This is a genomic window from Martelella mediterranea, from assembly GCF_021021415.1.
Lineage (GTDB): Bacteria > Pseudomonadota > Alphaproteobacteria > Rhizobiales > Rhizobiaceae > Martelella > Martelella mediterranea_C.
Genome location: NZ_JAINWJ010000013.1, coordinates 1 through 51985, shown reverse-complemented (window position 1 = coordinate 51985; position 51985 = coordinate 1). Strand labels below are relative to the sequence as shown.

The 51985-nt window shown below is 62.4% G+C and carries 39 protein-coding genes, 1 tRNA gene and 1 pseudogene; 14 read left to right on the top strand and 27 right to left on the bottom strand.

The features are described from left to right. Nucleotides 1-146 precede the first annotated feature (146 nt). The 6 genes from galU to gltB all read right to left on the bottom strand — a co-directional run bounded on the left by galU (nucleotide 147) and on the right by gltB (nucleotide 8480). Entirely contained in the window at nucleotides 147-1034 is an 888-nt protein-coding gene (gene galU / locus K7H91_RS10480) for a UTP--glucose-1-phosphate uridylyltransferase GalU (protein ID WP_230720177.1), read from the bottom strand. A gap of 155 nt (nucleotides 1035-1189) precedes the next feature. After that, nucleotides 1190-2644 (bottom strand): glutamate synthase subunit beta, encoded by a 1455-nt coding sequence (locus K7H91_RS10475; RefSeq protein ID WP_230720176.1) that lies wholly within the window; start codon nucleotides 2642-2644, stop codon nucleotides 1190-1192. Nucleotides 2645-2657: 13 nt separating this feature from the next. Then, nucleotides 2658-2981, bottom strand: coding sequence for a heavy metal-binding domain-containing protein (locus tag K7H91_RS10470; RefSeq protein WP_230720175.1), 324 nt, complete (start codon nucleotides 2979-2981; stop codon nucleotides 2658-2660). Nucleotides 2982-3026: 45 nt separating this feature from the next. Beyond that, nucleotides 3027-3428 (bottom strand): type II toxin-antitoxin system VapC family toxin, encoded by a 402-nt coding sequence (locus K7H91_RS10465; protein ID WP_230720174.1) that lies wholly within the window; start codon nucleotides 3426-3428, stop codon nucleotides 3027-3029. Between the two features lie 2 nt (nucleotides 3429-3430). Then, nucleotides 3431-3697 carry an antitoxin gene (locus K7H91_RS10460; protein WP_230720173.1) on the bottom strand — a complete coding sequence of 89 codons (267 nt, stop codon included), beginning with the start codon at nucleotides 3695-3697 and terminating at the stop codon, nucleotides 3431-3433. Between the two features lie 58 nt (nucleotides 3698-3755). Continuing rightward, nucleotides 3756-8480 (bottom strand): glutamate synthase large subunit, encoded by a 4725-nt coding sequence (gltB, locus tag K7H91_RS10455; protein WP_419197473.1) that lies wholly within the window; start codon nucleotides 8478-8480, stop codon nucleotides 3756-3758. Between the two features lie 575 nt (nucleotides 8481-9055). On the opposite strand from gltB, the gene K7H91_RS10450 reads away from it, so the two are divergent. From K7H91_RS10450 to K7H91_RS10430, 5 genes are all read left to right on the top strand, one after another. Further along, the gene (locus K7H91_RS10450; protein ID WP_230720172.1) at nucleotides 9056-10102 is read left to right on the top strand and encodes a threonine aldolase family protein; all 1047 of its coding nucleotides are present in this window, start codon (nucleotides 9056-9058) and stop codon (nucleotides 10100-10102) included. A 194-nt stretch (nucleotides 10103-10296) separates the two neighbouring features. Further along, on the top strand, nucleotides 10297-10596 hold the full coding sequence (locus tag K7H91_RS10445; protein WP_230720171.1) for a DUF2282 domain-containing protein: 300 nt from the start codon (nucleotides 10297-10299) through the stop codon (nucleotides 10594-10596). Between the two features lie 50 nt (nucleotides 10597-10646). After that, nucleotides 10647-11540, top strand: coding sequence for a DUF692 domain-containing protein (locus K7H91_RS10440; protein WP_230720170.1), 894 nt, complete (start codon nucleotides 10647-10649; stop codon nucleotides 11538-11540). Further along, nucleotides 11533-12327 carry a DNA-binding domain-containing protein gene (locus K7H91_RS10435; protein ID WP_230720169.1) on the top strand — a complete coding sequence of 265 codons (795 nt, stop codon included), beginning with the start codon at nucleotides 11533-11535 and terminating at the stop codon, nucleotides 12325-12327. Before K7H91_RS10440 ends, K7H91_RS10435 begins: the two co-directional genes overlap by 8 nt. Continuing rightward, nucleotides 12327-12893 (top strand): DoxX family protein, encoded by a 567-nt coding sequence (locus K7H91_RS10430; protein WP_230720168.1) that lies wholly within the window; start codon nucleotides 12327-12329, stop codon nucleotides 12891-12893. Before K7H91_RS10435 ends, K7H91_RS10430 begins: the two co-directional genes overlap by 1 nt. Nucleotides 12894-12951: 58 nt before the next feature. On the opposite strand, the gene K7H91_RS10425 is transcribed toward K7H91_RS10430, so the two are convergent. The 3 genes from K7H91_RS10425 to K7H91_RS10415 all read right to left on the bottom strand — a co-directional run bounded on the left by K7H91_RS10425 (nucleotide 12952) and on the right by K7H91_RS10415 (nucleotide 15875). Further along, the gene (locus K7H91_RS10425; protein ID WP_230720167.1) at nucleotides 12952-13443 is read right to left on the bottom strand and encodes an Hsp20 family protein; all 492 of its coding nucleotides are present in this window, start codon (nucleotides 13441-13443) and stop codon (nucleotides 12952-12954) included. A gap of 430 nt (nucleotides 13444-13873) precedes the next feature. Further along, nucleotides 13874-14647, bottom strand: coding sequence for a histidinol-phosphatase (gene hisN, locus K7H91_RS10420; RefSeq protein WP_230720166.1), 774 nt, complete (start codon nucleotides 14645-14647; stop codon nucleotides 13874-13876). A gap of 316 nt (nucleotides 14648-14963) precedes the next feature. After that, nucleotides 14964-15875: an N-formylglutamate amidohydrolase gene (locus tag K7H91_RS10415; RefSeq protein WP_230720165.1), complete on the bottom strand. Its 912-nt coding sequence runs from the start codon at nucleotides 15873-15875 to the stop codon at nucleotides 14964-14966. Between the two features lie 158 nt (nucleotides 15876-16033). Between K7H91_RS10415 and cpdR the strand changes: the two genes are divergently transcribed. Continuing rightward, a complete protein-coding gene (gene cpdR / locus K7H91_RS10410; RefSeq protein WP_018064862.1) occupies nucleotides 16034-16396 on the top strand; it encodes a cell cycle two-component system response regulator CpdR in 363 nt (120 codons plus the stop codon). 81 nt (nucleotides 16397-16477) lie between these two features. Continuing rightward, a tRNA-Val gene (locus tag K7H91_RS10405) sits at nucleotides 16478-16552 on the top strand. A gap of 40 nt (nucleotides 16553-16592) precedes the next feature. Here K7H91_RS10405 and K7H91_RS10400 read toward each other — a convergent pair. Then, nucleotides 16593-16928 carry a tyrosine-type recombinase/integrase gene (locus K7H91_RS10400; protein WP_230720164.1) on the bottom strand — a complete coding sequence of 112 codons (336 nt, stop codon included), beginning with the start codon at nucleotides 16926-16928 and terminating at the stop codon, nucleotides 16593-16595. Nucleotides 16929-16935: 7 nt separating this feature from the next. Further along, complete coding sequence (locus tag K7H91_RS10395; protein ID WP_230720163.1) at nucleotides 16936-17241, bottom strand: hypothetical protein; 306 nt, start codon at nucleotides 17239-17241, stop codon at nucleotides 16936-16938. Between the two features lie 554 nt (nucleotides 17242-17795). Here K7H91_RS10395 and K7H91_RS10390 point away from each other — a divergent pair. Continuing rightward, nucleotides 17796-21299, top strand: coding sequence for an autotransporter outer membrane beta-barrel domain-containing protein (locus K7H91_RS10390; RefSeq protein ID WP_230720162.1), 3504 nt, complete (start codon nucleotides 17796-17798; stop codon nucleotides 21297-21299). Between the two features lie 111 nt (nucleotides 21300-21410). Here the strand turns inward: K7H91_RS10390 and K7H91_RS10385 are convergent. Continuing rightward, a pseudogene (locus K7H91_RS10385) lies at nucleotides 21411-21896 on the bottom strand (type IV secretory system conjugative DNA transfer family protein); the annotation flags it as partial. Between the two features lie 582 nt (nucleotides 21897-22478). Here K7H91_RS10385 and K7H91_RS10380 point away from each other — a divergent pair. After that, nucleotides 22479-23405, top strand: a complete 927-nt coding sequence (locus K7H91_RS10380) for an ROK family protein (protein ID WP_419197472.1) — start codon at nucleotides 22479-22481, stop codon at nucleotides 23403-23405. Here K7H91_RS10380 and K7H91_RS10375 read toward each other — a convergent pair. The 3 genes from K7H91_RS10375 to bcsN all read right to left on the bottom strand — a co-directional run bounded on the left by K7H91_RS10375 (nucleotide 23393) and on the right by bcsN (nucleotide 29373). Continuing rightward, nucleotides 23393-25747, bottom strand: coding sequence for a cellulose biosynthesis cyclic di-GMP-binding regulatory protein BcsB (locus K7H91_RS10375; RefSeq protein WP_230720159.1), 2355 nt, complete (start codon nucleotides 25745-25747; stop codon nucleotides 23393-23395). The genes K7H91_RS10380 and K7H91_RS10375 overlap by 13 nt on opposite strands. After that, a complete protein-coding gene (bcsA, locus tag K7H91_RS10370; RefSeq protein WP_230720158.1) occupies nucleotides 25747-27936 on the bottom strand; it encodes a UDP-forming cellulose synthase catalytic subunit in 2190 nt (729 codons plus the stop codon). The genes K7H91_RS10375 and bcsA overlap by 1 nt, the downstream gene beginning before the upstream one ends. Nucleotides 27937-28161: 225 nt before the next feature. Continuing rightward, nucleotides 28162-29373, bottom strand: a complete 1212-nt coding sequence (bcsN, locus tag K7H91_RS10365; protein WP_230720157.1) for a cellulose biosynthesis protein BcsN — start codon at nucleotides 29371-29373, stop codon at nucleotides 28162-28164. A gap of 401 nt (nucleotides 29374-29774) precedes the next feature. Here bcsN and K7H91_RS10360 point away from each other — a divergent pair, with 401 nt between their 5' ends. Further along, the gene (locus tag K7H91_RS10360) at nucleotides 29775-32663 is read left to right on the top strand and encodes a hypothetical protein (RefSeq protein WP_230720156.1); all 2889 of its coding nucleotides are present in this window, start codon (nucleotides 29775-29777) and stop codon (nucleotides 32661-32663) included. A gap of 25 nt (nucleotides 32664-32688) precedes the next feature. Here the strand turns inward: K7H91_RS10360 and K7H91_RS10355 are convergent, their stop codons facing one another. The 3 genes from K7H91_RS10355 to K7H91_RS10345 are packed head-to-tail and all read right to left on the bottom strand — an operon-like array spanning nucleotide 32689 to nucleotide 35743. Beyond that, nucleotides 32689-32919 carry a DUF2093 domain-containing protein gene (locus tag K7H91_RS10355; protein WP_230720155.1) on the bottom strand — a complete coding sequence of 77 codons (231 nt, stop codon included), beginning with the start codon at nucleotides 32917-32919 and terminating at the stop codon, nucleotides 32689-32691. 34 nt (nucleotides 32920-32953) lie between these two features. Continuing rightward, nucleotides 32954-34807, bottom strand: a complete 1854-nt coding sequence (gene mutL / locus K7H91_RS10350) for a DNA mismatch repair endonuclease MutL (protein WP_230720154.1) — start codon at nucleotides 34805-34807, stop codon at nucleotides 32954-32956. Nucleotides 34808-34858: 51 nt separating this feature from the next. Next, nucleotides 34859-35743, bottom strand: coding sequence for an SMP-30/gluconolactonase/LRE family protein (locus K7H91_RS10345; protein ID WP_230720153.1), 885 nt, complete (start codon nucleotides 35741-35743; stop codon nucleotides 34859-34861). A 636-nt stretch (nucleotides 35744-36379) separates the two neighbouring features. On the opposite strand from K7H91_RS10345, the gene apbC reads away from it, so the two are divergent. After that, complete coding sequence (gene apbC, locus K7H91_RS10335) at nucleotides 36380-37486, top strand: iron-sulfur cluster carrier protein ApbC (RefSeq protein ID WP_269066127.1); 1107 nt, start codon at nucleotides 36380-36382, stop codon at nucleotides 37484-37486. 50 nt (nucleotides 37487-37536) lie between these two features. Here apbC and K7H91_RS10330 read toward each other — a convergent pair whose 3' ends face one another. The 5 genes from K7H91_RS10330 to K7H91_RS10310 all read right to left on the bottom strand — a co-directional run bounded on the left by K7H91_RS10330 (nucleotide 37537) and on the right by K7H91_RS10310 (nucleotide 45548). Beyond that, nucleotides 37537-38259 carry a GntR family transcriptional regulator gene (locus tag K7H91_RS10330; RefSeq protein WP_230720152.1) on the bottom strand — a complete coding sequence of 241 codons (723 nt, stop codon included), beginning with the start codon at nucleotides 38257-38259 and terminating at the stop codon, nucleotides 37537-37539. 534 nt (nucleotides 38260-38793) lie between these two features. Then, the gene (locus K7H91_RS10325; RefSeq protein WP_230720151.1) at nucleotides 38794-40407 is read right to left on the bottom strand and encodes a BCCT family transporter; all 1614 of its coding nucleotides are present in this window, start codon (nucleotides 40405-40407) and stop codon (nucleotides 38794-38796) included. Between the two features lie 81 nt (nucleotides 40408-40488). Beyond that, a complete protein-coding gene (locus tag K7H91_RS10320; protein WP_230720150.1) occupies nucleotides 40489-40905 on the bottom strand; it encodes a universal stress protein in 417 nt (138 codons plus the stop codon). 245 nt (nucleotides 40906-41150) lie between these two features. Next, nucleotides 41151-42899, bottom strand: coding sequence for an ABC transporter ATP-binding protein (locus tag K7H91_RS10315; protein ID WP_230720178.1), 1749 nt, complete (start codon nucleotides 42897-42899; stop codon nucleotides 41151-41153). A 228-nt stretch (nucleotides 42900-43127) separates the two neighbouring features. After that, entirely contained in the window at nucleotides 43128-45548 is a 2421-nt protein-coding gene (locus K7H91_RS10310) for a beta-mannosidase (RefSeq protein ID WP_230720149.1), read from the bottom strand. Between the two features lie 170 nt (nucleotides 45549-45718). Between K7H91_RS10310 and modA the strand changes: the two genes are divergently transcribed. From modA to modC, 3 genes are read left to right on the top strand one after another with little or no spacing between them, the layout of a single operon-like run. Then, nucleotides 45719-46468, top strand: coding sequence for a molybdate ABC transporter substrate-binding protein (modA, locus tag K7H91_RS10305; RefSeq protein WP_230720148.1), 750 nt, complete (start codon nucleotides 45719-45721; stop codon nucleotides 46466-46468). Between the two features lie 37 nt (nucleotides 46469-46505). Beyond that, nucleotides 46506-47171: a molybdate ABC transporter permease subunit gene (modB, locus tag K7H91_RS10300; protein ID WP_230720147.1), complete on the top strand. Its 666-nt coding sequence runs from the start codon at nucleotides 46506-46508 to the stop codon at nucleotides 47169-47171. Next, on the top strand, nucleotides 47168-48244 hold the full coding sequence (modC, locus tag K7H91_RS10295; RefSeq protein ID WP_230720146.1) for a molybdenum ABC transporter ATP-binding protein: 1077 nt from the start codon (nucleotides 47168-47170) through the stop codon (nucleotides 48242-48244). Before modB ends, modC begins: the two co-directional genes overlap by 4 nt. On the opposite strand, the gene K7H91_RS10290 is transcribed toward modC, so the two are convergent. Genes K7H91_RS10290 through K7H91_RS10275 form a run of 4 tightly spaced genes read right to left on the bottom strand, consistent with a single transcriptional unit; the run spans nucleotide 48234 to nucleotide 51914 of the window. Continuing rightward, nucleotides 48234-49211, bottom strand: coding sequence for a LysR family transcriptional regulator (locus K7H91_RS10290; RefSeq protein ID WP_230720145.1), 978 nt, complete (start codon nucleotides 49209-49211; stop codon nucleotides 48234-48236). The genes modC and K7H91_RS10290 overlap by 11 nt on opposite strands. A gap of 40 nt (nucleotides 49212-49251) precedes the next feature. Continuing rightward, on the bottom strand, nucleotides 49252-50283 hold the full coding sequence (locus K7H91_RS10285) for an ABC transporter ATP-binding protein (RefSeq protein WP_230720144.1): 1032 nt from the start codon (nucleotides 50281-50283) through the stop codon (nucleotides 49252-49254). A gap of 10 nt (nucleotides 50284-50293) precedes the next feature. Then, nucleotides 50294-51097 (bottom strand): ABC transporter permease, encoded by an 804-nt coding sequence (locus K7H91_RS10280; RefSeq protein WP_230720143.1) that lies wholly within the window; start codon nucleotides 51095-51097, stop codon nucleotides 50294-50296. Then, complete coding sequence (locus K7H91_RS10275; protein WP_230720142.1) at nucleotides 51090-51914, bottom strand: ABC transporter permease; 825 nt, start codon at nucleotides 51912-51914, stop codon at nucleotides 51090-51092. The genes K7H91_RS10280 and K7H91_RS10275 overlap by 8 nt, the downstream gene beginning before the upstream one ends. Between the last annotated feature and the right edge of the window lie 71 nt (nucleotides 51915-51985).

Genomic DNA, 51985 nt, shown 5'->3' with positions numbered 1-51985 from the left:
CAAGGATCAGAGACCAAACCATCAAACAGAGTTGATGACACGGAATGTGAGGAGACGTTTGTCACCAAATTGAAAGGGCCAGTCAGTGACCGGCCCTTTCAATTCTCGAAACCCTCAATCGTGCAATCCTCAACCGGCGCTACGGACTACTTCAACGCCGAAATCAGCGCCTTCAGCTCGTTTTCCACCTTCGGACGGATATCGTCGCGCTTCAGGGCGAGCGCGACATTGGCGATGATGAAGCCTTCCTTGGAGCCGCAGTCGAAGGTCTGGCCGTCGAACTTGTAGCCGTAGAAATCCTGCTCCCTGGCGAGCGTCAGCATGCCATCGGTAAGCTGGATCTCGTTGCCCGCGCCGCGTTCGGTCTTGCCCAGGATCGGGAAGATTTCCGGCTGCAGGATGTAACGGCCATTGATGAAATAATTCGACGGCGCGGTGCCCTTCTCGGGCTTCTCCACCATTTCGGTAATCTTGAAGCCGCTGCCCACCGCCTCGCCGACGCCGACAATGCCGTATTTATGCGCCTGTTCGGGATCGCACTCCTCGACGGAGACGACATTGCCGCCGGCGACTTCGTAGACATCCATCATGCCCTTCAGGCACGGCGTCTCGGCATCCATCACCATGTCGGGCAGGATCAGCGCGAACGGATCCTGGCCGACGATCTCGCGCGCGCACCAGACCGCGTGGCCGAGGCCATGGGGCTCCTGCTGGCGCGTGAAGGTGGAGGTGCCGGCCTTCGGCAGAAGGCTCGAAAGCAGGCTCAACTCGGCATTCTTGTTGCGGGCCTTCAGCGTCGATTCCAGCTCGTACTGGATATCGAAATAGTCCTCGATGACGTTCTTGTTGCGGCCTGTGACGAACACGAAATGCTCGATCCCCGCCTCGATCGCCTCATCGACCACATACTGGATGATCGGCTTGTCGACCACCGGCAACATTTCCTTCGGCACCACCTTGGTGGCGGGAAGAAACCGCGTGCCAAGCCCCGCGACCGGAAGCACTGCCTTGCGAACCTTCTTATGCTGAGCCAAGCCCCTCTCCTTTATAGGCAATCATCGAAAACAAATGAACTCTGGCAATATTGTTCAGGTCTAGCAAGAGACAAGGGGCAGCGCAATCAAGCCGCCGCCCCTCGCATAAATTTATCAAAAAAGGCCAGCCCGCTACCGGGAGCGGACCTGCGGCATCACCGCGGCAGCAGGGTCTCGCCCATCAGCGCCTCGTCGATGGCGCGCGCCGCCTGCCGCCCCTCGCGGATCGCCCAGACCACCAACGACTGGCCGCGGCGCACGTCGCCCGCCGTCCAGAACTTGTCGACCGAGGTCTTGTAGTCGCTGTCGCTGGCCACGACGTTGACCGAGCCGCGGCTGTCGGTGTTGAGGGTCAGCCGGCCTTCGAGATCGGCGAGAACGCCGCTCTTGAACGGGCCGCGGAAACCGATGGCGATGAAGGCGAGATCGGCCTTGATGACGAATTCGGTGCCGGGGATCGGCTTGCGCTTTTCATCCACATGGCAGCATTTCACGCCGGTGAGCACGCCGTCTTCGCCAACGAATTCCAGCGTCGCGACCTGGAACTCGCGCACGGCACCTTCGGCCTGCGAGGACGAGGTGCGCATCTTGGTGGCCCAGAACGGCCAGACGGCGAGCTTGTCTTCCTTCTCCGGCGGCTGCGGGCGGATATCGAGCTGGGTGACCTTGACGGCGCCCTGACGGAAGGCGGTGCCGACACAGTCGGACGCGGTATCGCCGCCGCCGACAACCACGACATGCTTGCCGCCGGCCAGAATCGGCTCGGATGGCCAGCCGGTTGAGTCGATGTTTTCGCGACCGACGCGGCGGTTCTGCTGCACCAGGAACGGCATGGCGTCATGCACGCCATGCAGATCGCCGCCGCCGATACCGGAGGCGCGCGGCGTTTCCGAGCCGCCGCAGTAGAGCACGGCGTCGTGTTCGGCGAGAAGCTGGTCAACCGTGATATCGACGCCGACATTGACGCCGCAGTGAAACTCCACGCCCTCGCCGCGCATCTGTTCGACGCGGCGGTCGATGAAGTTCTTCTCCATCTTGAAATCCGGAATGCCATAACGAAGCAGCCCGCCGGGCTTGGATTCGCGCTCATAGAGGTGGACTTCGTGGCCGGCGCGGCCAAGCTGCTGTGCGGCCGACATGCCGGCCGGGCCGGAGCCGATGACGGCGACCTTCTTGCCTGTCTTCACCGTTGCCGGCTGCGGCACGATATAGCCCAGCTCATAGGCCTTGTCGGCAATCGCCTGCTCGACCGTCTTGATCGCAACCGGAATGTCCTCGAGATTCAGCGTGCAGGCCTCCTCGCAGGGCGCGGGGCAGACGCGGCCGGTGAATTCCGGGAAATTATTGGTCGAATGCAGGTTGGCGATCGCCTCTTTCCAGTTGCCGTTATAGACCAGATCGTTCCAGTCCGGAATCTGGTTGTGGATCGGACAGCCGGTCGGGCCATGGCAATAGGGAATGCCGCAATCCATGCAGCGGGCCGCCTGCTTCTGCACCTCGGGGTCCGACATCGGGATCGTGAATTCGCGGAAATGACGGATGCGATCGGAGGCCGGCTGATACTTCGCGACCTGCCGGTCGATTTCCATGAAACCTGTAACTTTACCCATGATTTTTCCTGAACTACTCGATGACGACCGCAGTGCCGGAAACCGATACCATCAGCATGGTTCCGCGGTCGGAGGTAATGTTTTCATAGTCGAGATCGACCCCGATGACGGCATTGGCGCCAAGGCGCTCCGCCTGATGTTCCATTTCCGCATAGGCGGTTTCGCGCGCCTCGCGCAACGAGCTTTCATAGGCCGCCGAGCGCCCGCCAACGATATCGCGGATACCAGCCATAAAATCCCGGAAAATATTGGTCCCGAGAATGGTCTCGCCCGTGACGATGCCTTTATAGGCAACGATTTTATGGCCCTCGAGCGTATTCGTGGTGGAAATCAGCATTGCGACACCTCGGTTTCAACCGGAGCCTTGCGGCTCGTCCAAATTCTAATCACGTTCCCAGTTCTCGACCTTGAGGCCGGGAACCCGCGAAAATTCTCTCTCGTTCGCCGTCACCACCACCGCATCGAGCGCAAGCGCGTGGGCGGCGATCAGCATGTCCATCTGGCCGATCGGCGTGCCGGCCCTTTCAAGCGCCAGTCGCAGTTCGGCATATTTCCACTCTGCCGGGCTCTCCCATGGCAGGATATCCAGACTGCCAACCAGCGTCTCGACATCCCTTTTGAGCCGCTCGGAGCCCCGTCTCATATAACCGAACCGAAGCTCGGCCACCACGACGATACTGGTACACAGCGCGTCGGCATCTTCCTCGAACAATCTCCGGCCGACCGGTCCGGCCGGGAATTTCAGCGCATGCGATATCGCATTTGTATCCAGCAGATACCTCATTTCTAAAGATCGACGTCCCGCGGCGGCAGGTCTTCGATCTCCGGCAACCATTCATCTTCCGGCAGAGGCGGCTCAGCGCGAAGCCACGCGATAACCTCACGCGGCGTCATCTTCTTCTTTACCGGCTCGATCGTGATCAGGCCGCTCTCTTCCTGTCTGATGATAACCTCGTCGCCTTCCAGTTCGAACTCGCTTGGAATTCGCACGGCGCGGCTGCGGCCATTCATGAAAATGCGGGACTTTCTTTCCTTGGTGATACGGTTGGACATTTCAGCCTCCACACCTGTGATATGACAATGTCATATCACAGGCATTTCGCAGCAACAATCACTCCGCCGCCACGCCCATGCGCATGCGCTCCATCTCTTCCAGAGCGCGGCGATATTCGACCGGCATGACCTTGCGGAACATTGGGCGGTAATGCGCCCAGTCGTCCAGGATCGCCTTGGCGCGGCCGGAACCGGTGTAGAGCAGGTGGTTGGTGATCAGGCGCACGAGGCGCTCCTCGTCATGCCGGGTCATGTCGCCGGAAACGTCGACGCGGCCCTTGTGCATGATGTCGCCGCCATGATGGTGGAGCTTTTCGAGCATGTCGTCTTCCTCCGGAACCGGCTCCAGCATGACCATGGCCATGTTGCAGCGGTCGGCAAAGCCGCCATCCTCATCGAGCACATAGGCGACGCCGCCCGACATGCCGGCCGCGAAGTTGCGGCCCGTCTGGCCGAGCACGACGACGATGCCGCCGGTCATGTATTCGCAGCCATGGTCGCCGACGCCTTCGACAACGGCGGCCGCACCGGAGTTGCGCACCGCAAACCGCTCGCCGGCAACGCCATGGAAATAGCATTCGCCCGAGGTCGCGCCGTAAAGCACGGTATTGCCGACAATGATCGATTCCTCCGGCACGATCGGCGTGTTTTCCGGCGGACGGATGATGATCTTGCCGCCGGAAAGCCCCTTGCCGACATAGTCATTGCCATCGCCGACGAGATCGAAGGTCACGCCGTTTGCGAGGAACGCGCCGAAGGACTGGCCGGCCGTGCCCGTAAGCTTGACCGTGATCGTGTCTTCCTTCAGGCCCTTCTCGTTCCAGCGCTTGGCGACCTCGCCCGAAAGCATGGCGCCGGCGGAGCGGTCGACATTCTTGATCACGGTCTCGATCGTCACCTTTTCCTTGTTCTCCAGCGCGGGCATCGCCTCGGCGATCAGCTTGCGGTCGAGAATGTCGTCGATCGGGTGCTTCTGGCGCTCGGTCCAGAAGGTCGCTTCCTTGGGCGCGGGCACCTTGTGGAAGATCTTCGAGAAATCGAGGCCCTTCGACTTCCAGTGCGCGATCGCCTCGTCCTTGTCGAGCAGTTCGACAGAGCCGATAACGTCGTTGAGACTGGTGAAGCCGAGTTCGGCCAGCAGCTCGCGCAGTTCCTCGGCCACGAAGAAGAAGTAGTTAACGACGTGTTCCGGCGCGCCCTTGAAGCGCTTCCTCAGGACCGGGTCCTGGGTCGCGACGCCCACCGGGCAGGTATTGAGATGGCACTTGCGCATCATGATGCAGCCGGCCGCGATCAGCGGCGCAGTCGAGAAGCCGAACTCGTCGGCGCCGAGCATTGCGCCGATCAGCACATCGCGGCCGGTCTTCAGCCCGCCATCGACCTGCAGCGCGATGCGCGAGCGAAGACCGTTCAGCACCAGCGTCTGCTGGGTTTCGGCAAGGCCGATTTCCCAGGGGCTGCCGGCATGCTTCAGCGAGGTCAGCGGCGATGCGCCGGTGCCCCCGTCGAAGCCCGAGATTGTGATGTGGTCGGCGCGCGCCTTGGCAACGCCGGCGGCAACCGTGCCGACGCCCACTTCGGACACCAGCTTGACCGAGACATCCGACGTCGGATTGACGTTCTTCAGGTCGTAGATCAGCTGCGCCAGATCCTCGATCGAATAGATATCGTGGTGCGGCGGCGGGGAAATCAGGCCGACGCCCGGCGTCGAATGCCGGGTCTTTGCGATCGTCGCATCGACCTTGTGGCCGGGCAGCTGACCGCCTTCGCCGGGCTTTGCGCCCTGCGCCACCTTGATCTGCAGCATATCCGCATTGACCAGATATTCGGCCGTTACGCCGAAACGGCCGGACGCGATCTGCTTGATGGCCGAACGCTCGCGCGGATAGGAGCCATCAGGCAGCTTGAGATAGCGATCCGATTCCTCGCCGCCCTCGCCGGTGTTCGACTTGCCGCCGATCTGGTTCATGGCAATCGCAAGCGTGGTGTGGGCCTCGCGCGAGATCGAGCCGAACGACATCGCTCCGGTCGAGAACCGCTTGACGATCTCGGACGCCGGCTCGACATTTTCAAGCGGCACCGGCTTGCGGCCGATCTCGCTGGCATTCTTGATGCGGAACAGGCCGCGGATCGTGTTCATGCGCAGCGCCGTGGCGTTTTCCATCTTCGCGAAGGCATCATAGCGATCACGGGCATTGCCACGCACGGCATGCTGCAGCTCGGCAACCGCATCCGGCGTCCAGGCATGGGCCTCGCCGCGCATGCGGTAGGCATATTCGCCGCCGATATCGAGCGTCGACGACAGCACCGGGTCTTTGCCGAAGGCGGAGGCGTGACGCGCCACGGTTTCTTCCGCCACCTCGGTGAGGCCGACGCCCTCGATCATCGAGGCGGTTCCGAAGAAGAACCGTTCGACGAATTCCGAGGACAGGCCGATCGCGTCGAAAATCTGCGCGCCGCAATAGGACTGATAGGTCGAAATGCCCATCTTGGACATGACCTTGAGCATGCCCTTGCCGACCGCCTTGATGAAGCGATAGACCACTTCGCCGGCATCGACCTCCTGCGGGAACAGGCCCTTGGCGTGCATGTCGGCAAGCGTGTCAAAGGCGAGATAGGGGTTGATCGCCTCCGCGCCATAGCCCGCAAGACAGCAGAAGTGATGGATTTCGCGCGGCTCGCCCGATTCCACCACGAGGCCGACCGAGGTGCGAAGCCCCTTGCGGATCAGGTGGTGGTGCACGGCGGCGGTCGCCAGCAGCGCCGGGATCGCGATCCGGTCCGGGCCGATCTGGCGGTCCGACAGCACGATGATGTTATAACCGCCGCGCACGGCGGCTTCCGCCCGCTCGCACAGCCGGTCGATCATCGCCGGCATGCCTTCGGCGCCCTGTTCGACGCCATAGGTGATGTCGAGCGTCTTGGTGTCGAACCGGTCCTCGGTATGGCCAATGGAGCGGATCTTTTCGAGATCGCCATTGGTCAGGATCGGCTGGCGCACCTCAAGACGCTTTTCACGCGAGGCGCCCTCGTGATCGAGAATGTTGGGACGCGGGCCGATGAACGAGACCAGGCTCATCACCAGTTCCTCGCGGATCGGGTCGATCGGCGGGTTGGTGACCTGGGCGAAGTTCTGCTTGAAATAGGTGTAGAGCAGCTTCGACTTGTCCGACATCGCCGAAATCGGCGTATCGGTGCCCATCGAGCCGATCGCTTCCTGGCCGGTCGTCGCCATCGGCGACATCAGGATCTTGGTATCTTCCTGGGTGTAGCCGAAGGCCTGCTGGCGATCGAGCAGCGACACGTCGCGGCGCAGAGCACGGGGCTCCACCGGGTTCAGGTCCTCAAGGATCAGCTGGGTGCGGCCGAGCCAGTCCTGATAGGGGTGCATGCCGGCAAGTTCCGACTTGATCTCCTCATCGGAGACGATCCGGCCCTTGTCCATGTCGATCAGCAGCATCTTGCCCGGCTGGAGCCGCCACTTGGCAACGATGTTTTCCTCTTCCACCGGCAGCACGCCGGCCTCGGAGGCCATGATGATCCGGTCATCCTTGGTGATCAGATAACGCGCCGGACGCAGACCGTTACGGTCGAGCGTCGCGCCGATCTGGCGGCCATCGGTGAAGGCGACGGCTGCGGGGCCGTCCCACGGCTCCATCAGCGAGGCGTGGTATTCGTAGAACGCCTTGCGTTCCGGGCTCATCGACAGGTTGCCGGCCCAGGCTTCCGGAATCAGCATCATCACGGCGTGCGCCATGGAATAGCCGCCCTGCACCAGGAATTCGAGCGCGTTGTCGAAACAGGCCGTATCCGACTGGCCCTCATAGGAGATCGGCCACAGCTTGGAGATATCCTCGCCGAACAGCGGCGAGGACACCGAGGCCTGACGCGCCGCCATCCAGTTCACATTGCCGCGCAGCGTGTTGATCTCGCCGTTATGGGCGACCATGCGGTACGGGTGTGACAGCTTCCAGGACGGGAAGGTGTTGGTCGAAAACCGCTGATGCACGAGCGCAACCGCCGATTCGAACCGCGGATCGGACAGATCCTTGTAATAGGCGCCGACCTGATAGGCGAGGAACATGCCCTTGTAGACGATGGTCGAGGACGACATCGACACGGCATAGAAATCCTCGGTCGCCTCCGGGCTTTCGGAGAAGATCGTGTTCGAGATCACCTTGCGCAGCACGAACAGGCGGCGCTCGAATTCCTGCTGCGAATGGGCGCGCTGGCCGGCGCCGATGAACACCTGCAGATGATAGGGCTCGGTCGCGGCGATATCCGGGGCCTTCGACAGCGTGGAATTGTCGACCGGCACCTCGCGGAAGCCGAGGAAGCTCTGCCCCTCGTCGACGATCACCTTCTCGATAATCGCCTTGTAATGGGCAATCCGGGCCTCGTCGCGCGGCATGAAGAAATAGCCAACGGCATATTCGCCGACCTTCGGCAGGGTGACGCCTTCCTTGGCCATCTCCTCGCGGAAGAAGCGGTCGGGGATCTGCATCAGCATGCCGGCGCCATCGCCCATCAGCGGATCGGCGCCGACAGCGCCGCGATGGGTGAGGTTTTCCAGGATGAACAGGCCGTCGCGCACGATCTGGTGCGACTTCTCGCCCTTCATATGGGCGATGAAGCCGACGCCGCAGGCATCGTGCTCGTTGCGGGGATCGTAAAGACCCTGACGTTTGGGGCGACGACCGGTAGCTGCTTTGGCTTCGGTCGCCACGGAGGCAAGCTCAGTGACCGGTGCACCATCAAGCGCTATGGGCGTCATCTTCGTCATTCAAGATCTCCTAAAATCCTGCCGGATGCAGGCGAAGCCGGGGCACACAGGCGAGCCAGGACGATCGTCCCTCTCCGGCCTGCCATCAATTTCACTTAAGTCCGAAGCGGAAACCATGAACAACCGTCATGGAAAACCGACCGGCCGTGTCCTGACTGATAAGACGCGGAAGCTTTCCGTCGTCCGAAAGGGCCATTATAAACCCAAAGCGGTATGACGTCAGCCCCTCGGCGGCAATCGTGCCAGACACAAAAATAGGACAGCATAACTGTCCTATCTGCACTTCATGCCAGAAACAACACAAACTGGCAAGCAAAATCACAACGCCAGCCCGGCCAAGGCGAGCAAAAATTACCGAAAGACCGCCGCCAGCGCAATAAAGTTACGCCCACCTGTCGGTATTCGTAATTCGTGAAAGAAAGAGGCCATTTTCGGGCAGAATCCACGCCTGTCGGCCCCAATCGCGCAATCTTTCCGTCATCCCTCGCCCGCGCGGCTTTTTCCATGGCCGCCCTTTACAAAGCCAGCTCTCTTCCCCGATATCCGAAGCATCCCAAGATATGAGGTTTTCCGCCATGTTCTTTGCTTCCGACAACTGGTCCGGCGCCCACCCCGCCATCGGCGCTGCGCTGATGCGCGAACAATCCGGCTACGCCAACGCCTATGGCACGAGCGCGCTCGACCGCAAGATCGAGGCGAAGTTCAACGATGTGTTCGAGCGCGAGGTCGCGGTGTTCTTCGTCGGCACCGGTACGGCGGCCAACTCGCTGGCGCTTTCCTCCGTCGGCCGTCCGGGTGGCGTGGTGTTCTGCCACAAGGACGCCCATATCGCCAATGACGAGGGCGGCGCGCCGGAATATTTCACCGGCGGCGGCAGGCTGGCCACGGTTTCGGGCGAAAACGGCAGGATGAATCCGGCAGCACTCCGGCGGATGATCGGCCGCTTCCCGGCCGATTTCATCCACCACGGCCAGCCGATGGCGGTTTCGCTGACCCAGTCCACCGAGGTCGGAACAGTCTATGCGCTGGACGAGATCGACGCGATCACCGCCGAGGCGAAGGCGCATGGCCTGCCGGTCCACATGGACGGCGCGCGCTTTGCCAATGCGCTGGCTGCCCTTGACGTCACGCCCGCCGAGATGACGTGGAAGCGTGGCGTCGACATTCTCTCCTTCGGCGGCACCAAGAATGGCTGCTGGTGCGCCGAGGCGATCGTGTTCATGAACCCCGACCAGGCCCGCGACATGCCGTTCATCCGCAAGCGCGCGGCCCATCTGTTTTCCAAGACCCGCTTCATCTCCGCCCAGTTCGACGCCTATCTCGAAGGCGGGCTCTGGCTTGATCTCGCCCGCCACTCAAACGCCATGGCCGAGCGGATGCGCCAGGCCTTCCGCGCGGCAAAGACCGCACGGCTTGCCTGGGAGACCGCCACCAACGAAGTGTTCATCATCCTGCCGGAGGAAGCGGCGGACGCCGCCCGCAAGGCCGGCGCACAGTTCCACAACTGGCCAACGCCCGCCGACCAGCCGGATCTCATCGGCGAAGGCGAAGCGCTGATCCGCTGCGTCACCAGCTTTTCGACCGAAGAACAGGAAATCGACCGCTTCGTGTCGTTTCTTTAGGCCAAGCCGGGGACCGACATCGGCCTCCACCGGCCAGGATTACCCCCCACTCCGGCAGTCACGCCCCTATCACGGACCGGTCATCCACCGTGAGGGGATGATGACGCGCCATTGATTTCCAGTTGAAGCGCCTCTTTGCCACACTTCATCACGCAAGGCCGACCTTGCTTACAACCGATGAAGAGGAGAGCTTCATGTCCAAGACTTCAAAATTCAGCGCGGCAACACTTGCCGGCGCACTCGCCGTCGCCGCCGGCACGATTGCCGCCACCACCCCCGCGCAGGCCGCCAACGTCAAATGCTACGGCGTTGCCATGGCCGGCCAGAACGATTGCGCCGCCGGCCCCGGCACCACCTGCGCCGGCACCTCCAAGGTCGATTACCAGGGCAATGCCTGGAAATATGTCGAGGAGGGCACCTGCACCGAGATGATGCTGCCGGGCGACCGGATGGGCTCGCTGGAGCCGCTCGACCGCGACATGCCGGCCATGTGAGCCCCGCCGCCGGCGTCCCCGCGCCGGCGGTATTGTTCCCGGAGGCGACGATGAACGCGATATCCAGAAAATTCGAAAATCATGGCGCCATTCCCGCCCGCGCCGGCGCCGGCTTCAAGACCGCCCATGCCGATGCCATCCTCGAAGACGGCTATCGCATCGGCTTTCTCGAAGTGCATGCGGAAAACTACATGGGCGCAGGCGGCCATCCGCATCGCGTGCTGACCCGCATGCGCGCCGATTTTCCGCTGTCGATCCACGGCGTCGGCATGTCGATCGGCGCGCCCGGCGGGCTCGATCCCGCCCATCTTGCCCGGCTGAAACGGGTGGTGGAGCGTTACGAACCCGGCCTGGTTTCCGAGCATCTCGCCTGGTCGACCCATGAAAGCGCCTATTACAACGACCTGCTGCCGCTGCCCTATACCGAGGAGACGCTGGCACTGGTCGCTGCCCATGTCGATGAGGTCCAGAGCGCCATCGGGCGGACCATCCTGCTCGAAAACCCGTCCACCTATGTCGCCTTTGCCGAAAGCGCGATCCCCGAGACCGAATTCCTGGACGAGATCGCCCGGCGCACCGGCAGCGGCCTGCTGCTCGACGTCAACAATGTGCACGTCTCCGCTATCAACAACGGCTTTGACGCCATAGATTATCTGAAGGCCTATCCGCTGGAACGCGTCGGCGAGATCCATCTCGCCGGCCATGCCGAGGACAGCGACGACAACGGTGCGCCGCTGCTGATCGACGCCCATGACCGGCCGGTGGCCGATGCCGTCTGGGGGCTTTATGAGTTCGTGCTGAAACAGGCCGGCCCGCTCCCGACGCTGATCGAATGGGACAATGACGTGCCCGACTGGCCGGTGCTGAAGCGCGAGGCGAAGATCGCCGACGCGATGATTGCAGACCATGCCGGCCGCTCCCTGCTGGGGGCGCGTCATGGCTGAGCCGGCGAAGACGCAAGCCATAGCGGCCGGCTTTCCGGCGTTCGCCGCAAGCCTGATGCGGCCTGACGCCGCTGTGCCGGACGGCGTGATCAACCCGCTCGGCGGGCAAGCCGACAAGCGCTACGCGGTCTACCGCAACAATGTGGCGATGAGCCTGAAGAGCGCGCTCGCGGACATCTTTCCGGTGACGCGGCAGGTCGCCGGTCCACGCTTTTTCGATGCCATGGCGCTTGAATTTCTGGCGGAAAACCCGCCCCGCTCGCCGATCCTTGCCGAATACGGCCGCGACTTTCCGGATTTCGTGGCCGGCTTCGAACCGGCGCGACGACTGTTCTTTCTCGCCGATCTGGCAAGGCTGGAGCGGGCCTGGCTCGACGCCTATCACGCCGCCGACTGCCCGCCGCTTCCACCCGAAACGCTTCTGTCGCGCGATCCGGAGGCATTGATGGCAACGCGGCTTTCGCCCCATCCCGCCGCCCGGCTTCTGGAGCTCGGCTCCGCCGCAGCCAGCATCTTTCTCAGAACAAAGGCCGGGGAAAGCCTGAAGGGCCTTGACCCTTCGCCCGCCGAAACCGCCTTGATCGCCCGTCCGCATTACGATGTCGCTGTCCACCGCGTCACGCCCGGCGATGCCGCCTTCGTGAAGGCGCTGTTCGAGGGCGAACCGATCGGCGAGGCAGCCGAGCGCGCAGGTGCCGACGATGACGGCTTCGATCTCTCCTCGGCCTTTGCGCTGGCGCTCACCACCGGCGCATTCGCCGAAATAAGCCCGGAGGATGCCCCTTGATGAACCTTGCCCATCGCCTTTGCGGGCTTTACAGCGGCACCGCCAAAGCCCTCGAGCGGGGCCTGGCCTTCTGGCTGCCCGGATTGCTCGCCCGCTTCGTCTTCGCCGCCACGCTCTGGTTCTATTTCCTGAATTCGGCGCTGACGAAGGTCGGGCCCGGGTTCGCCGGCTTCTTCATGGTGCGCGACAGCGCCTATTACCAGATCGCGCTACCGGCCGTGGAGGCCGCCGACGGTGACATTGCCCAGGTGCCGTTCTTCTGGCATCTGGTGGTCTATCTCGGCACCTATGCCGAATTCCTGCTGCCGCTGATGGTGATGCTCGGCGTGCTGACGAGGCTCGCAGCGCTCGTCATGGCGATCTTCATCGCCGTTCAGACCGTGGTCGACATCACCGTCCACCAGGTCGGGCCGGAGACCATCGGCGTGCTGTTCGACCGCTTCCCCGACGCCGTCATCCTGGACCAACGCCTGCTATGGCTGTTTCCGCTCGCCTATCTGGTCATCCACGGCCCCGGGCTCATCTCCGTGGACGGCTTGGCGGGCCGCGTCCTTTGCAGGCGATAGACACAAAAACGGCGCCCCTCGTGTGAGGAGCGCCGCCGGTTCATCTTAACCGCGCTGATCAGGCCGCGGTTTTCTCACTGTTCTTGCCGACATCGGCGGAGATCATCCTGGTCTGGTCGCCATCACGGGTTTCGATCGCGATCCGGCGCGGCTTCATGGCTTCGGGGATGTTGCGAAGAAGCTCCACATGCAGGATGCCGTTTTTCAGGCTGGCGCCGCGCACTTCCATGTGGTCGGCGAGCTGGAACCGGCGTTCGAAGGCGCGCTTGGCAATGCCGCGATAGAGATATTCGCGACCGTCATTGGCTTCTTCCTCGGCCTTTTCGCCACGCACCGTCAGCACGTTGGCATGGGCTTCGATCGAGAGTTCGTTTTCGCCGAAACCGGCGACGGCCATGGTGATCTGGTAGTCGTTTTCACCTGTGCGCTCGATATTGTAGGGCGGATAGGTGGGGGCCTGTTCGGGCTGGCCTACGGTATCAAGCAGGTTGAAAAGCCTGTCGAAACCGACAGTGGAACGATAAAGGGGCGAAAAATCGACGTTACGCATGTTGTCCTCCTTTGAGCGACGCGTTTGCGGTATATTCCCGGCAATCCCGAGACCGGCGATTGCCTGGAACGGTTACGGACCCGAGCTTCGGCGTCCGACGCGATTTATCTGGGATTTTGCCGATATTATTTCAAGAGTTTCGTCGCCCGTAAACGCCACGCAACCGCAAACACGCTACCCGCGATTGCAGATAGCGCCAACTCGCCTTATGGATGAACGGGAAATGAATGCCGTATTGCAGCTCCGTTCAGGGGAAATGGGGCATTCATTTCCTCGCCGGGAACTACGGCGCACCCGTCCCGGCACCGTTGTCGCTCTTGACCCAGCGGCGACGGGGAACCTTGGCCGGAACCGAGCCGCTTTTACCCCTGTTCAAGCGGCGGGTTCCGGTCCTTTTTTTGGTGGAGATCCGGCACTCAGGGCCGGCAATTCAGCCGTTGAGCACCGCAAGCGCCGCCGCGTGCAGCGCCGGCGTTGCCGCCGCGACGATGTCGCCGCCATCTTCCGCCCGACCGCCTTCAACCGTCGTGACCACGCCGCCCGCCTGCTCGATGATCGGGATCAGGGCGCCGATGTCATAGGGCTGGAGCCCGGTTTCCACCACCAGATCGACGAACCCTGCCGCCAGAAGGCAATAGGCATAACAATCCGTGCCGTAGCGGGCGAGACGCACGCGCGCCTCGAGCCGGTCGTAGCCTGCCTGAAGGTGGCCGGCGATGATGCGCGGCGAGGTGGTGAACATCACCGCGTCTTCAAGCGCCTCGCATCGCCGCGTCTTCAAAACGCGCGGCCCGCCGGGGCCGGCATAATGGCTCTGCCCGCCATCGGCGAAATAGCGCTCGCCGGTAAAGGGCTGATCCATCAGACCCATCATGGCCCGGCCATTGCGATAGAAGCCCACCAGCGTCCCCCAGACCGGCACGCCGGAGATAAAGGCCCGCGTTCCGTCGATCGGGTCGATGACCCAGACATGTTCACGCTCCAGCCCCTCCGCGCCGTGCTCCTCGCCGAGAATGCCGTGATCGGGATAGTGCTCGCCGATCAGCGTCCGGATCGCCCGTTCGGCCGCCCGGTCGCCTTCGGTGACGGGGTCGAAACCGCCGGCCAGCTTGTTGTCGACATCCAGGCCGGAGCGAAACCGCGGCAGGGTCTCGGCGGCGGCGGCGGCGGCGAGCGTCTCGAAGAATTTGCGGTCGGGCAGCATGGCATGTCCTTGGTTCGGTATTGGTCTGTATTCGCGCGTATCGCCCGAATTCGCGCGCCCCGCCACAGTCTGATGGAAAGAAAATGGATGTGGATCGGGAAAACAGCTCTGCCGGGAAGAAAACCCGCGTAAAAAATAGGCTCTACGCGTAAAAATTAGACATTGGTCGATGATGCGCAAATATCAGGCAAATTTGCTTGACAGTCATCAACCCGTCATCTAAGGTTCAATTACAGTCTTTCGACTGTGAATACCCTCCTTGGGTGTTTCCTCCCTAGACTTAACCGCGCCACAAGCGCGGTTTTTTTTGGCAGGATCATTCCGCCGCAAGGCCGGGCGCCCCCCCCTCTTCCCTCAAAAACGCCGCGAACTCGCCGATGAACAGGTTGACCGCCTGCTTGACCGCGACGAATTCCGGCTTCTTCTGCAGGCTCGCCTCATCGGCATAGAGCCGGCGCGAGACCTCGATCTGCAGCGCGTGGCAATCGGCCGCCGGGCGGCCGTAATGCTCGGTGATGAAGCCGCCAGCATAAGGCTTGTTGTAGGCGGTGGAGAACCCCATGCCCTCCAGGATCGAGATCGCGGCATAGGCGATCGCCGCCGAGGCGCTGGTGCCGTAGCGATCGCCGATGATGAAATCCGGTCGCCGGCGATGCCCGCCGACCGACACCGTTCCGGGCATGGAATGGCAGTCGATCAGCACCGCGCGTCCGAAATTGCGCCGCGTCTCCTGCAGCAGCGCCTTGAGGCTCTGATGATAGGGCCGGTAGATCCACTCGATCCGCGACAACCCCTCCGCTACATCGAGCGGCGCGTCATAGATCGGCATGTTCTCCGCCACGATCTTCGGAATGGTGCCGAGCCCGCCGATAACTCGCGGCGAGACCGCGTTGATATGGGCGGGCAGCGGGCCGGAAAACATCCGCGGATCGAGCTCGAACGGCTCGCGATTGACATCGAGGAAGGCGCGGGGAAAGAACGCCCGCTGCAACGGCGCGCCAAAGGCGGGCGCGGCCGAAAACAGCTCGTCGACATAAAGATCTTCCGAGCGGCGAATCTGCTGCGCATCAAGCCGCGAGGCGGCGAGGAATTCGCTTGTATAGACCCGGCCCGAATGCGGCGAGTTGAAGACCAGCGGCAGGGTCTGCTCCTCGGGACGGATCACCTCGAAGAACACATTCCGGCCGTCGCCGTCCGCCTGACGCTCCTGTCTGCCCAGCTCTGTCACCCTTGCTCCTTCGGCGCTTCAATGGACGAAATCTAGGACGCCCGGCCCCTCCTGCCAAGCCGCCTTGCGGGAGCGTGAAAAGTTTGGGGCCGTCTTTATTGCTTGTTTACGACAGAGGGTCTATCAGACCGTTAATATGCGCCGGAATGGTTGAGCTGATGCTGATGAAAATCCTGCTTGCGGAAGATGACGATGACATGCGCCGTTTTTTGGTGAAGGCGCTGGAAAAGGCGGGCTACCAGGTCGCCGCTTTCGACAATGGCGCAAGCGCCTATGACCGGCTGCGCGAGGAGCCGTTCTCGCTGCTTCTGACCGACATCGTCATGCCGGAAATGGACGGGATCGAACTGGCGCGCCGCGCCACCGAGCTCGACCCCGACCTCAAGGTGATCTTCATCACCGGTTTCGCCGCCGTGGCGCTGAATGCCGATTCGCAGGCCCCGAAGGATGCCAAGGTGCTTTCCAAGCCGTTCCACCTGCGCGATCTGGTCGATGAGGTTGAAAAGGTGCTGGCCGCCTGAAAGGCCCGCAGCCCCCGTCAAAAAAGCTTCAGAAATAAGTTGACGCCGCCGCCAAATTTTGGAATACACCGCGCCACGGATGGGCGTGTAGCTCAGCGGGAGAGCACTACGTTGACATCGTAGGGGTCACAAGTTCGATCCTTGTCACGCCCACCATCCGTTCCCCTTGTGTCGCAAGGGCTTTAACATTCAGCTTTCATTGCGACTCACCCTTTTCGGTCTGATCGTCCAATTTTGGCCCACGAAACCGCCTTTTGGCGGTTTTTAGGTGTTCGGGAGAATGGTGGCCATAAGTCTCGCTGATAACCTTCGCCGACGTCCCTAGAAAGCCCGCGACGGCCCAGATATCCTCGCCTCTTTGCCGCTGCCACGTAGCACACGTGTGTCGCAATACGTGCGGCGTTACGGCTTCATCAAGGCCTGCCAAAGTGCGGGCACGTTTAAAAGCCGTCCTCTCTTTCAAGATCAGCCGACCGTGATACTCGATGGGCCCATGAGTTGTCAGACGCCTCCGGCGCTGTACATGAGCCACGAGATTTTCATGCGACGCTTATTGGTTTCGAAGTGCCCCTGCCCTCGGCGGTACTGACCGGCTTTGCCATGCGGCGAAGCCTGACAAATTCATCAAGGACGAGCAGTACGTTCTCTTGTGGCCTGTCGGAGCCTTCCAGGCGAACCGCCGTGCCGAGAATGATATTGGTCATCAAACGCAGGAAGACGGTTTGGTCGTCGATCTGATCGAGCGGGCACTCCGAGATGACCTGCCGGTAGGGCACGCTGCTGCTCTTTGCCGGCTCACGCTTCTCATACCAGATTCGCCCGCCTTTATTGCGGAGATCAGTCATCGCAACCGACTGCAAAGTCCTGCGATAATGACAATTGTCAAATACGACGGAATCAGCTCTGCGTTGTGCACCGAACGGCAGGCCTCCGCCCCTGAAACGCGGGCGGTAAAACATACCTTTTGCAATCACATCTTTGTGTAACGAGGGCCTTATTACGTAAGTAAATACTTCTTCTTATCCCCAAATTTTCAACCCGAAAAATACCACTATGTAAGGCATTTTTCCTTAACTCAACTCAAAATAGTAAGCCTTCATTTACCGTGTCTTACTCTAAAATACTTTCTTTAGCGAAAGCTAAAATAAGTATTTTATAAATATATCCGCAAATACATGTTGAAATTTTCTTATTATTAATAAAAGAGAATAAAAGTAAACGCCGTCAACCGACACGGGACTTCGTGTTGGCGCTTCTAGAGAGAGGGACCACCATGCCGCGAGCAGGCGCAGTAAAAAATTCCATAGAGAATGCTGTCCAAAAAAAGCGGGCTCAGCCCTTTTGGCGCGAGACTTCCACGATCGCCATCGCGGCATTCATGGTGTCTGTCACGCCGCTGATGCAACCTCTGATTGGCAACTTTTCCGGCCGCGCGATTGCCGCCGATGAATGCGGCGCGCCTGCTGGCACGAACGACACCATCACCTGCAACAATACGACCTACACGACCGGCCCGGGCGATGATATCGCTTACACGGGCGTCGACGGCCTGACGCTGATCATCGATGACGGCGGTACAGGGACGCTTGATGTGACGACCGCCGGGGCAGCGGTCTCGGTCACGAACGACCCAACTTCGACCAATCCTGTCGCTATCCAGGCCATCAGTTTCGGCACGATATCCACGACTGGCAACAGCCAGTATGCCATCAGCGCGACAAGCCAACTGGGAGCCACCTCCGTTTCCGTTAGCAGCGGTCAGGTTTCCACCACCGGCGACTCGGCTTATGCCGTCAACGCCCAATCCGGCTCGTTCGGCACGGTCGTAACAGCAACAGTAAATGTCTCAGGCAACGCCGACATTTCCGCTACAGGCTTTGGAGCCCACGCCGTTTATGCCGGGGTTGTGGGCGGCCAGGCCGGTTCTGTTGCCACGATCGAAATGAGAGGCGGCACGGTGAGTACGGCCGGTGCGACCGCAAACGGACTTTTTGCCAATGGCGGCACCGGCAGCGTCGATACCTTGGTTGATCTTTCGGGTGGATCCGTCACCACGCTCGCCAACAACGCAACTGCCGTCAGGAGCCGTTCAGGAGGTTTCGCCGGCGATGCCACGGTGATTGTGCGCGGTGACGCCACTATTTCGACAGAGGGAGCGAACTCCGGAGGTATCGACGCCTATGTTACCAACAGCAGCGGTAATGTGACGGCCGATTTTTCCGGCACATCGATAACAACCCAAGGCAGTTCGGCACATGGCATCGAAGCGCATTCACTAGGCGGCGGGGCGGTCGACGTTTTCATGCGCCAGGGCGTAATCCAGACCGAGGGCGCACTTGCCCAGGGCATATACGCCTATAATGTTGCTGGTTCCTCAACGGCAGACGTAACAGTCGATGTCAGCGGTGGATCGATTACCACGCTCGGGAGCGGCAACGCCGTTGAGTCTCGCGTCGTCAGCGGCGCTTCCACGGGCAACGCCGTGATCACCATGAGCGCTGGCACGGTGGAGGCACGCGGCGGCGGTTACGGTCTTCACAGCTTCATCGGCGGGCAGGGCGATGCGTTGACGACAGTCTCCGGCGGTTCGGTCGTCACCGAAGGCGACACGGCCCATGCAATCTACAACCATATCTTCGACCTGGCCGCGACCGGGGAGGCCACCGTTCGGGTGAACGGCGGCTCGATCTCAGCAAGCGGCAATAACGCCCATGGCATCCTGAACTACACCCGCGGGACCGGCGACGCCAACGTCTACATGACGGCCGGCAGCGTGAGTGCATCGGGCGCAGACGCGCACGGCATCAATACCGAGACGATCTATGGCGGCTATGCGGTCGAAGTCTTGGGCGGCACGGTCACTGCGGGCAGCGGCACCGGCGCCGCGATCTACGCTTTCGGCCCCCTGGGCGGAACGGCCGATATCGGATCGGCAGCCGTCATCGACGGTTCGGCGAGCGGCATTGCGCTGGTGGACGCCGACACGGATTCGGAAGGTTTCGGCCTCACCTCGGGCGGCAACATAACCGTCACATCCGCAGGCATGGTCACCGGCGACGGCATTCTCAATCTCGGTGATGACAGCCTTACCATTTCAGGCGGAAGCTGGACCGGAAACATCTATGGCGATGGCATGACGGCCGATGCGGCCGATGGAGCCGACACATTCACCTGGAGCGCAGGCGCGTTTGCCGGCGGTTACTATGCCGGCGGCGGCAATGATACCGCTGCGATTTCCTCTTCCGGGTATGACGGCTCGCAGATTTTCAGCGGCGACGATGCCGCCGGAACGCTGGCCGCCACGACTTATGACACGATCACCTTCTCGGGCGTCAACGCGACGACCGATGCCGGCGCGACGATCGTTTACTGGGACGAGGTCACGCTGGAGAACACGACCCTTTCGGTCACCAGCGCGGCCTGGGACATCAGCACCGCGCCGGGCCAGGGCCTGTTCCTGAACAATTCGACGCTGGCCTGGACGGCTCAGACCGGCAATCTCAACGCCAATCTCGACATCGGCGCCGGCAGCACCGCGAGCTTTGGCGGCACGTCGCTTTCTGTCGCCGGCAATCTTGTCAATAACGGGCTGCTGACCATGCAGGACGGCAGCCCCCGCAGCAATGTCGTTGTTCTCGGCAATTACGCCGGAACCGGCACGCTGGCCGTCGATGTGAACTTTGCCAATGACACTGCGGATGTTCTGACGGTGAACGGCGATGTGACCGGCGGCCCGACGCTGCTCAGCATCAACAATGCGACCTCCGGATATGCAACCGGCAATGACGTGCTGGTCGTCGATGTGGCCGGTACTAGCGCGGCCGGGGATTTCGCGCTTTCCGGCGGCCCGATCGGCTCCGGCGCCTATCTCTACGATTTGTTCTTCGCAACGGGGGATTTCTACCTGGGCACCGATGGCACGTATCAGCCGGCGGTCCCGGTCTATGAGGCCTATCCCCAGATGCTGATGGCGCTTGGACGGCTCCCCACGCTGCGCCAGCGCATCGGCGAACGTGATGTCTATGACGGCAAGGCGGGCCGCGTCACCGACCAGGGCGCCGACCTCGACGCTGTGTGGGGCCGGATCGACGCCACACATGACCATTTCGAGCCGAAATCCGCCGCCACAAGCTATGAAACCGATTTTGCGCACTGGGCGCTGAATATCGGCGTCGACGGCCTGTTCAGCAATGGCGAAAACGGCCAACTAATAGGCGGAGTCTACGCAAAATATCTCAACGGCTTTGCCGATACCACGTCCGCCTTCGGCAACGGCAAGACGAGTGTCGATGGCTATGGCCTGGGCGCGACCCTGACCTGGTATGAAGACAACGGCTTCTATGCCGATGGTCAGGCGCAGTTCCAGTGGTATGACAGCGATCTGAAGGGCGATACGCTCGGAACGCTTGCCGACGGCAACCAGGGCTCCGGCTTTTCCACCTCGATCGAAATCGGCAAGAGCTTCGCGCTGTCGGATCGGGCCTCACTGACACCGCAGGCGCAGTTGACTTACGCCATGATCTCTTTCGACGATTTCAACAGCGCCGCTTACGGCGAGAATGTCTCGCTTGGCAACAATGACAGCCTTCGGCTTCGGCTTGGGCTTTCGACGGACGAGATGGTCACCTGGCAGGATGATGCCGGCAAGATGCGCTCGGCCGGCATCTACACCATCGCCAATGTGCACTATGAATTCCTTGAGGGCACAAGCGTCGAGATCAGCGGCGTTTCGCTTCACAGCGATCTGCAGGGCCTGTATGGCGAAGCCGGCATCGGCGGCACCTATTCCTGGGCGGACGGCAAATATGCCGCCTATGGCGAGATTTCCGGCCTCGCAGGCTTCGGCGACACACAGGGCAATTACAGCATCGCCGGCAAGGCCGGCCTCATGGTTCGCTGGTAATTAGCTCAAGCAATAACGAGGCGCGACTTGAGCGCAACTTGAAAGCCGGGCCAGGTCCCGGCTTTTTTTCTGTTTGGCGCGATCTTTGCCGATGAGTGGCGCATCAATTCGTCAATTTAACATTGGGTTACTGTTCATTTTCCCCTCATAGATTGTGCTGTCATGAGAGACAACCGCATCAACTATCAACGGCCTTTTTGACCCCATAAGCAGCAACATCTTGCCCGCTTTCAGCTCCAGTATTTGGTCAGCGGTCATGAGTTTCTGGCGACTTTCACTGGTCGTGATACGTGGGTTTTGACCGAGCTTGACGGCGCGCTGGCGGCTGCGGGTCAAAACAGTCTGATCGCCAAGCGCATTGGCGGCCCAGCTTGCAGTTTCGTATTCAGCGCGACCGAGCCCGAATATCCGGGTGGTGACGCATGAGCCGAGGATGCTGGCCGTGTCGCCCCTGCCGTACACGCTTTCGATCTGTCCCTTGTCCTGCGTGATGAACAGCGCCTCAATGCCGCAACCGGCGGCGACATTGGCGATATTGACCAGCTTTTCCATGCGGCCAAGCCAGACGAACTCATCAAGCACGAGCAGTACGTTTTTCTGCGGCCTGTCGGAGCCTTCGAGGCGAGGAGCTTCAGAGCCAGCGCCACGCCCATCAACGCCAACGCGAGTTCAGGATCGCGAGCGCAGGTACGAGAAACAAGGCTCGTTTTCAAAAGGGCTACGGAGGGAGAATAGCTGCTAAGCATAGCTCCCTCCCCATTGTTCACAATGAGAAGAATGCAGCCTCGCTGAAAAGCAACCCGCTATCACGACCCCGGAAACGAAGCTGTCATAGGCGCCCAGTTTTCGCCCAAGGAAAAGCAGAACATGCAAAGAACATAGACGCTTGAAGCTAGGCCCTATCGCCGATGTTATAACGGAGCTCAGGCTTGAAGCTGTGTTGACATCGTAGGGTCACAAGTTCGATCCTTGTCGCGCCCACCATCTCATTGACGGAATTTGAAGGGCTTTCGCATATGCGGAAGCCTTTTCGCGTTTTGCCGCCCGGTCCAGGCGAATAAGAATCAGCTTTCGCTTATCGCATTTCGCGCATTTCAGGCGATTCCCCCTGGCGGCGAAATGCGATAGGTCTTTTCCAGCCGCCGCCCCATTCATCCCGGAGCGCGGCGGGCTGAGGGAATGGACATGGCATTTTGCGTTTTGAGTTTCGATATCGGCGGCACGTCAATCCGGGCGGCGACCGCCTTTGATGGCGGCGCGCCGGGTGAGGTTTCGCGTTTCGATACGCCCGCGCATGACCGCGAGGCGTTTCTCGCGCGCCTTGCCGGCATTGCCGCGGAGCTCGCGCATAAACCCGATGCGATCGCGATCTCGCTTGCCGGCGTTGTTGATCCCGAGACCGGACGGATGATCGTCGCCAACATTCCGGCGATCCACGATACCGATCTTTCCGCCGACCTTCAGGCGCTCACCGGCATTCCGGTCGTCATCGCCAATGACGCGGATTGCTTTGCCGTGGCCGAGGCCGTGTTCGGCGCGGGGCGCGGCCACCAGATCGTGTTCGGCATCATTCTCGGCACCGGCGTCGGCGGCGGATTGGTATCCGGCGGACGGCTGATCAATGCCGGCGGCGGCTTTGCCGGGGAATGGGGCCACGGGCCGATCGCGCCGACCATGGCGGGCGGCATCGCGATACCGCATTTTGCCTGCGGCTGCGGCCTTTCCGGCTGCCTCGACACTGTTGCCGGCGCTCGCGGCATCGAGCGGCTGCATGCCCATCTTCACGGCACTCCGCTCGATTCGAGAGCCATCCTGGAGGCGTGGCGGGCGGCGGAGGTCGCGGCGACCCGCACCGTCAGCGTCTATCTCGATCTCATCGCGGGGCCGCTCGCGGTCTGCGTCAACCTGACCGGGGCCACCATCGTGCCGGCCGGCGGCGGGCTTGCAGGCGCCCACGATCTGCTCGCGGCAATCGACGAGGCGGTGCGTCCGCTCACGCTATGGAAGTTTGACCGGCCGCTGGTGGTGCCCGCCACAAGCGGGGCCGAACCCGGCCTGGCGGGCGCGGCCGCCATCGCCTTTCAAAAGCAGGCTCAGTCCTCGTAGCGGCCGTAACGGGTCAGCATCGCCTTGGTGGCGATCCCGAGCAGCACCGAGAAGATCACCAGCGCCAGCGAGAACGACATCGTGTTGGTGGAGAACCAGTTCGTCAGCACCAGGCGGATGTTGCTGATGGAAAACGGCGTATCGAAGATGAAGTCGGTCGCGCCGATGCCGACATTGTCGATCACGCCGGTATTGCGGTTATAGGTCGTGACCCTTCCCTGCACCGCATCCCAGTGCTGGCGCTTCATCAGCGCGGCCATGCCGTTGGAAAGGTTTTCCTGAGACGGCGCCGAAATCATCGTCCAGGCCCCGTCGCTGTTCGGGCTCGGCTCCTGCGCGATGATCATCGAGATCGAGTTCGGCGGCAGATAGTCGGAATCCGGGCGCGGCAGAAAGCGCAGCGTTTCGAAGGACAGGTCGTAATTGCGCTTGAGATATTTCTCGACCTCGAAGATCCAGTTGTACCAGCCGGCCGTGACCTGCTCGTCCCACTCTTCGATCGTGGTTTCCGGCGCTTCGTTGTAATTGGCCTCGCCGCCGACCTGCTGCGTCCACACGCTGCGGCTGGTCTGCGAGATCTGGGTCTGACGGAGCGCCTGCGTCGGCAATTGCCCGATGGAGCCGAGGAAGATCGCGTCGCCCTCACCCACATCCTCGACCGAATGCACCACGTCCACCGGTATCTGCGCGCGCGCGGCATTGGCAAGCTTGGCGACGAAATCGGAAGCGGAGGAAAGCGTATCCGCGCTGAGCGTGTCGATATAGAGCGGGATGCGTGCCTTATCGCGCGAATAGGGGAAGCCCGTGCCGCTGGTCGCCCACAGATCCGGCACCTGCGCGACGCGGCCGAAATTCGGCATGACGAATTCGGTGGTGTCGAACACGGCAAAGCGCGGCGTGTCGTCAGCAGTCGCGCCCGGCAGGCAGGCGGCATCTTCCTTGGTCAGAAGTGCGGCTTCCAGCACGATCTTGTTCACGCCCGGCTTCATGTGGCGCATGGTGAAGCGCACCGGCGTGCGCCGGAGCACTGCGCCGTTGACGGTGCTGATCGGCCATGTGGCGGCAAGCTGATCGTTGACGAACACGTGCAGCCGGCTTCCCGGCAGCACGATCGGCCCGTAGGCGGCGTCAAGCATCAGCCGCGCCTCGCCATAGGCGTCGGCGTAGAAATCGGCAGGCAGGCCAATCGTGAACTCGGCACGGAACACGCGGCCCGAAAATTCCTGGGTCGGAATGCCGAGCTGTTCGAAGGTCAGCGTCTTGTGACCGGTCAGAAGCTGGGTGTCCTGCTTGCGCCAGGAATGGGTGGAATAAGCCTCGTCCTTCATCGCGGCGCTGCGGGCGGCGGGCTCCGTGATGCCGTCGATCAGCGGGCCGATCCGCTGCCAGGATGGCGCGACCAGAACCAGCACGCTCTGGCCGAGCGCGTTGGTGCCGATGAAGCGCGCCGATTGCGCCGTGCCGATATCCGGCAGCGCATCGCCGAGCAGCGGGCGGAGCTCATCCGGGGTTCCGACATAGACCGGCAGCACGCCGGAGGCGAATTTCACCGGCTCGGAGGTGGAATAGGTGAAATAGGTGTTCGGCATGTCCGACAGCAGAGCGAGGCCCTGCGCCAGCTCCAGCAGCGGATCCCCCGCGATCGTATCGGTAAGGCCAGGTGCCACGATATGAAACTGCGTCCGCCCGATCGCATCGACGCCGACGGCGCGGATATCGCCGATCGAGGAAAGCTCGGCGGTGGCCGCGTCGCCGAAGATCAGAAAGGTCCGTTCCGGGTCGATGTCGGTCCACAGGTCATAGGTCGAATCGAGGTCGCAATCGGTGCGGTGGCGCTGCTTGAACTTGATTGAGAACTGGTTGTAGCCCGGCTTCAACACGCCAGCGGGCACCTCGAAGCGCAGGTCGGACTTGCGCTCGGAGGAATCAAGCGGCGGCGCCGCGATTTCCACATTGTTGAAGGAAATCGACAGCTTCGAATATTCCGGCGCCACGAAGATCGAATTCTGATAGCCGATATTGAATTGCGACGCCGATTTCGCCTGGGCTTCGGTCAGATAGACGGACCAGGCGCGCTCGCCGTTCTCGCCCTCAAGCCGCATCTGGTCGGCGGGCACGATATAGCGGAAAAACGGCACCGTTTCGGCAACCGGCTCGGGCGTGGCGGCGGGCGAAGACGGTGTAGACGGGGCAGAGGGCGCGCGCGGAAGCGGGCCGGAGCCGTCGCTGCCCATGTCGAACGGCGCAACGGTGCCCGACGAGGCCGGCGGCGTTGTCGTCTGTGCCGAGGCGAGCGGAACGCCGGCCAGTATAAATGCCAGAAAAAGCAGGATCCGTTTCATCAGCTCTTGCCCTTCGCCCGCGCGGCGCCGCCGCCCGTGTTCGGCTGATACTTCCCGATGAAATAGCTCATGCCGCGGCCCATCTGTCGCACCGACATCTTGATGAACCAGAATGTGCCGGCAAGCGTGCCTGGGTCATTCTTGCGCGATTGGAGAAGCTGTTGCCAGCGCTCCGAATTGGCGAACATGAGATCGGAAATCACCGAAAAATGCAAGCTCGAGACGGGCGCGTAACGGCAGCCGACCATGGCGAGTTCGCCGAGCGAGCGGGCGTGGCGGATCATCACCGGCACCTCGCCGGCATCGCCGCCGCGATGCGGCTCGACCCGAAGCAGCGCATGAGTGCCGGGGCGCAGGCGGTCGAGATCGCGCACCTGGACCTGAAGCCCCGCGCCATCGGTGGAGACATCCTCGATCGTGCCGCGATAGACGCTGTCGCCGATCACCAGTTCGCAACGGCGCGACATCTTGATGCGCCGCGCCTTCTGGCGTTCGCCGGCTTCCGAGACAACGCCGAGCGCGGCGGCGGTCAGGAACAGGTTGAGGAAGTTCCAGCCGCCCACAACCCAGGTAACGCCCGCGAGATAGGGCTCGGCATAGAGCCGGTAGACCATCATCACGCTGGCAGCGACGAATATGAAGAAGATGATGAAGAACGGCCGGCTGATTTCGGAAAGCCGGCTGTGCTCGATAGACTCGTCCTTCGCCGTCACCTTGAAGGACGGCTTCTTGGGATTGATGATCGCAGATACCACCGCCGGCATCAGATGAACCGTCTGGATGTATTCGTAGAGCTCGGAAATCCAGGGCCAGCGAAACTGGCCGAACAGATAGTTCTGTATCAGCATGTTCACGATCAGATAGGACAGCGTATAGGCCAGGAACTCGCCGCCGGAGGCATCGAAGATCTGCAGGCCGAAGAACAGGTAGCAGAGCGGCGCGATCATGAACGAGGCGCGCGCGAAGGGAAACAGCCAGAACAGGTTCGACGACATGTAGCAAAGCCGCTGCGGCAGGCTCAGCCCGCGCAGAAGCAGCGGGAACTTGAACCGCAGGATCTGCATCATCCCCTGCCCCCAGCGGCTGCGCTGCCCGATGAACGAGGAGAAGGTCGCTGGCTGAAGCCCGGCAATCAGCGGGCGGTCGACATAGACGCTGTTCCACCCGTTGGAATGCAGTTCGACGGCGGTTTCGCAGTCCTCGGTGATCGACACGCCGGAAAAGCCGTTCACGGAGTTCAGCGCCTCGCGGCGCAGCACCGCGGCCGAGCCGCAGAAGAACGAGGCGTTCCACTTGTCGAGGCCGCGCTGGATGATGCCGTAGAACATCTCGTTCTCGCTCGGCATCATCTCATAGGTTCTGAGATTGCGCTCGAGCGGATCGGGATTGATGAAGAAATGCGGGGTCTGGACCAGGAAGAGCCTGGGGTCTTCCATGAAGTAGCCGACCGTTTCCTGAAGGAAGTCATTGGCGGGCGCGTGGTCGGCATCGAACACCACGATCAGGTCGCCGGTGGTGTATTGAAGCGCGTGGTTCATATTGCCCGCCTTGGCGTGCTCGTTGCGCGGACGGGTGATATAGCCGACGCCGAGCTCGGCGCAGATCTGCCTCAGCTCGCGATGACGCGTCTGGGCAAGGCTCGCCTCCACCAGGTTCTTGGAGTTTCGCTTCTGTTCGGTCCCGCCATCGTCGAGCAGGTAGACCTTGAGCTTTTCCGCCGGATATTCCATGGCCTTGGCAGCGGCGAGCGTGTGGGCCAGCATCGTCGAGTCCTCGTTATAGGACGGGACGTAGACATCAACATAGGGCAGGTCGCCCTCAAGCTTGCCCCAGCGCGGACGCACCGGCAGCGGCAGCGCGACCACGAACAGGCTGAGCGCCAGCATGCCCACGGAAAACATCTCGGCGCAGTAAAGCAGCACGCCCGGTATGAAGTTCTGCAGTTCGGTGATTGGCGGCAACGTGCTGGTGGTGCGCCAGAACACGTAGCGCAACACGATGGATGTGCCGAAAGCCAGCGCGATCAGCCGCCAGTTGCCCTCGGCATGCATCTGCTTGAGAACCAGCATCACCGCCACGGCGACAAAGCTCACCACGATCTGGGTGCGAAGATCGATCGGAAGCGTGACGAGGCCGAGAATAAAGATCGCGGTAATAATCCAGGCAATGGTAATTGCGATCTTGCGCATTAAACAGGTCCTTACGAACGGAGTATTCCGGACTTATACGCAAGAAAACTAAAAATTGTCTTGCGCGGATATAGTTTTTTTCCGGTCTCGCGCGGCGCAGCGGCCCGTGCCGTCATTGCTTGCCCGCCCTATCCGTCTGATTTTTAACAATTTTGCGGTCCGATGGCGATATCCGCCCGAGCAGAAGGACCGGACCCTGATCCTGGCGCAAACCGCCGCCGGACACTACTCGCAGCTTACTGTCGTTGAACCCGGCAGCAGGCGGCATGGCGGCGCCGGGATCGAGCGAGTGGCCGAAGCGGGTGTTCCGAAGTTCGTCGCAGCCGGGCTGGCCGGTGCTGTCGCCGACGCGGCGGCGGACGGACGCGCGGGAACTGGGATGCTGGTCGAAGCCGGCGCGGATGGCGGCGCGCCGATCGTGGGCGAGACGGACGCCGGCGCGGCGCTTGTCGAGGCCGCAGGCGTTTGACGGCCCGGCGTCGGGATGCTCGAGGCCGGCGCGCCCGCGGCGGGCAGGCCGGGCGTATAGGCCCCGGGCATGGCGGGCGTGCCGACATAACCGGCCGACGGCAGGCTTCCCGGCGGCAGGCGCACGACATCGACATTGATCTCGTCGCCTGTAGAGATTGGACGCGTGGTCACGCGGGTCACCGGCGCGGTGCTGGCGGTCGAGGATTTCAGCACCTTCTCGGTGTCGGCGACGCGTTCGGGCCTTGGGTCATAGGCCTTGCGCGGATAGGTCGGCGCGCCGGTTTCGCCCAGAAGCGGCGGCGGGCCGGCCTGCTCGCCGTAGGGGTTCCAGCCATAGGCATCGACCGCGGCGGCGATCGTGTAGCCGTACATGATGCCGAGCAGGTCGTCCTCCGAGGCCCCGGCCTCGCAGAAGCGCACCCGCACCTGGATCGTGCCGGCCTGGCCGAAAGCCGCGAGACTGTCCTGTCCCGGTCTGATCTGCTGCCAGCCATACATGCACAGATCGTCGCCCCTGCCATGACCGAAGGCATAGCCGAACGGGCCGTAATTGTTCTGCACGTAATAGGGTGAGCGAACCATGCGCACGCCGGGCAATTGCTCGCGCATCTCCTCATCGATGCGGCGGTCGGTGATCGACTGATAGGACAGGCTGTTGCCATTCATCCGCGCATAGTTGCGGGTGCCGAAGAAGACGGCGTGGATCGCGTTCTGGCCGGGCGTGCGCGCATCGGTGCGCAGCATGATCTGCTGGTCGATGGCGTTGGAAAACTGCTCCTCGAGAACCGAGACGATCGCCGGGCCGCCGGGCGGCGGCATGATCACGGCTTCTTCCGGAAGAAGATTGCGCACCGAAGACGTGTACGGCAGCAGATTGCCGGCGCAGCTTGCCAGAAGGCCCGCGGCGACAAGGCCCAAAGCCGCGCGGCAGCGGGACCTGATCTGACGGGCAACGGCAATTGACATCTTTGAGCACACCTTGGTTTGTCGCCGCCGGGGCGGCATAAAGCCCGGACCGGTCTTTTATATTCCGCATTCATATTTTTCAGAGTTTGGTAAATAAAGAACTAACGCGGGGCAGTGGCGATGCATCGGAGAATTAACGGATTCTCAAAAACTTCGGCCACATTCGCTCCGTTTTTAATATTTCTTAACGACAATACGTGTTTGTAGTGAATCAAATTACGTTCGCCGCAAGCCGGATACAGGGGACCCGACATGCCAAGCCGCGCAAATTCCGCTGCACCCAAGGATGAAGGCTTCCCCTATCGCGAGAGCGCCGATGCCGGCGGTGAACACACGGGTAATAATGCGGGCACAGCCGGTTCCGGTATCAGGAACCGCCGCTCGGCCGGAGTATGGATGCCATGAAGCTGACTTATGTTGCACTGACGGCAGGCGCGATCGCCATGATCGGTGCAATCAGCATGGGCAGCATGGGCGCGCCCGGCCGCAAGCTTCCGGTCTCCACCGCGCTGGCCGAGCCGACGGACGCGTTCAGCCAGGCCTATGAAAACATCGTCAATGACGACGCCCCGGCACCCGCGCCGGCGGACGAACCGCGCTTTTCTGCGGTGAGCGAAGCCCAGGCCCAGGAACCCTCCACCAATCTGCGCAATCTGCCCGACAGCCCGACGCCGCAGACCAACGCCTCGACTTCCCAGCCGGCCCAGCAACCTGCCGCCCAGCCGACCCAGGAGCCGGAACGCCCGGCGGTCGATGAAAGCGCGCTGCGCTATTTCGCCCAGCAGGGCGACCTGGAACGTCTCCAGGCGGAAATCTCGCGGCTGCGCTCGCTCTATCCCAACTGGACGCCGCCGGCCAATCCGCTGGCCGTCGAGGACGGCGAGGACGAGCAGCTCAACGCCATGTGGCAGGCCTATGCGCGCGGCAATTACGCCGAGGTCCGCCAGTTGATCCAGACCCGCCAGACCGAGGAGCCCAACTGGTTGCCGCCGGCCGACCTGATCGACCGCCTGCAGATCGCCGAAAACCGGTCCGCGCTGATCCAGGCGTCGGAGGACGGCGAATACGAGAAGGTCATCGATCTCGCCTCGCAATCGCCCAGCATCCTGACCTGCGCGGAAATCAATGTCCTGTGGCTGGTAAGCGAAGCCTTCGCCAAGACCGACAAGCTCAACCGCGCGATGGACAGCTACACCTATATCATGAAGAACTGCGACAATACGCAGGAACGTCTCGCCACGCTGCAGAAGGCGCTGGCCGTCATGCCGTATGAGGACATGAAGACGCTGATCAGCTTCGAGCGTCCCGACGAGCAGGACATGCCCGAATTTCAGGAGATCAGCGAAAACCTGCTGCGCGACCGCTTCGCCGAAGCCGGCGACGACGAAACCATCGTCATCTCCCCCGACGATCTCGCAGCGATGGAGAAACTCGCCAACACCTCCAATTCCGCCAATGATGCCGAGCTGCTTGGCTGGTATTTCCTGATCCGCGGCAGCGAGAACGCCGCCGAACCATGGTTCCGCAAGGCCCGCGAAGAAGGCGATTCGGCCACGATCTCGCAGGGACTGGCGCTGATCCTGATCGAACTGGACAAGGCCGAAGAGGCCGAATCGGTAATGTATCCCTGGCGCAATGACAGCGATGAGGCGCTCGACACCTATCTCAATGCCGCGGTCCGGATGCTCGGCCGGATTCCGCGCAAGGATTATCCCACCGATGTTTTGAGCCGCATGGCCGATGTCATCACCGAAGCCAAGAGCATGACCGCCGCCCAGCAGTTCGGCTGGTACTCCAAGGATTTCAACCAGCCGCTCGCGGCGCTCCAATGGTTCGAGGCAGCACTCTCCTGGCAGCCGTGGTATGAGCCCGCGGCCTATGGCGTGACGCTGACGCTCAACGACATGAACTACAAGCCCGGCGTCTACCTGATGCAGAAGATCTGGGCGCCCTATTCCGAGCGCATCGCCTGGCTGAACGACCCCAACGCGCCGGTGACCACGCTTGAAAACATGATGGCGACCGTGTTCGAACTGACGGTACTGAAGGAAGCGAACGGCACCAGCCGCACCGTGGCCGTGCCGATCGCCGAGATCGATCTCGCCACCGGCCAGCAGACACCGATCGGCGCAACCGCCATGCCCTCGTCGCCCGGACAGCCGCAGAATGGCGTGGCCCTGACCGCGCCGGTCGCAGCACCCGGCGCACTCGGGCTCGGCGCGGAAGCCGATACCGCGCCCGCCAATTACGTCCCGGATTATTACCAGTATTACTATGGCGGCGGCGCGGCGGCGCAATCGGCAGCGCCAGGAAGCCCCGCAAGCCGCGTCCAGGCACTGGAACGACTCAGCATTCCGCGCTCGATGATCCGCACCGATCCGGTGACCGGCGTGCAGACCGTGACCGTGCTGAATACCGCGCTTCAGCCGGAGCAGAACCGCTATCAGCCGTCCGCGGCCCAGATCCAGGCGGCGTTCTACACCACCGGTCAGCCCTCGGAGAAAACCGAGATCTACCGCTTCGATGAACAGGCCTACGCCAATCGCGACTATCTGCGCCAGTTCCAGGTCGCCTATTATCTGAACGTCGTCGGCGCCGCCGATGCCAGCGGCGACCAGATCATGGTCTCAAGGCTTCCCGCCGGCACCCAGTTGCCCGAGGGCACGGCGATACCCGTTGCCGACGCCGAACCGGCCGTGGTGCGCACATCGAGCTCGACGTCGACCCGGCGCGTGGCGTCCAGCGGCGGCACGTCTTCCTCCTCAGGCGCGAGCTGCTGGAGCGGGCGTTCCGCCGAAAACCTGTCGCCTGATGCGGCGCTGCGCCAGGGCTGGTGCCTGATGGACCTGCAGCGACCGACGGAGGCCGCCCGCGCCTTCGAGACCGCGCTCGGCTCGTCATCGGCGAAAAACCGCGAGGAAGCCGCCTATGGCCAAAGCCTTGCCTATATGCGCCTCGGCCTGACCAACAAGGCCGCCGTCGCCGCCTCCCAGGAGCCGCTCAGCCGCGAACGCCAGCTCAACCTGCAGGTCGATATCCTCTCGGCGCGCGCGATCGCCGCCTATCAGGGCGGGCATTACCAGGATACGCTGCTGCTCCTGAACCAGCGCAACCAGCTTGCGCCGGAAGAAACCGGTCTGATGGTGATCAAGGGCTATGCCTATTACAATCTCGGTCGCTACACCGATGCCCATCAAGTGTTCAGCGCGCTTGCCGAAATGGGCAATCCCAAGGGCATGGAAGGTCTTGCGCTCACCCGCAACCGGCTCGGCCTGCCGGGCAGCAACTGACGACGAGAGCGCGCCTGGCTGCGTTTTACGACTTGTCCGTCGGCAGCGCGCCGACGCGCTTCTCCGCCTCGAAGGAGGCGTGCGCATCGACATAGGCTTCCTGCCGGGCGACGCTCCAGTAGCGCAGCTCCTCCAGCGGAATGTGCTTGCCCGTGACGGCGCAGACCACGTAACTGCCGGGGGTCACGACCTCGAAATTGGCGTCGAGATAGCGGATCCGCGCCGCGCCCTTGCCGCTTCCATCAAAGATATTCACCGCTTGATCTCCAGTTCCGAATGCCGTTTCGCCATCAGCGCCCGAACAGGCGCTCGATATCGGCAAGCTTCAGTTCGATATAGGTGGGCCGGCCGTGATTGCACTGGCCCGAACCCGGCGTGGTCTCCATCTGCCTGAGGAGAGCATTCATTTCGTCGACGCGCAAGCGCCTGCCGGACCGCACCGAACCGTGGCAGGCCATGGTTGCCGCCACGCTTTCGAGCTTCGCGCGCAGACCATCGGCGGTTTCCCACTCGCCAGCCTCGTCGGCAAGCTGGCGGATCAGCGCCGCGGCATCGACCTCGCCGAGCAGCGCCGGGGTCTCGCGCACGGCCAGCGCGCCGGGGCCGAAGCGCTCGAACACGAGCCCGAGCCGCGCAAGCTCGTCGGCAAACGGCATCAGCCGGTCGCAGTCTTCCTCCGGCATGTCAACGATTTCCGGGATCAGCAGCATTTGCGAGGCAAGTCTGTCTTTGGAAAAGGCCGCCCGCAGCGCCTCGTAGACGAGACGTTCATGGGCGGCGTGCTGGTCAACGATCACGAGGCCGGTATCGGTCTGGGCGACGATATAATTCTCATGCACCTGCGCCCGCGCAGCGCCCAGCGGATGGTCGGAAGACGGCTGGACGGCCGGGCCCGGTTCCTCGCCGCGCGCCGATGGCGTCGCAAAGCCTGCGAAGCCAGCCGGCGCGTCGCTGAAGCCGGGCGCGGTCTCACCGAAGCGCGGCGCGGCCTCTTCCCGGAAACCCTCCGGCCGATAGGGCGATTGCTGCGGCGACCATTGCGCATTGGTCGCCCGCTCATAGTCGCCCCCGTAGACCCGTGACGCGGCGGCGGGCTCGGGCGAAAATCGCGGCCGGAACGCCTTCAGCATGGCGTCCGCGCCGGTGGAGGACGACCGGTCGCCCGCCCGCGTCAGCGCCTCGCGGATCGCGCCAACGATCAGCCCACGCACCAGCGCGGGATCGCGAAACCGGACATCGGCCTTGGCCGGATGAACATTGACATCGACCAGCGCCGGATCGAGCGAAAACCACAGCACGGCGACCGGATAACGACCCTTCGGCACCGTTTCGGCATAGGCCGCGCGGATAGCGCCGAGAAGCAGCCGGTCCTGCACCGGACGGCCGTTGACGAAGGCATAGAGATGGCCGGAATTGCCGCGGTTGAAGGTCGGCACGCCGGCAAAGCCGGACAGCGTCACATCCTCGCGCGCGGCATCGATCTCGATCGCGTTCGAGCGGAAATCGCGGCCGAGCACCTGGGCGATGCGCGCCAGCCGGTCATCGCCGGTCGCCGGCAGTTCCAGCGTGGATCGATCCGAGCCCGACAACACGAAGCGCGTCGCCGGAAAGGCGAGCGCCATGCGCTTGACCACCTCGGTGATCGCGCCGGCCTCGGCGCGCTCGGTTTTCAGGAATTTCAGCCGCGCCGGCGTTGCGAAAAACAGGTCGCGCACCTCGACGATCGTGCCGGCATTGACCGGGGCCGGCTCCGGTTCGCCCGAGCGCCCGCCTTCCAGCGCAATGCGATAGCCCTCGCCCGCCTCGCGCGTGCGGCTTGAAATCGAAAGCCTCGCAACCGAGCCGATCGAGGGCAGCGCCTCGCCGCGAAAGCCGAGCGTGCGGATATCGGTGAGGTCCGCTGTGATCTTCGAGGTGCAGTGCCGCCTGACCGCGAGCGCCAGATCCTCGCGGCTCATGCCCGAACCGTTGTCGGTGACCCGCAGCAGCGCCTTGCCGCCGCCGGCCGTCGCGATCTCGATCCGGGTCGCCCCGGCATCGAGCGCGTTTTCGACCAGTTCCTTGGCAGCGCTCGCCGGCCGCTCGATGACCTCGCCGGCGGCGATCTGGTTGATGACGGTTTCGGAAAGCTGTCTGATGCTCATGGCGCAGTCATAACAGATTCGCCCCGTCGCGCCACGGCATTTGGCGCGCGCTCAGCGTCCGGCGCGATAGGCCGGATCGAAGCGCGGCTTCGCGCCCGTCACCAGCGCAAAGGTATTGCCGGCATTCGGCTCCTCCTCCACGCGGGTGTCCTGGGCGGCACTGGTCACCATCATCCAGCCGCCATCGCGGCCGATAAAGGCCGGGCAGGTCGGCTGGCGGGCGGGAAGCTGATAGCGCGCCTTCAGCTTGCCCGCGGGATCGAACTGGTCGAGCACGCCGGCGCCATAACGGGCGTTCCAGATATTGCCGTCGCCGTCGCAGACCGCGCCGTCCATGCCGCCGGTCATATGCGCGGTATCGATGAAGACGCTGGCCGGGCCCGTCGGCAGGCCGGTTTCCGGCGCGATCGGAACCGACATCAACTGATTGACATCGGTATCGACATAATAGCCGGTCGCCCCGTCCGGCGAAAAGCAGATCGCGTTCGGGATGGTGATCTTGTCGAACAGCTTGGTCACCACGCCTTCGAGCACATGGTAGATCGCGCCGGCGCCCTTTTCGGCGTTCTTGCCCATGGTCGAGACCCAGAAGGCGCCGGAGGCGTGAACCCGCGCATCGTTGGAGCGGGTGACGGCGTTATCGGCCTCGATCGCCACATGCAGCGAAAGCGCGCCGGTGGAGGTATCGCGGAAATAGAGTCCGGTCTCGGTGGAGATCACCTGGCGGTGCTCGTCCACCACCGCCAAAGCGCTTGCCATTTCCGGAAGCTGAATGATCCGGCGTTCGCGGGTGGACGCGCTCAGCAGATGCAGCTTGCTTGCATTGATGTCGAACCACCAGATCATGTCGGTGTCGCGGTCATAGCCCGGCCCCTCGCCAAGCGACATCCGGTCCGTCACCAGGATCCTTCCCTCGAATACGGTCTCTGTGATCATTGTCTCTCCCGATGCCCCTCATTTCTTTTTGTGTTGCCGCCGCGCGTATCACGGAAATTCCCGGCCTTTCCAGAGGAAAGACAAGGCCCGGCGATAAATCAAGCGCTCAGTTTGGCCGCATGCCGGGATGGAAGTCCCCCGCCGGCACTTCGATTCGCTTTTTTCAAGTCTGCGGCGGAAGCCGGCAAAAGCGGGGCAGAGACTTAAAAAATAAGCGGAGTCAATAATTTGTGCAGTGCAGCAAATCGAATAGAATCCGATCTCGCACTACATTGAGTCTAAATCATTGTTCCAGCCGTAAAAAAGCTGCTTGCAAAGGCAAACCGAATAGTCCATCTTCTCGACAGTTCCAGAGGGGATGAAAACAAATACGCGCCCAAGAGCGCGGACTTAAGACAATAGAAACGCCGGCGCCTTGAACCTTCGGGTTCCTTCAAAAGCGCCGGCGTTTCTATCGTTTTGCTTGGGCCATCCCCGGCACTGTTCTGTCGTGAGACTTGCTGCCGCCCTTTGTCTGGCTGCTCCGGATGTCGCCCCTTGCCAAAAACCATTGCGCCGAAAGTCTGGATTCCGGCTTTGCCATTGGCGCGTGCGGCATTTCCCATTATCTAGGGCTTACACCCAAGGATCAGTTTCATGACCGAAATCACCAGCCAGCAGGTTCTCAGAAGCCTTGAAGCCGTCAACCTTCCCGATGGCAAGCCGCTTGCCTTCAGCGGGCTTGTCTCCGACATATTCGTGACCGACGGGAAGATCTATTTCTCGCTGACCGTGCCGGGCGGGGACGCGAAAGCCTTCGAGCCGGTGCGACAGGCCGCGGCCAAGGCGGCCGAATCCATCCCCGGCGCAAGACAGGCCTTCGTGACGCTGACCGCGGACAAGCCGGCCAGCGATCAGAAACCGCGCCCGTCCGAGCCGCCAAAAAAACCGGAACAACCCGCCAAGCCGGATATTCCCGGCATCGGCTCGATCATCGCGGTCGCATCCGGCAAGGGCGGCGTCGGCAAGTCCACCACATCTGTCAATCTGGCGCTTGGCCTTGCCGCCGAAGGGCTGAAGGTCGGCCTGCTCGATGCCGATATTTACGGGCCGTCCATTCCGAGACTGTTCGGCCTGTCCGGCCGGCCGATGCAGGGCCCGGGGCGCACCATCATGCCAATGGAGAAATTCGGCCTGAAGGTGATGTCGATCGGTTTTCTGGTCGACGAGGGCACCGCCGTGATCTGGCGCGGGCCGATGGTGCAGTCGGCGCTGATGCAGATGCTGCGCGAGGTTGCCTGGGGCGAACTCGACGTGCTGGTGATCGACATGCCGCCCGGCACGGGTGACGCCCAGCTCACCATGGCCCAGCAGGTGCCGCTCGCCGGCAGCGTGGTGGTCTCGACCCCGCAGGATCTTGCGCTGATCGATGCCCGCAAGGCGATCGCCATGTTCAACAAGGTCTCGGTGCCCGTGCTCGGCATCGTGGAGAACATGAGCACCTTCATCTGCCCCGATTGCGGCGCGACCCACAATATTTTCGGCCATGGCGGCGCGAAAGACGAAGCGGAGAAGATCGGCGTCCCGTTTCTGGGGGAGGTGCCGCTCGCGATCGACATCCGCGAAAAATCGGATGCCGGCACGCCGGTCGTCGTCGATCAGCCTGATGGACCGCATGCGGCGGCCTACCGGTCGATCGCCAAGGCGGTACTTGAAGGTCTCAACGCCCGCACCCGCACGGCGCCCTCGATCGTTTTCGAATAGCGCCAGCTCGACGTTTGACAGAGGTCAGGCCCAACAGACCGGACACGGCCTCAATAGAGACTGGCCTCATTTCGGAGCTGAAACCGGGCGGGGTCGTAGATCGCGTGCGCCAGGAGTATCAGCTCGTCATCCCGGCTGAACACTTCCGATTCAATCGCCAGTGCCGGGGAAAGCGCCGAAATGCCGATGGCATCGGCGGCCGCCGGCGGGCAGGCGATTGCGCTGACATTCTGCACAACCTGCTCGACCGGACGGTCATAGATTTCCGTGACCAGGCCGGAGACCGAGGCAAGGCCGTGACGCGCGAGCGATGGCTCAAGCCCGGCATAGCGGCCGGGAACGAACATGCGGTTCCAGCAAAACGACCGCAGCCGGCCCGACATGCGCCTGACACCGATCACCTCCAGCCACTTCCCGTCGTGACACCCCCTGCCCCGCAACAGCGGCTCCTCGCTCTCCTCCACCATCCGGGTCGTCCAGATGTCGAGCACGGTTTCGCGCTCGAGGCGCATCAGTTCCGCCAGTGAATTGGTTCTCATCCGGAAATGCAGTTGGGGCTTGAGCGAAGTCACGACCGTGCCGACTCGCTTGCGCCGGGCCACAAGCCCCTCCGCCTCCAGCTCGCTCAAGGCCCGCCGCAGCGTGGTGCGACTCACGCCGCGCTGGGCGGCAAATTCCACTTCAGGTGGCAGTCTGTCTCCGACCTTGAATTGGCCGGAGGTGAGCTCCTCACGCAGGGCCCGGGTCAGTTGCTTGTGTCGCGGTGCGCTCATTCACTTTCTCCGAAAACAGAGAGTGATCTGACGAATAATCGTCAGACGCTGGTAAAGAACCTGGATTGGGCCGGAAATGCGGCATAGGGCGCGCAGGCAAGCTCGGCGCTGCAGCTTCGACGTCGCCGCCGGGCCTTCATCGAGAACTGTCGCTCGACATGTCCCGACGCGTCACCAGATCGTCTGCTGTCGTTCCCCGCTCCAAAACCTTCGGCTGCAATGCCGGACAGGGGAAAACGCCGAGGCCCCGATCGGGCAAGCGGCGAAGGCTGAAAAAGAAGACTGAAAGCGTTGATAATCAGAAAATGTCATCGGAAATACGACTCGGTTGACCCCTCCTGCCCGCACTTTAACGTTGTGACAGGTTGTACACCTGCCTACAGCGATTACGCGGAAGTTGCAAGCCGCTGCGCCGGTTGTAAATCGATTTGCATTTTCAGCGGATGCGACGCGGAAAACAGGCGCGGAACCCCCAAACAAAAAGGCGGCGCCCGCTGGGGACGCCGCCTTTGAATATGCTCAGCCACGATCCGGCTATCGCGGCTCGCTTCTGAGCCCTTTTATGATGGCAAAGCAGGCCAAGAGCAGAACGAAGGTGAACGGGAAGCCCGTCGACACGGCCATCGCCTGCAGCGCCGTCAGGCCGCCGCCGAGCAACAGCGCGATCGCCACAAGGCCCTCGAAGCTTGCCCAGAACACGCGCTGCGGCACCGGTGCATCGACCTTGCCGCCCGCGGTGATCGTGTCGATCACGATCGAGCCGGAGTCCGACGAGGTCACGAAGAACACGATGACGAGGACGATGCCGATAACCGATGTGATCGTCGCCAGCGGCAGCGCCTCCAGCATGATGAACAGCTTCAGATCAAGCGGCGCCTGGGCAAGAGCCTCATAATTGTTGACGATGATCTCACGGATCGCGGTATCGCCGAACACCGTCATCCATACGATAGAGACCACCGACGGAATGACCAGCACGCAGGTGATGAACTCGCGCACCGTGCGGCCACGCGAAACGCGGGCGATGAACATGCCGACGAAGGGCGACCAGGAAATCCACCAGGCCCAGTAGAACGACGTCCAGCCATCCAGGAAGTTCTTGTCGCTCCGGCCGAACGGATTGGCAAGCTCCGGCAGATAGCGGGCATAATCCACGAAATTGGTGAATATGCCGCCGAGAATGGCAAGGGTCGGTCCGACGGCGATCACGAACAGCAGCAGCAGGGCGGCAAGCGCCATATTGATCTTCGAAAGCCGCTGGACGCCGGCATCCATGCCCGCGACCACAGATGTGAGCGCGATGCCGGTGATGAAGACGATCAGCACCACCTTGGAGACTTCGCTCACCGGCAGGCCGAAGATATGGTTGAGGCCGGCATTGGCCTGTTCCGCGCCGATGCCGAGCGAGGTCGCGAGCCCGAACAGGGTCGCAAGCACTGCCAGCACATCGATGACATGGCCGGTCCAGCCCCAGACGCGTTCGCCGAAGATCGGATAGAACACCGAGCGCATGGCGAGCGGCAGGCCCTTATTGTAGGAAAACAGCGCCAGCGCCAGCGCGACGATGGCGTAGATCGCCCAGGGATGAAGCGCCCAGTGGAAAATCGTCGCTGACATGGCAAGCGACTGCGCCTTTGCCGTGTCGCCCGGTGCGCCGCCGAGCGGGGCCCAGCTTTCCGGCGTGCCGGCATTCTCCGCGATCGAGGAGGTGTAGTGCGAAATCGGTTCGGAAACGCCGTAGAACATCAGGCCGATGCCCATGCCTGCGGCAAACAGCATCGCGAACCAGCCGGTATAGGTATAATCCGGCTTGGCGTCGGCGCCGCCGAGGCGAATCTTGCCGTAGGGCGAGAAGATCAGATAGATGCCGAGCAGCACGAAGACGTTGCCGGCCAGAAGGAAGAACCAGTCGAAGGTCGAGGTCAGCCAGTCGCGCATACCGTTGAACACGGCCTCAGCCTGGTTCTGAAAGGCAAGCGTGACCAGCACGAAGGCGACGACGGCAAGACCCGAGATCAGAAAGACCGGGTTATGGATGTCGAGACCGAACGGCCCGATACTGGTGGTGATATTGTCCTGGCCGATCTCGTAATCGGTGTCGATGATGTCTGTCTCGCCTTCAGGCTCGGGTATCCCCGTGTCGGACATATAATATCTCCTTGTTTCACTTCGACGCATCGGCCCGGACTTGGGCGTCCGACGATCCGCGATGTCTAATCTTCAAACGGCTCAGCCGCGTACCAGCAGCACCGACGCCTTGGTATGCGTTGCGAGCTGGCCGCCATGGGAATGCATGAAATGGTCGGCAAGGTTGGGCACGTGGGTTGCCATCACCACCAGATCGCAGCCGAGTTCATCGACGGAGCGGGCAAGCGACTGGTTGATGTCGACGGCCGGATCGTGGGCGACGACAACATGAATGTCGGTCGCCAAGCCGTGTTCGGATTCCTGCGCTTTCGCAAAGGCCTCAAGCTTCTGCCGGTATTCCTCCGGATTGTGGCCGAGCGCACCCGGCGCCGATGATGTGACGCCGACATAGACGACGGATGCGCCATAGAGCTTGCCGAGATCACCCGCAGCCTTCAGGCCGCGCCCGAGCTTTTCCGCATGGGCCAGATCGACGGGTACCATGATTTTCGTAAACATCGCGATTCCTGGATTTGCGGGTTTGCCGACCCGCCGGTTTCCTTCCCTCTTCCACAATGCCTGTGGGGCCTTCCGCCAGCACGACATATGCCGATCACGAAAAAGCCACATTCTGTTTAGCATTTCGCCGCATGCCCCGCAAATCGAGCGAGGCATATTGTCGCTGCATCGGGCTGAAGCGGACACAAAAAAGCCATGGCGTGCAAGGGCAGCCATGGCTTTTCAAAAAAATCGGAGGACGGCGATCAGGCGTCTTCGAGCTGGGGAAGAATCTGCAACTCGTAAAGGCGCCGGTAGGGCCCGTCATGGGCCAGAAGCTCGCGTTGCGGCCCCTGCTCCAGGATCTTCCCGTTTTCGAGAACGACGATGTTGTCGGCCGACGTGATGGTTGCGAGGCGATGGGCGATGACGATCGTGGTGCGATCCTTGGTCAACCGCTTCAGCGCATCCTGCACCAGCGATTCGGCGTAGGAATCCAGCGCGCTGGTCGCCTCGTCGAGGATCAGGATATCGGCATCGCGCAACATCGCGCGCGCGATCGCAAGACGCTGTTTCTGGCCGCCGGAAAGATTGCCGCCATTTTCGCCGACGAGCGAGTCATATCCTTTGTTCATGTTCATGATGAAGTCATGCGCATGGGCCGACTTGGCCGCCTCGATGATTTCCTCTTCGGTGGCACCCTGACGACCAAGCTCCAGATTGTCCCTCACCGTGCCGTTGAACAGGAATGTATCCTGACCGACATAGGACATGTGCGCGCGAAGCGACTCGAAAGACACCTGCCTGAGGTCGAGGCCATTGACCGTGACCGAGCCTTCTTCGGGGTCGAACATGCGCATGACGAGATTGATGATCGTCGACTTGCCGCCGCCCGACGCGCCAACCAGAGCCGTGGTCTTGCCCGCAGGGAAGACGAGGTTCAGGTTCTTGAACAGGGGTTTGTTTTCGTCATAGGAGAAGCCAACATTGTCGAAGATGATTTCGCCACCGCCCGGAGGGACCGGCTGGGGGTTTTCGGCTTCCGTCAGCATGATCGGGTGATCCTTGATCTCGTACATCATCCTGACGCCGACCATGGCCGTCTCGAGATTGACGCGCATGCGCGCCAGCCGCTTCGCCGGCTCATAGGCCAGAAGCAGAGCCGTGATAAACGACATCAACTCGCCGGGCGTCTGGCTGCCGCCGACGACCCAAAGACCGCTCAGCGCAATCACGCCGGCGATCGCCAGGCCCGACAGCGTTTCCATGATCGGGCTCGTGGCAGCGGAAAGCCGGGCAATGCTGTTGGCGCGATGCTCCACCTGGGTGACCTGCCGGTCCATACGCGAGCGCATGTGCTCCTCAAGACCAAACGCCTTGATGATGCGAACGCCTGTGGAGGCTTCCTGAACGCTTTCGATAATCTTGGCGAAGGCGGTCAGTTCCTGCTTCATGATATCGCGGACCTTGTTGGTCAGGTAGCGAACGCCGATAAAGGCCGCCGGCCCGAGAATAAAGGAAACGAGAGAAAGGACCGGTTGCTGGATGAACATCACGATGACCAGTCCGATCAGCGAAAACAGGTCGCGGATCGCCGAGGTCAGAATCAGATCCATCGCCGTCCTTGCCGCCTGGGCGTTGTTGGTCAGGCGCATGACAAGGTCGGAGGACGGAAACCGGATGAAGAAGTTCAGATCCTGCTGCAGGATTCGGCTGAAGATGCTGCTTTGCGTCCTGGCGATGATATTGTTGCCGGCCTTGCTCAGGATCACGATCTGGAAATAGGTCGCGATGCCCTTGACGATGAAGATCGCGGCCACGCCCCCTGCGAGCATGAACATGCGGTTCATGTCTTTCGAAACCACGGTTTCGTTGACGATATCCTTCATGATCCAGGCGCTCATCGCGGTCATGCCGGCGACAACGAGCATGGCGACCGTCGCCAGAGCATACCATGGAGCCTGGGCGCGCAGATTCTCCGACAGCAGCCGATAAAGCAGGCTGCGGTTGGCCATGGGAATAAAGCGCGCCAGTGCTCTGTCGAGAAGACGCTTGAAAACAGAGGTTCTGGGCATTGGGATGCGTTGTTCCATATCGATTAGGGCCCTTCGCTGTCGCGCGGCAACACTGTCGTGCGCTCATCGTCCCATTCGGCATTGGGCGCCGACAAATAGGCCAATCGTCTCGCAAGAGCAAGACCCACGCATCAGGGGGACCGAAGAAGAGGACGGGTGTGTGTCTTCTCAGCCCTTCAAATACCGCAACTCAGGTGCCCTTGCCTGATCAAGATGCGAAGTGCGCTTTCGGGTCACCGTCAGCACCTTGTCCTCGCCCGGCAGCAGCGTGAAGCAATTGTCGGAATAGATGTCGTCGCCGCCGTGGTCATAGGTGACATAGAGCGCAGGCCGATCGGTTGCGAGCGTGATCCGGTCGTCTTCAGCGTGGACGGTAATGTTCGGCTCCCCGAAGCGATAGGCTTTCGGCCTTTGCGGCAGATACTCGTTTTCGCCGAGATGATTGCCGTCGCCATCGCGCCAGTCGAACAGCAGGAAGGTGCTGTCGCCAAGGCTTTCGGGACGGATGCGGGCGATCTCCACCACCGTCTCCACGCTGGTGACCACGTCATAGGTACCCAGTTCGGAGACCGTGCCATCGGTCGCATCGACAGTGCGCAGCCTGACGGTGATCGGCTTTTCGTCCTCGATATCCGAGACCGCGAGCAGAACGATCGCGCCGGTTGCCGGGTCCGGTTCCGCCGTCACCATCAGCGGCGCGAAGAAGCGGCGGGCGAGATATTGCGTGGTCTTCCAGCCGCCGCCATATTCGAGGCTCGACCAACTTGCCACCGGCCAGGTGTCGTTCAACTGCCAGAACAGCGTGCCCATGGTGCGCGGCTTGTTTGCGCGCCAGAACTCGATCGCCGTCTTCATCGCCAAGCCCTGCGAGAGCTGGCTCAGATAGACCATATCCTCGAAACTGTCGGGAAAGCGGAAATAGCGCGCGATGGTCTCCACGATCCGGCTGTTGCCGCCGATATTGCGTTGATGGACGTCCATGACGGCGGAGGAGACGTTGCGGTCCTCCGGCGCGGTGAAGCTTTCGATCACACGCATCGAAGGAAACGACTGGAAGCCGAATTCCGAGCAGAAGCGCGGGCGGACCGTGCGGTAATGCTCGAAATCCTTCGCCGAGTGCCAGACATCCCAGAAATGCATGTCGCCCGAGGTATCGACATGCCAGCCATCGCCGAAATCGAGCCGCCCGACCGAGGGTGATGACGGGCGGAACGGCAGACCGATCGCCTCGTCCTCCACCGCTTCCTCGAGCGCGTGATTGAGGCGGTCATAGATCGCCAGATAACGATCGCGGTTATCGATGCTCTCCTCGTACCAGCTGAGCGCACCCACAAGTTCATTGTCACCGCACCACAGCGCGATCGAAGCGAAGCGCGACAGCCGGCGCAATTGCTGGCGGGCTTCCACGCGAACCAGATCGAGAAAGCCGCGTTCATGGGCGGGGTAATGGCTGCAGGCGAACATGAAGTCCTGCCAGACCATGATGCCCAGCTCATCGCAGAGTTCGTAGAACCAGTCGGCCTCATACTGTCCGCCGCCCCAGACGCGGATCATGTTCATATTGGCCTCGACCGCCGAAACCAGCAGGTCGCGCACCTGGTCGGGCGTGGCGCGGGCCGGCAGGGCGTCGCCCGGAATCCAGTTGGCGCCTTTCATGAAGATCTCGCGGCCATTGATCTGAAAGGCGAAGCGATGGCCTATTTCGTCGGCATTGGTCAGCAGAGCAACGCTGCGCAGGCCGATGCGGAAATCGCGGCGCTCATTGCCAAGCGAAACCGCGAGATCGTAAAACGCCTGCTCACCGTGGCCCGCCGGCCACCACAGCCGCGGATTTTCGACCCGGACGGTCACCGTGACCCGGTTTTCGCCGGGCCATGCCGTCATCATGCCGGTCGCCCGCGCGCCGTTGATTTCGACCACCGCATCGGCTTCAGTTGGCGCAAAGGCGAAGGCGTGGAAGGTGACGTCCAGTTCCACCGCGCCGCCCTCGTGACGCTGGCGGATCGCGACATCGTCAAGCCTCAGATCGCCGGTGCGCACCAGCGTGATATCGCCATAGAAGCCGAGCGGCGATAGCGCGATCCCCCAGTCCCAGCCGCCATGGCATTGCGCCCGGCGCAGGAAGTTCAAGTGGCCGATCCGGCTGTTCTTGGTATAGGGGATCGGGAAGTCGGAGGCTTTCGCGCGCTTTTCGGCCTCGCGCGAATTGGAGAGGAACCGCACTGCGATCTCGTTTTCGCCCGCGCGCAACAGCCCGGTCACGTCGAAATCATAGCGCAGGAACTGGCTTTCGCAACGCCCGGCGGGCTTGTCATTGACGCTGACTTCGGCGAGGCAATCGACGCTTTCGAAGCGTAGCGTGAACCGTCCGCCCTCGATATCGGAAAGCTGGAAGCGCTTGACGGCGACCCACTCGGCTTCATGGACCCAGTCGGTTCTGGGCTCGTTGTCGCGGTAATAGGGGTCCTCGATCGCGCCGGCGGCCAAGAGCGCGGAATGGATATCGCCGGGCGCCGACAGCGTGACGGAACTGTTGTGAGCGTCGGAGGAAAACACCCAGTCGTCGTTGAGATCGAGAATATCCGTCATGCTGCGTCCGTCCGTTCAATTGAAACGACACCTTACTAAAGGCTTTTTGGTTCTCTCTAAACCGATTTTAAAGGGGGTCGGCAGAATTTTGCGGCGTCTTGTCGCAAAGGGCGTGTTTGACCGGCGCGCGATCAGCAGGCACAGTTCCCGCACCCGCCCCGGAGACCAAGATGCGCCGTATTCTGTTTCTCGCCCTTCTGCTTTTGCCGCTCGCGACGACGCCGGCAGCCAGCGGCGAGGTCACCGTCGCCGTCGCCGCCAATTTCACCGGCACCGCCGAGGAGATCGCCGAGGCCTTTCGCGAAGAGACCGGCCACGAGGCGGTGCTGAGTTTCGGCTCGACCGGCAGGCTCTATGCCCAGATCATTCACGGCGCGCCCTTTGACGTGTTTCTCGCCGCCGATGAGGAGCGCCCCGCGCTTACGATCGAAGAAGGTTACGCGGTGGAAGGCAGCGCCTTCGTCTATGCGCTCGGCGCGCTGGTGCTTTACAGCGCCGATCCCGATCTCGTGGACCCGGAAGGCAAGGTGCTCTTCCATCCCGATCGCTTCGGCAAACTGGCGATCGCCAATCCGCGCACCGCGCCCTATGGCGCAGCGGCAGTGGAGGCGATGACGGCGCTCGGTGTCTACGAGCAGTTGCGCGAACGGCTGGTCGAGGGGGAAAGCATCACCCAGGCCTACCAGTTTGTCGCCACCGGCAATGCCGCGCTCGGCTTCGTCGCGCTGTCTCAGCTTGTCGGCGAGCCCGGCGGTTCGCGCTATGAAGTGCCGACCGATTTGTACAGCCCGATCGCCCAGGGCGCGGTTCTTTTGAAGAAGGGCGAGAACAATATCGCGGCGCGGGCGTTTATGAGCTTCCTGAAGGGCGATACCGCCCGCAAAATTGTCGGAAATCACGGCTACCGGCTGCCGTCGTGATTCCTGGCAGTCGGGAATGGGCCCTGGAGCGGAAATAATGTGGGAAGCCGTATTCCTGACGCTGAAACTTGCCGGCGTCACGACCGTGTTCTTGATGATATTGGGCGTGCCACTCGCCTGGTGGCTGGCGCGGTCGCACACATGGTGGAAGGAAGTGATCGGCGCGATCGTAGCCCTCCCCCTGGTCCTGCCGCCCACTGTGCTCGGCTTCTACCTGCTGATCGCGCTCAGCCCCCAAAGCCCGCTCGGCGCCGCGATCGGCGAGACCATCGGCTTTACCCTGCCCTTCACATTTGCGGGCCTCGTGGTCGGCTCGGTGATCTATTCGCTGCCCTTTGCGGTGCAGCCGGTGCGCAACGCCTTCGAGGCCATCGGCAATGATCCGCTGGAGGCGGCCGCGACGCTGAGGGCCGGCCCGGTCGACCGCTTCTTCTCGATCGCCCTGCCGCTTGCCCGCCCCGGCCTCATCACCGGCGCGATCCTCGGCTTTGCCCATACCGTCGGCGAATTCGGCGTGGTGCTGATGATCGGCGGCAATATTCCCGGCAAGACCAAGGTGCTCTCGGTGGCGATCTACGACTATGTCGAGACCCTGCAATGGGGCAAGGCGCATATCCTCGCCGCCGGCATGCTGGCGTTTTCCTTCCTCGTCATCCTGTCGACAATGCTGATCGAGCGACGCATGCGGAGGCGCTTTCCATGACCGGTGACAGACTTTCCGCCCGTTTCGCCGGCCGTTTCGGCGCGTTTCTGCTCGATGCATCCTTCCGGTTTCCGAAAAGCGGCGTCACCGCGCTGTTCGGTCCCTCCGGCTGCGGCAAGACCAGCCTGCTGCGCTGTTTCGCGGGACTGGAACACCTGCCCGACGGCGAATTTTCGATCGATGGCGAGGTCTGGCAGGACGGCAGTCACTTCCGCCCGCCGCATCGCCGCGAGGTCGGCTATGTGTTCCAGCAGGCCAATCTGTTTCCCCATCTGACCGTCAGCGCCAACCTTCGCTATGGCGAGAAGCGGGCGAAGCGTGATGGCAAGGCGCGGTTTGAAGAACTGGTCGAGCTGCTCGGTCTTTCCAGCCTTCTGGAGCGCATGCCGGCGCGGCTTTCCGGCGGCGAGCGCCAGCGGGTCGCGATCGCCCGGGCGCTGCTTTCGCAGCCGAAGCTGCTCCTGATGGATGAGCCGATGTCGGCGCTCGACATCCATGCGCGCCAGGAGATCTTCCCCTATCTGCAAAACCTGAGGCAGAGCCTTTCCATCCCGGTGCTCTACGTCACCCACGCGCCCGACGAGGTGGCCCGGCTTGCCGATCATCTCGCGGTGATGCGCGACGGGCGCGTTATCGCCGCCGGTCTCACCGCCGAGACGCTCGCCCGCCTCGACCTGCCGATGGCGCATGAACGCCGCGCCGGAATAGCGATCGACGCGCGGATTGCCGATATCGACCTGCGCTGGCAACTCGCGCTCGCCAAGTTCGAGGGCGGAGCGCTGTGGATCGCCCATACCGGTAGACAGGTCGGCGAACCGGTGCGCCTGATGATCCATGCCCGCGACGTCTCGATCGCGCTCACCGAAAACCTGAATGTCTCGATCATCAACCGCGTGCCGGCGATCGTGCGCGAGATCGCCCGCGGCGATCATCCTTCCGTCATGATCGTGCATCTGGAGATCGGCAGCAGGCTGATCATGGCGCGCGTCACCGCCCGCTCGGCCAATCTCCTCAGCCTGCAGCCCGGCATGGCCGTCTATGCCCAGATCAAATCGGTGGCGATCATCGATTGATGCGGCCGCGTTCCTGCTCGGCGGGCGCGGGCCCGCCATCCCCCGGCACCCAGGCGCCTTCCGATGACACCTTGCGGCAGAACTCGGCGGCGCTGCTGCGGGCGTGATCGGCGACGCTCCGCAGGATATTCTGGCCGACGGTCGTCTGGTAGGTGGCGACGATCGGCATCGGCGGAAACGGCTTGGTCACGCTCACCCGGCACAGCAGGCCATTTTCCAGCTCGCGCGCGATCGCGACCGAGGGGATCGCCGCAAGGCCGAAGCCGCCGATGAGGAGATTGATCATCGCAAAAAGGGAATTCGAACTCGTCAGCTTGGAGGCCAGCACCCGTTCGTCCTGAAAATAGGGCGCGACATAGGCATAGGGCGGCGTGCCCTTGGGGAAGGTGATGATCGGCATCCGCGACAATTCGTCGACGCTGTAGGTGGTATTGCGGTCGACCACCGCGGGGGCCGCGGCCCAGACCATTTCATAATAGCAGATGATGAAGGAGCGGAAACTGTCGCCGATCGCGGGCTCGATCCCGAAGATCAGATCGAACTCGCCATGGGCGAGGCCGGCGATGAGGTCGCGCGTCCCCTCGATCGTCAGCTCCACCCTGAGGTTCGGCATCGCCTGGCTCAGCGCCTCGATGAAATCCGGCATCCAGGTGGCGACCACGGAATCGATCGCGCCGATGCGCACGATATAGGCGGCGTCGCTGCCGCCCTCCTTGAGGTCGGATTTCAGCGTGTTGAGCTTTTCCAGCACCTCCTGGAACACGCGCAGCGCCTCCTCGCCGGCAGGCGTCAGCCGAAACTCGCGGTCGCCGCGCTCGACAAGCCGGCAGGCATAATCGCGCTCGAGAATCGCAAGACGCGAGGAAATCGCCGGCTGGGTGGTGTTCAGCTCCCGGGCGGTGCGGCCGAAATGCCGGTTGCGGGCAAGCGCCACGAAGGTGGCCATGTCGATGATGCGCATCGCCATACGCTACCAGCCTCCGCGCGGTCTCACAATCAAAAGAGGGTCAGCGGGCGAGAACGCGAATGCGTTCGGGATCGATGGAAAGCGCGACCTCGTCGCCCGGCTGCAGCACGGTTTCGTTGTCGGTGAGAAGCCGGATGGTCTCGCCGGCAAGGGTCAGCACATAGCGGTTTCGCGCGCCGAGATAGACCCGGGTCTTCACAGTGGCCTTCAGGCCCTCGCCTGACGCTGCGACGGTCAAATCCTCCTGCCGCAATACGACCGAGACCGGGCCGGCCGGCGCTTCCGCCGAAACCGCGAGGCGTTGCCCATCCTCCAGCACCGCGATGCCGCCCGCCTCAAGCTCGCCCTTCAGCACATTGGCCGAGCCGATAAAGCCGGAGACGAACGCGGTCGCCGGGCGGGCGTAAATCTCGGAAGGCGCGCCCTCCTGCTCGACCTTGCCGGCATTCAAAAGCACCACCCGGTCGGAGAGGCTCAGCGCCTCCTCCTGGTCGTGGGTCACGAACAGCGTGGTCAGCCCGAGGCGGCGGTGGATCTCGATCAGTTCCACCTGCATGTCCTCGCGCAGCCGGGCGTCGAGGTTGGAGAGCGGCTCGTCAAGCAACAGCACTTTCGGGTTGGAGACGATCGCGCGGGCCAGCGCCACGCGCTGCTGCTGGCCGCCGGAGAGCTGGCGCGGATAGCGGTCGGAAAGATGACCGAGCTGCACCGTCTCCAGCGCGGCCTTCACCCGCTCATCCTGCTCGTCGCGCACGCCGATCCGGCGCATGCGCAGCGGAAAGCGGACATTCTCGTAGACGCTCAGATGCGGCAACAGCGCGTAGGACTGGAACATCATCGCGATATCGCGCTTTTCCGGCGGCAGCCCCGTCACATCCTGGCCATCGATGATCACATGGCCGCCGGTGACGGCCTCAAGCCCGGCAACCGTGCGCAGAAGCGTGGTCTTGCCGCAGCCGGATGCGCCGAGCAGGCTCACGAACTCACCGGAAGACAGCGCGAGGTCGATGCCGTGGAGAACCTCCACCTTGCCGTAGGACTTCCTGATCCGATCGAGATGAATATCCGACATGACTATATTCCTAGGCGCTGGCGAATTTCCGGATGCCGAGCACGCGGTCGATAACCAGAATGAGGATGACGGTGAGCGCGATCATGATCGTGGAGACCGCGGCGACGGACGGGTCGGGGCTGAATTCGAGCTGGCCGTAGATCTGTACCGGCAGCGTGGTCATGTCCGGGGTGCGCAGGAACAGCGACAGCACCGCCTCGTCGAACGAAATGTTGAAGGCAAAGAACGCGCCCGCCGCAAGCCCCGGCCGGCATTGCGGCAGCACCACGAACACGAGCCGCTGGATGCGCCCCGCCCCCATGGTGCGCGCCGCCTCCTCGATGAAGGGGTCGGACTCGCTCAAAACGGCGAGCGTGGTGCGCACCACATAGGGCAGCGTGATCGCGGTATGGCCGATCCACAGCGTGACGAAGGAGACCGGTCCGAAGGCGGCGCTCCAGAACATCAACAGGCCGATGGCGTAGATGATCGTCGGCAGGATCAGCGGCGAGAGAAACAGCGCGCCGAGCAGCTCCGATTGCGGCAATTGCCGGCGGTGGATCGCGATCGCCGCCGCGCCACCGATGGTGACGGAGGAGAGCGTCACCAGCAGCGCGATGCCGAGGCTCAAGGCCCCGGATGAAAGATAGGCGCTCGACGACAGTACCTTTTGATACCATTCGAGCGAGAAGCCTTTGGGCGGAAAGGCGATAAACTGGTTGGCCGAAAACGAGGTGCCGATCACCACCACCAGCGGCGCCAGCATGACCACCACGATCAGCGCGATGAACACGACCGTCGCGATCTTCAGCCACAACGGAACGGCCTTAACCATGACGGCCTCCCGTCAACCTGAAATAGGGAATGAGGGTAAGCGCGATGCCGAGGAACAGGATCACGGCCTGGGCGGCGGCGAAATGCCAGTCGAGCGTTTGCGTGACCGAGGAATAGATCGAGGCCGCCAGCACCTGGAGACGCGGTCCGCCGAGCAGGCTCGGCGTCACGAACGAACTTGCCGACAGCGTGAAGGCCAGCAGCGAACCGGCGGCGATGCCCGGCATGGCAAGCGGCAGCACCACATGCCGGAACGCCTGCAGGAAGGAACAACCCATGGTCCGCGCCGCCTCTTCCAGCTTTTCATCGATGCGGCTGACGACGCCGAGTATCGACAGCGTCATGAACGGCAGCAGCACCTGCACCATGCCGATCACGATCGCGGTTTCGGTACGCATAAGGGTGAAATTGCGCTTCACCAGGCCGAGATCGTAAAGCGTGGAGGAGATGATGCCGCCGCGCTCGAAAATCACCATCCAGCCGAAGGTGCGGATCACCACGCTGGTCATCAGCGGCAGCAAGATGACGATGATCAACCACAGCCTGAGCCGTGGCCCGGCGCGCGCCATGATATAGGCCAGCGGAAAGCCGACCATGGCGCAGATCAGCGTGATGATGAAGGACAGCCGGATCGTGCGCCACAGCACATTGAGGTAATAGGGCTCGCGGATGAATTCGGCAAAATGGGAAAAGGTGAACCCTTCCGGCCCCATCACCGACAGCATCAGCATGCGCGCGATCGGCAGGAAAAACGCCAGCGCCAGCAGCAGCAGGCCGGGCGCAACCAGAAACGCGTTTTCTGCACGGTCGGACTTCATCCGCTGGGTTTCCTCTTGTTGATGCCGTGTGCCACGCAAGCGTCTATCATAACGCACCCAACCAGCCCGCC

What these genes read in the sequence shown, in the direction of transcription:
- K7H91_RS10310 (WP_230720149.1), bottom strand. Translation starts at nt 45,548, where the DNA reads ATGACGGATATTCTCGATCTCAACGACGACTGGGTGTTTTCCTCCGAC.
- K7H91_RS10430 (WP_230720168.1), top strand. Translation starts at nt 12,327, where the DNA reads ATGAACCTTGCCCATCGCCTTTGCGGGCTTTACAGCGGCACCGCCAAA.
- K7H91_RS10375 (WP_230720159.1), bottom strand. Translation starts at nt 25,747, where the DNA reads ATGAAACGGATCCTGCTTTTTCTGGCATTTATACTGGCCGGCGTTCCG.
- K7H91_RS10460 (WP_230720173.1), bottom strand. Translation starts at nt 3,697, where the DNA reads ATGTCCAACCGTATCACCAAGGAAAGAAAGTCCCGCATTTTCATGAAT.
- apbC (WP_269066127.1), top strand. Translation starts at nt 36,380, where the DNA reads ATGACCGAAATCACCAGCCAGCAGGTTCTCAGAAGCCTTGAAGCCGTC.
- modC (WP_230720146.1), top strand. Translation starts at nt 47,168, where the DNA reads ATGACCGGTGACAGACTTTCCGCCCGTTTCGCCGGCCGTTTCGGCGCG.
- K7H91_RS10275 (WP_230720142.1), bottom strand. Translation starts at nt 51,914, where the DNA reads ATGAAGTCCGACCGTGCAGAAAACGCGTTTCTGGTTGCGCCCGGCCTG.
- K7H91_RS10325 (WP_230720151.1), bottom strand. Translation starts at nt 40,407, where the DNA reads ATGTCCGACACGGGGATACCCGAGCCTGAAGGCGAGACAGACATCATC.
- modB (WP_230720147.1), top strand. Translation starts at nt 46,506, where the DNA reads ATGTGGGAAGCCGTATTCCTGACGCTGAAACTTGCCGGCGTCACGACC.
- gltB (WP_419197473.1), bottom strand. Translation starts at nt 8,480, where the DNA reads ATGACGAAGATGACGCCCATAGCGCTTGATGGTGCACCGGTCACTGAG.
- K7H91_RS10390 (WP_230720162.1), top strand. Translation starts at nt 17,796, where the DNA reads ATGCAACCTCTGATTGGCAACTTTTCCGGCCGCGCGATTGCCGCCGAT.
- K7H91_RS10435 (WP_230720169.1), top strand. Translation starts at nt 11,533, where the DNA reads ATGGCTGAGCCGGCGAAGACGCAAGCCATAGCGGCCGGCTTTCCGGCG.
- modA (WP_230720148.1), top strand. Translation starts at nt 45,719, where the DNA reads ATGCGCCGTATTCTGTTTCTCGCCCTTCTGCTTTTGCCGCTCGCGACG.
- bcsN (WP_230720157.1), bottom strand. Translation starts at nt 29,373, where the DNA reads ATGTCAATTGCCGTTGCCCGTCAGATCAGGTCCCGCTGCCGCGCGGCT.
- K7H91_RS10330 (WP_230720152.1), bottom strand. Translation starts at nt 38,259, where the DNA reads ATGAGCGCACCGCGACACAAGCAACTGACCCGGGCCCTGCGTGAGGAG.
- K7H91_RS10470 (WP_230720175.1), bottom strand. Translation starts at nt 2,981, where the DNA reads ATGCTGATTTCCACCACGAATACGCTCGAGGGCCATAAAATCGTTGCC.
- K7H91_RS10285 (WP_230720144.1), bottom strand. Translation starts at nt 50,283, where the DNA reads ATGTCGGATATTCATCTCGATCGGATCAGGAAGTCCTACGGCAAGGTG.
- K7H91_RS10475 (WP_230720176.1), bottom strand. Translation starts at nt 2,644, where the DNA reads ATGGGTAAAGTTACAGGTTTCATGGAAATCGACCGGCAGGTCGCGAAG.
- K7H91_RS10380 (WP_419197472.1), top strand. Translation starts at nt 22,479, where the DNA reads ATGGACATGGCATTTTGCGTTTTGAGTTTCGATATCGGCGGCACGTCA.
- cpdR (WP_018064862.1), top strand. Translation starts at nt 16,034, where the DNA reads ATGCTGATGAAAATCCTGCTTGCGGAAGATGACGATGACATGCGCCGT.
- K7H91_RS10395 (WP_230720163.1), bottom strand. Translation starts at nt 17,241, where the DNA reads ATGACTGATCTCCGCAATAAAGGCGGGCGAATCTGGTATGAGAAGCGT.
- K7H91_RS10315 (WP_230720178.1), bottom strand. Translation starts at nt 42,899, where the DNA reads ATGGCCAACCGCAGCCTGCTTTATCGGCTGCTGTCGGAGAATCTGCGC.
- K7H91_RS10345 (WP_230720153.1), bottom strand. Translation starts at nt 35,743, where the DNA reads ATGATCACAGAGACCGTATTCGAGGGAAGGATCCTGGTGACGGACCGG.
- K7H91_RS10360 (WP_230720156.1), top strand. Translation starts at nt 29,775, where the DNA reads ATGAAGCTGACTTATGTTGCACTGACGGCAGGCGCGATCGCCATGATC.
- bcsA (WP_230720158.1), bottom strand. Translation starts at nt 27,936, where the DNA reads ATGCGCAAGATCGCAATTACCATTGCCTGGATTATTACCGCGATCTTT.
- K7H91_RS10290 (WP_230720145.1), bottom strand. Translation starts at nt 49,211, where the DNA reads ATGGCGATGCGCATCATCGACATGGCCACCTTCGTGGCGCTTGCCCGC.
- mutL (WP_230720154.1), bottom strand. Translation starts at nt 34,807, where the DNA reads ATGAGCATCAGACAGCTTTCCGAAACCGTCATCAACCAGATCGCCGCC.
- K7H91_RS10320 (WP_230720150.1), bottom strand. Translation starts at nt 40,905, where the DNA reads ATGTTTACGAAAATCATGGTACCCGTCGATCTGGCCCATGCGGAAAAG.
- K7H91_RS10280 (WP_230720143.1), bottom strand. Translation starts at nt 51,097, where the DNA reads ATGGTTAAGGCCGTTCCGTTGTGGCTGAAGATCGCGACGGTCGTGTTC.
- K7H91_RS10445 (WP_230720171.1), top strand. Translation starts at nt 10,297, where the DNA reads ATGTCCAAGACTTCAAAATTCAGCGCGGCAACACTTGCCGGCGCACTC.
- K7H91_RS10425 (WP_230720167.1), bottom strand. Translation starts at nt 13,443, where the DNA reads ATGCGTAACGTCGATTTTTCGCCCCTTTATCGTTCCACTGTCGGTTTC.
- K7H91_RS10450 (WP_230720172.1), top strand. Translation starts at nt 9,056, where the DNA reads ATGTTCTTTGCTTCCGACAACTGGTCCGGCGCCCACCCCGCCATCGGC.
- hisN (WP_230720166.1), bottom strand. Translation starts at nt 14,647, where the DNA reads ATGCTGCCCGACCGCAAATTCTTCGAGACGCTCGCCGCCGCCGCCGCC.
- K7H91_RS10465 (WP_230720174.1), bottom strand. Translation starts at nt 3,428, where the DNA reads ATGAGGTATCTGCTGGATACAAATGCGATATCGCATGCGCTGAAATTC.
- K7H91_RS10440 (WP_230720170.1), top strand. Translation starts at nt 10,647, where the DNA reads ATGAACGCGATATCCAGAAAATTCGAAAATCATGGCGCCATTCCCGCC.